Below are 57,069 nucleotides of genomic sequence, written 5' to 3'. Positions count from 1 at the left end.
TTCGCCCAAGGCATGTGAATTGGCGTGGGACAAAATCATCTCATTGCAGCTGGACTCCCGCACTCGGCCCTGCAACTTTGTCGCCATGGTGTTGCCTTCTGCGCCTGCTTGTAGTGGACGTCAAGTAGAAACGACCTCTCATGTTTCGGAGTGCTTATGAACTGTCGCTGCGCAGACATAGTCACGCCCGGGTTGTTAGGCTTATTTGATGCACGCCAACGAGTTATCGACGCAGCCACGCCGATTAATGGCGTAGAAAATGTCTCCCTTGAACAGTCGGCGGGGCGAGTGCTGGCAGAAACGGTAGTGGCACCTATCGATATGCCAGGTGTGGACAATAGCGCTATGGATGGTTACGCGCTGTGTCTGGCTGATTACCAGGCGACACCTCGCGGTGCCGGCCTGCCCATTCTCCAGCGCGTGCCGGCTGGCGCAGGTGTCATGCTGCTAGCCGAAGGGGGCTGCGCGCGTATTTTTACCGGCGCGCCGGTACCCATAGGGGCGGATATTGTGGTGCCTCAAGAGCGGGTAACCCTTGATCAGCGCGGGCATATACACCTCGATGGTAGCTTGGTGCTAGGCGCTAATATTCGCCGTCAAGGCGAGGAGACCCGCATGGGAACCCCGCTACTCGCTGCGGGTAAGTTTCTTGATGCAGCGTCGATTGCGCTGCTGGCAAGCCACGGGATCAATATCGTTGCCGTCAAGCGGCGCCTACGGGTGGCATTGCTCTCAACCGGCGATGAGCTGATTGCTCCAGGCACGGTGCGATCTCCGGGACAGGTATACGACAGCAATAGCGCCATGCTTAACGTACTGCTCGCACAAGCGCAGTGCGATGTAGTGGATCTAGGTGTCATCGCTGATTCGCCGCAGTCATTGCACCAGGCCTTTGAGCACGCACAAACCATTGCAGATGTGGTGATATGCACCGGTGGCGTTTCGGTAGGCGAGGAGGATCACGTTCGTCCGGTGATCGAGCAGCGCGGTGGGCTACATTTTCATGGTGTTGCGATGAAACCCGGAAAGCCTTTTGCATTCGGCTATCTAGGTGCGGAGCCTTCCACTGGCACACCGTTGATGGCGCTGCCGGGTAATCCTGTGGCCTCCCTGGTGGGCTGGCAACTGCTGGCGCTGCCGTTTATTCATGCTATGCAGGGACGACACTTAGCTTCGCTACAGTGTTTTCCAGTCAAGGCAGGCTTCTCTCAGCGTGGCCCCAAAGGGCGCTGCGAGCTATTACGGGTCGTGTTGGATTGGTCACAGGGGAGTCCCGTGGCGCAGTTAGCGGGCGGGCAGGGCTCGCATATGCTTGGTTCGGCTAGCCAAGCTGATGGTTATTTAATGATTAACCCCGAAATCGATGTGGCAGAAGGGGAGGCGTATCACTACTACCCCATCAATCAGTTCGCCGCTTGAATCACTTTTCAGTCGTGACCACTGACCTCGTTAGCTTTTTATAGGAGAGGGTATGTCTTCACATCACAAACCCCGCGCACTGATTTATGCTTGTTCCGGCTGCTCTGATGTTGCGCAACTTGCTAATAGTGTTGCTCTGCGACTTGATCATGCTGGCGAGGCAGAAATGTCGTGCATTGCCGGTGTCGGTGGTGGTGTGCCCGGCCTGGTGCGCATTGCCCGCTCTGGGCGGCCTATCGTAGCCATTGATGGGTGCCAGATGCACTGTGCCAGCCACTGTCTCGCCAACGCGGATGTGGTACCCACAGAGCACGTAAAGCTATATGAAAACGGCCTGCGCAAGCGGCGGGGTCAGTTTTATGATGAGCAAACAATCATCGAAGTGACCGCTGAGGTAAAAGGACTCATTGCTCGGCTGTCCGTTAATGCCAGTTCCCAAGGGGAGCCCGTAGAATGAGTGTGCTTGTCGATGGATTAGGCCGTACGGTGCGTTACCTGCGTATATCGGTAACGGATCGTTGTGACTTTCGCTGTGTGTATTGCATGGCCGAGGAGATGACTTTCCTGCCTCGAGCCCAATTGCTAACCCTTGAGGAAATAGCCACCCTTTCGCAGGCATTCGTCGAGCTGGGCGTGGAAAAAATCCGTCTAACTGGCGGTGAGCCGCTGGTACGCCAGGGCGTGCTAACGTTAGTGCAAAAACTCGCTGAATTGGAGGGCCTGCGCGAGCTAGCGATGACCACCAACGGTTCAGGGCTGGTCAAACATGCCGCTGCTTTGCGGCAAGGCGGGCTACATCGGCTCAATATTAGCCTGGACTCGCTCAAGCCCGAGCGTTTTAAAGCATTAACTCGAACAGGTGACTTAAACCAAGTGATCGCGGGTATCCGTGCTGCACGTCGCGCCGGTTTTCAGTCGATTAAGCTCAACGCCGTATTGCTTAAGGGGCGTAATGACGACGAAATTATCGACTTGGTGAACTTTGCCCGGGATGAACAAGTGGATATTAGCTTTATTGAGGAAATGCCCCTGGGCGCTATCAGCGAGCATAACCGTGGTGAAACCTTTATTTCTACCGATGCGGTACGCGAGACCATCGAAAACCATTACCCACTCCTACCTACCACCGAGACCACCCTAGGGCCGTCCCGTTATTATCGCATGGCAGACAGCCAGTCGCGGATTGGCTTTATCTCTCCCCATAGCCACAATTTCTGTGCTGCCTGTAATCGTGTTCGAGTGACGGCGGAAGGGCGGCTACTCCTCTGCTTGGGCAATGAGCACTCGGTAGATTTACGCGCCGTCATGCGACGTTATCCGGGGGAGATCCAGCGCCTAAAAGTAGCCATTGTGGGGGCGATGACGAAAAAGCCTGAGCGGCACCACTTTACGACCGATGGCGAGGTTCAGGTAGTGAGGTTTATGAATGTAACGGGAGGCTAATGTTACTGTTTTTTAATAACGGAACTTTATTACTATAGTGAGCGATCATTTTATTTTATGTCATTAATAAGTGGAAACGACAAATTTCTGCTGTCGCTGCCAAGTTTTTGACATAAATTCCAACCAAAATCATATATCTACGGTTTTTTCGTGACATGACCTATTTCTGAAGTAATTCTAAGAAATGGGGTGTCAGGTATAGTCGCAAGCTTCGTCACGCTATGTAAAAAACTTCTCTATCTTTTCTGGTGCTTAACGCTAAAACGTGTGGATCGCTGAGTCGTCGCTGACAGTTTCATTGGAACCATTGGTTTGCCCTTAAGGCTTAAATAAAAATAGTAATGCACCAACTGCCTTGGCACCTTGCAGGTGTGTAGAATGTTGAGAGTGATTTCTACTATCGATCGTGGAGCTGCCTTGGACAGGTTCGAAGAAATGCGCATTTTTGCTTCCGTGGCGCAGTTGGAAAGCTTTTCGGTCGCCGCGCGCCAGCTTGAGTTGTCACCTCCTAGGGTTACTCGAGCGGTCGCAGCACTAGAGTCGCGTTTGGGCGTTGCGTTATTACAGCGTACTACGCGACAGGTGCGCGTGACCGAGGCGGGGCGTCGTTATCTGGAAGATGCTCAACAGGTACTTGCGCAACTTTCTGAGGCCGAAGCCTCAGCTACCGGCAGCTATCTCACTCCACGTGGGCTTTTAAGCGTAACTGCGCCTGTGCTGTTCGGCGAGTACTTCGTTACGCCGCAGATCGTTAACTACTTAGCACAATACCCTGACGTGCAGGTTCGCGCCGAGCTGATTGATCGGCCGGTTAACTTGCAGGAAGAGGGCATCGATGTGGCGGTGCGAATCGGGCATGTGCCCAAGGAGTGCCAGCACTTAATCGTGCCTGTCGGCGAAGTGCGGCAGGTAGTCTGTGCCAGCCCGGAATGGTTAGTAAAGCACGGCGAGCCGCAGCACCCGCATGAGTTGGAGGCGCTGCCCACGGTGGTGGCTGAAGGCAGCCATTTCGGCAACCATTGGTGGTTTGAGGAGAACGGTAAACGTATTGAAGTTTCGCCATCGCCGCGGCTGCGCATCAGCGCCATTCACGCGGCGTTAACGGCGGTTGAGGCGGGTGCTGGACTTACTCGGCTGTTGTCCTATCAGGCGGCTGCCAGCGAAGCGGAAGGCAGAGTACGGCGCGTGTTAACGCGCTTTGAGCCACCAGCCATTCCCATTAATATTTGGGTAACAGCGGGTCGTGGCCGCGCCGCCAGTGTACGTACTTTCGTTGATTTGCTTGCCGAGCGGCTACGTGCCGACCCAGCGCTTGGCTATCGTGACTGACCATGGCGTTCTCCCCACAATCACCACTGCATTTTGAGGCATTAATGGCGCTGTCTGCTGTTGCCAAACACGGCAGTGTTCAGGCCGCAACTGACGCGAGTGGCTTCTCGGCACCTAAGCTTCACCGCTTGCTTCGTGCGCAGGAGCAGCGTCTGGGGGTTGCTTTAGTCATTAGCTCAACTCAAGGCAGTTCATTGACGCCAGCGGGCGAGCGATTGAACGCACATGCCGACGCGCTGATTCACGCCGTTGCCGACGCTGAAGCCAACGCCCGCCAGGAGCACCTTGAACTCAGCGGCACGTTACGTTTGCAGGCGCCCCAGGCGTTAATAGAACCACTACTATTGCCGTTGGTGTTGAGGGTGCAAGCGGCACATCCAGCGTTAAAGGTATACCTGCAAGCTGATGAGTATCACCACCTGGTAGACGCGGCGGCTCCGATCCACATCCGTCTAATGCGGGGATCTCTTCCTGAAACGGTGTACGTCAGATCACTAGGCGACTTACGCACTGGCCTGTTTGCCAGCTCCTGTTATCTGAATAAAGCAGGGCGGCCTGATAGCCTGCAAGCCTTGGCTCGCCACGCGCTCATTCACTGTCCGGAAGAGGGGCAGGCACCGATTTGGCGGTTGGCCGAAGGCCACACCCTCCGCTTTCAGCCCAGACTAAGTATTAGCACCAGTACCGCGGCGCTGCGGGCGGCCATTGAGGGAGCTGGCATCGTACGCTGCTATCACTTAGAAGCGCGTCATGCTTGCGCACAGGGTCTGCTTGAGCCTGTCCTCGGCCCCCTTTGGCCAGCGGCTGATTCTCTGGCGTTAACCTACGCTCTTGGCCTGCGGGCTCCCGCCAGCGTTATGGCTTTTTTGGAGCTAGCGACCCCCTGGTTGCGGGCACAGTTGTTAGATTGATTATTTCATTTCACGCAATTTTCTATTGATTGAAATCATTATTCTTGCCGCTCCTGTTTTGGCTCAGGATAGGTGATGTCGCTTCCTACACTGAAGCTCACCTGTTCTTAAAGATGCTAATTAAGGAGCCAAGCATGTCTAACGCTATTAAGGTCTATCGTCACGCACTTTCCGGTCACTGCCACCGCATCGAATTAATGCTTTCGCTGCTCGGGTTGCCTGCCACCTTTATCGATGTCGATCTCGTAGCAGGCGAGCATAAGGCAGCGCCTTTCTTAAATCTGAACGCCTTCGCCCAGGTACCGGTGCTCGATGACCAAGGCGTCATTCTGTCGGATTCCAATGCCATTTTGGTCTATCTCGAACGGCGCTATGGTTCTGGTCGCTGGCTGCCGAATGACCCGTTGAAACAAGCTCAAGTGCAGCGCTGGTTATCCGTGGCGGCTGGGCCGTTGGCAAATTCGGCCATGAAGGCTCGCTTGGTCACCGTCTTTAATGCCCCGTTCGACCCTGCACCACTGATTGCCGATGCGCATGAGCTATTTGCAATTGTTGATGCGCATTTGTCACAGCAGCCCTTCCTGGCGAGCGACCAAGCCACTCTGGCTGAGGTTTCTCTTTACAGTTACATCGCTCACGCGCCGGAAGGCAATGTATCGCTGGAACCTTACCCGCATATTCGCGCCTGGCTTCAGCGTATCGAAGCGCTGGAAGGTTTCGTGCCAATGGGCGTTACCAAGGTAGGGCTACTTAACTAAGTCAGGCTAACTAGCTAAGACAGACTAACTAGCTAAGACAGACTAACTAGCTAAGCCAGCCTAAACAGCATCTCAGCACGGAGCGGGTTATCTTCCCGTCAGGAGTCGAGAGTGAGTAATCTCGAAACTAATAGCCCATGGCATGCGGGCGAGCTCACCCTACAGCGCTTAATCGGGGCGGAGCAACAAATGGCAGAGATTGGCAGCAAAGTGATGCGGCCCTTCTTAACGCCACAGCTTCAGCACTTCTTTCCTCAGTTGCCGTTTGTGGCGGCAGCAGCGGTGGATGCTGAGGGCTGGCCTTGGGTGACTCTATTGGAGGGGGCGCCGGGGTTTGTTGGTGCGTCTGATGAAGGCCGGCTCGAGTTAAACGTAGCGCCGCCTTCGGGGGATCCCCTTGCACCCTTGCTTAGCAGCGGTGCAAGCCTTGGACTACTGGGTATCGAGCTACACACGCGCCGCCGTAACCGGGTAAACGGCTTATTGCGGGGCTCAAACGGCCAATGGCATCTTGAGGTAACCCACGCCTTTGGCAATTGCCCCCAGTACATCCATGACTGGTCAGCAATGCAGCCGGTGTTGCCTCAGCCGGGCACCGTGCTTGCCATGCGCGACTCGACTCTCGATCAGTTACCTGAGCTGGTGCTGGCGCATATTGATCGGGCACTCACGGCTTTCGTAGGCAGCTACGCGCATACCGAGCAGGGCCTTCAGGTAGATGCTTCCCATCGTGGTGGTCGAGCGGGCTTCATTCGTCGTCGGGGGGCTGATCTGATCCTGCCAGACTTTTCGGGCAACCGCTTCTTCAACACGCTGGGTAATGTATTGGCCAGCGGTCGTGCTGCCTTGGTAATACCTGATTTCGTCAGTGGAGATATGCTGCACCTCTCCGGCGAGGCACGGTTGGTGGATGAGGAAGCAGCGGGGGCGCATTACCCCGGTGCTGAGCGTTACTGGTGCTTGACGCCGAGACATATCGTATGGCGGCCGGGCATCATGCGCTGGCGCAGCCATGCCAGTGAAGTAGCCGTTGAAGCGAGCGCTCTTGGGCCTTGGCAGATGCTTGCCCCTTCCTCTCTGCAGCGCGTTCAGGTGGTGGATGTGGTATGCGAAACGCCTCAGATTCGTTCTTTTTATTTACAGGGCGAAGCGTTGGCACCCTTTAGCGCGGGGCAATTCATTTCGCTGCATGTACCGTACTTAGATGGAACCCCGCTAGTGCGCAGCTATACGCTATCAGGCAGTAGCGGCCAAGCAAGCTATCGCATCAGTGTCAAGGCAGACGGTGAAGGCTCGCGTTACTTACATAAAGCGCTAAAGGTGGGATCGGAGCTAGCCGTCAGTCAACCAATGGGGGCGTTTACTGCGGTGGTCAGCGGCTCGAAGCGCGCCCATTGGGTGCTGCTGGGTGGTGGTATCGGTATTACGCCTTTAATCAGCCTAGCCCATGAGTTAACCGATGCAGGTCGTGGTCCGGTGACGTTGGTTCAGAGCGTGCGCGAGGTTGCTGAGGCTCCTTTCGGCGAGGAACTGCTCGACCTACAGGCGCGAGGACTACATTTGCGGCGTCACGTGACGGGGTCAGATGCTGCCCCTAATGGCTGGGTTCCAGGCCGGGTTTCACTGCAACAGGTTGTTGCTGATCACGAGTTGTCGACGTTGCAGTTGTATCTTTGTGGCCCAGCCACTTTTGTTCAGCGCTACCATCAGGAGGCGCTAGAGCTTGGGTTTTTGACCGAACAGATCTATACGGAAGCATTCGGCCCTTCGGCGCTAACGCAGGCATATGCAGCGCCTGTCGCCGAACAGCCAATAGACGTTAGCTTTACCCATCAACGTGTGGTTGCCCAATGGCAGCCTGGCGAAAGCCTGTTAGAAACCGCTGAGAAAGCAGGACTACAACCCACCTATGCGTGCCGCAGCGGTAGCTGTGAAGAGTGCGCGTGCACATTGAAAGCGGGTGAAGTGACCTACCCGGAGGGCGTATCAGCACCCAAGGAGAAAGTTCTATTATGCAGTGCCCGTCCAGCGGCGCGCTCGGGGAAGCTTGTGATTGACACCATGCGCTGACCACGCTTGTTGGTTTTGATCCTACCTATCTGGATCAAACGAGATTGCTGCTGTCGTGAAAAGTCATGAAAAGGCCACTCGTGCAAAATTAACGCGTGACCCATCATAGTCTTGCCAGCATCTTAAGACTGGACATCATGAGCCTTAGCGTTGGGGTTAGGGGTAGGGCGGCGGCGATAGCCATGCAACATGCTTGCGATCAAATTATCGCTTTGCTTGATGCTTTCTACCACGGCACCCAATACATGCAGTGGTACTAGAAAAAGAATCGCGTTGGCCATGAACTCGTGGGTTTCTTCAACCCAGTCCACCCCCCAGAAACGATCGGTTTCTTCCATCATATAGCCCGTAAGTCCCAGACCGAGTATTAGCCCAAGCAGCACCAGCATCATGATGGCACCCAACGGTGTGTGGGTAATGCTGGTTTGCTCTATCTTACTGTGCCGACCGCGCAGCGCGCATTGAAGTCGGCTCATGGTAGGCCAAAAGCTACGCCATCGCGCGCTCCAGGGACCGATAAACCCCCAAAGGATGCGCACGGCGATTAATGCCACCAAGGCATAACCGATCCATTGATGTATATCGCTCCCTTCTTCGGTTAGCCATAGGTTGACGGCTATGCCAGCTACTAAAGCCCAATGTACTAACCTGACTAGCGGGTCCCAAACACGGATAAGGGTATTATCGGCCATGGTAACCTCCTGATTAGTCTTCGACTTCCTGCTTTACGATGCTGGCATCTACGGGGTTGAAATAGATCTCTACCCGGCGTTCCTGTTCGTCCCAACCGTATATCTCATAGCAGTTTCCGTCTGTGACATTAAATTCTTTGATTTCGTAACCCATTTCGCTGATACGCTCTTCCATATCAGCTTGACTGATCCATTCGTCACTTGGGGCATCAGTACAATGAGTCTCGGCCAGTACAGCCGTGCTAGCAGTCAGTAGCAATGCCGATGTTATAATCTTAGTGATGTGAGTTCGCATAAGTAATATCTCTTTTCAATGAGGAGTGACTGTGCAAGACATATTTGTCGATTGGCACATGGATCATCTTAAATGAGCCAACTTATGGCAGGCTTAAAAAAAGATAAGCAGCAAAAAAACTGTTTATTGAGAACGTTTCTTTGGCACCGGATTGGCAGATAAGTGAATAGTTAACGCAATATGGCTTCATTCCAACAAGCGTTAAGCGAGCACTGCTAATCACATTTCCTGTGCTGGCAGCATAGGCCTGTGCTCCAGGCTGCCTCGGCTTTTGGTCCCATTGATCCTGCAGCGAAGTCGTATTGGCTTGAATCCTGGGACGTTACTTTGTCGAGGGCGTTCTGGGTAGGTTTTACTTAGCCTAGGAAGACGGCTGATACGGCGGTGGTGATAACTAAAAAATCCGCCTGTAATTCATATGCAAGTAGGCTACCGCATAGGTTCTTATCGATCTCAGCCTCAACATCTTACAGGTCTTTAGTATCCTTGCAGCATTCCACGGGTATGCGTCCGGCCTCAGCGGCGATGATCAAAGTGCTATGTATGCTCCAGCAACCAGCGAATTTCTTGCACACCGAGTACCCGTACTGGCTGTGGAGACGCCATGGTTTGTGCGGCTAAAGCGTAAGCGCTCGAAACGATTAGTTTGATGAATATAAACAACAGAATTAGTGGAAGTAAGATCGCGATGTGTGAATTCTGTTGAGAGCTTATAAACTGTGGCAACGGCGAGGAGAAAAATAGAATCGCCTTGGGGTTGCTGAGCCCAACCATAAACGATTGTCGCCAAAGCGCAGGCATGTTTTGTCATGTTGTTAGCTGGCTGCTAGCAAGTATTCGATGAGTATCGCCACGCTTAGAATTATGTCTCTTGAAGATAATTAAATTAGTAATCAGGTATGTCTGATATTACTCAGCTTTATTAGCCAATATGGCCGGCTGATTGTTATCAATCTATCATCAGCTTGTTTTGTTATCGATAAGGTTAAGCTGATCAATAGTGTTCTTTTAATTGGGAAGCTCCTCTACAATTTATGTCGGTACTCAGATAAATAATAAAAACTGTGTTCGCATACTTAAAAGGTAATCGGGCTTGTGTAAACAAGCTAGAGATTGCTTCCCGGTGACACTGACAAGGCAGATGCTTTATGCAAGCTATCGCGATCACCACATTCCCGCTGTTGGTGCCTTTAGGCTATTGGCTAGGATTGGCGGTTGCTTTTATATGGGGATACCTTGCTTGGAGAAAAACACACAATTGGCACTGTATAGCCTATACGAGTGGGCGTAGTGACCACCTTTTATTAGTGTTGATCGTCGGGCTGGGTGTGGTCGATACCCTAATTGGTATGTGGCATGACAGCTTGAGTCAGGCGCTTCCATTGGCAGGAGCCGCTTGGCTAGCGGCGCTGGTTGTGTTGATGATTGGTGCTGTTAAGCCACGGCCAGCAGCCTGGTGGGCGGGGTTGGCGTTAAGCGGGATGGGGGCTGGTGGATGGGCTGCGTGGCAAAAATTTGGGGTTGGGTTGACCCGAGCGACAGGACATCCACCGTTACACTCCATTTTTTTCGGTAATTTTGCGTTATTGAGTGCGCTGTTATGCCTGGCTGGGTTGGGCTGGGCTTGGCATCAGAGAAAGTCACGTTTGGGTTGGTTTTTGCTGTTACTGGGGGGCGCCGCAGGAGGCGTAATGGCATCGGCACTGTCCGGCACGCGAGGAGGGTGGTTAGCCCTGCCATTCGCAATGGGGGTGTTTTACTACAGTTATGCGCACCAGTGGCGAGCAACATGGCGCTGGATAGGAATCAGCAGCGTAATTGTAGTATTGGCGGTGGCCTACGCCATCCCGCAAAGCGGAGTGGAAAGGCGAGTGAATAAGGCGATAGCTGATGTGCACCACTATATTGACGGAACGGATGTTGGCTCTATCGGGGCGCGCCTGGAAATGTATCGCGGCGCCTTGTGGTTAATACGCGAACATCCTTTCGTAGGCTACGGACATGAAGGCTATCAACCCGCAATGCAAGCACTAGAAGTTGAAGGAGTATTAAGCCCGAAATTGGGTAGTTACTGGCATGCGCATAATGATCTGCTGGATGCTTGGGCGAGGCGAGGGCTGTTTGGCATGTTAGTAGTACTGGGACTTTATCTTGTCCCTTTATGGCATTTTCTACCCGGTTTGCGCAGTGAAAATCCGCTGTGTAAGTCCTTTTCTGTCGCTGGGGTACTGTTGACAGTCGCCTTTATATGCTTTGGTTTGAGCTACTCTTTTTTCGCTTACCCAGCAGGTATAGCCGTATATGCAAGCTGGCAGGCTTTCTTATGGGTTCAGATTCCAGAGGAGCTTCCGCAGAAGAGTCGCTTTGGATACGCTAATTAATGCCATGGCGGTAACAATAGCGATACCCCATGGCTATGATGACTATCATCTTGGTATCGAATACAGGGTCGGTTTGCTATCGGGTTTGTGCATTTAAGCACGCTATTTTAATACTCGACATCACGCTTCTTGTTAAGGAAATAAGTAGCTTATGTTCAAGCATATTTTGGTGGTTTGTACAGGTAACATTTGCCGTAGCCCTGTCGCTGAAGCAATCCTCAGGCAGCAGCTCCCTAACTGCCAAATCAGTTCAGCTGGTTTAGGTGCCTTGCAAGGTGAGCCCGTATCATCGTTTGCGCAGCAACTGGCTGAATCGGATGGTCTGGAGGTTACTCACCACCGTGCACGCCAGCTGACAGTGCCAATGATTCAAGAAGCCGACCTTATTTTAGTGATGACGGAAGGCCAACGCCGTGCTCTAGGTGAGCAAGCACCACATGCGTTGGGTAAGACGCTATTGCTTGGTCGCTGGCTGAATGACGGTGAAGGACAAGATATCCCTGATCCGTATAGAAAGACGCTAGATGTCTTTGAGCATGTGCATACGCTGTTAAAGGATGCGAGCTTTTTGTGGGTAGACAAGCTCCCCAAAACGTTACGTTGATGCCGGCCATATTGAGTAGGGCCCCTGGTAAGCAGGCCCCTAAGCTTCGCTAGGAGGCCTTCTATATTTCTCCCTCTGAAGCTTTTCCATCCAAACTGTTTCGCTAGGTTTTAGCTATGCAGCGAGCAGTTATTAATCTCTAAATTGTTTTCTAATTAAGAGTTTGTGCACATAAAAGCCCACTCTAAGTTAATCCTATGTTTGTAACGGTAATGTTACATGGCAAGCTGATTTCAAAATATCACCTGTTTCCCATATATAAGTATTGTAAAAATCTAATGACAATATTGTTGATATATTATAATTTTATTTAAGCTATTGATTTTAAAAAATAGTTATTTGAAAAAATGCCATTTCTCCCTTTCTCTCTGCCTTAGCAGCCTAGAAATTTTGCTGTTTTTACTACCACTGATGTACGTCGTTTTGCTCCCAAAAGTAGTAGTTATTTCACCCTCTGGTAGCTATGTAAATAAAGTCAATCTTTTTGTATTTTTATGTAACATTAAAAATAATTACCAAGTAGGTAGCTCTGACTCATGGCGACAGCGAATTAACGTCGTCTGGGATGTGTTTAATAAGGCTCTGGGAAACGCCTGATTAAAATCCTCGGGCGGTAGCGTGGCGAGACAAAAGCAATGGGAGCAACCATGAATAATTACAATGAAGTAGCAAGAGTGGAATCTTCAAGAAGCCTCATTCGGCTAGTCCACTATCTCGTATTGATCGTGCTGCTGGGAGCCCTAAGTGGCTGCGCTATGGCTCCTGGTGGCCACATTGATCAGGACAACCTTGAACAATCACTAGATGGGCGTGTGGACGTGGAGCAAATCACCCCAAATTTAGTGAATGCAATGTTTGAAAGAGATGTTTCTTCTCGGGTTCCATCTCCCGCATTGAATCCAGTGGTGCCAGGGTATGAGTACCGAGTAGGGCCTGGCGATATTTTAAGTGTGATTGTCTATGACCATCCGGAGCTGACTATTCCGGCAGGTTCTGAGCGCTCCGCAGCAGAAACCGGTAATCGTATACGACCCAATGGCACCATGTTTTATCCATACGTGGGGCGTGTCAGGGTTGAAGGAATGACGCTTGATGAAGTGCGTGACCTGATTACTCGGCGTCTAGCTAATGTGATCAACGAGCCGCAAGTGGAAGTTGGCATTGCGGCGTTTAACTCTCAGAAAGTTTATATCAGTGGTGCTGTCGAAAATCCCGGCACATTACCACTCACTATTGTGCCGATGACAATTCTTGATGCCATCAGTGCCGTAGGCGGAGCACGGGAAAATGCCGACTGGCGCAACGTAACGTTGAGCCGTAATGGTAGCGAAGAGCGCATATCGCTTTATGCAATGATGCGCCAGGGAGATATGACACAGAATCGTTTGCTGCGTGATGGTGACTTGCTTCATGTCCCTACAATGGAGAACCAGAACGTAGTAGTGATGGGACAGGTAGTCCGTCCCGGTACCATTGCTATTGGCAATGAGCGGATCACCTTGACGGATGCATTAGGCAGGGCAGGCGGTGTGAATGAAAGCCGTGCAGAACCTTCGGGAATTTTTGTTGTACGGGGTAACCCAGCAGGGAGTGAAAAGTTTGCCACTGTTTATCAGTTAGATATCCGAGATGCTACCCGGTTATTGCTTGGAACTCGCTTTCCTCTCCAGCCTCAGGATGTGGTGTACGTGACGTCAGCGCCATTGGCTCGTTGGAACTCGGTCATTTCTCTGCTGCTGCCATCCGTCAATCTGCCGGGTAATGTTGTAACGGTAGCCAATGATGCCAGCGAGCTTTAAGTGACTATTTTGAAAAGTATTTCTGAATAGCGAGGCATGGCCATGAATTACTTTCCTCATCCACCTTCATCACCGTCTGGCCCCCAGGAAAGCGATGATCTTAATCTGCGCAAGCTAGTCGACACACTCTCTGACCATCGCTGGTTTATCGTCACGATAACAGGGCTTTTTCTCCTTGCAGGGTATTTTTATGCCAGCTCTCAGCCGCGTATCTATCAGGCTGACGCGTTAGTTCAGATAGAGAGTCGAGGGGCCAACTTGGCGTTTATGGAGTCATTGGGTGAACAGCAGCCTGGTAACCCAACCGCTGCGGAACTCGAAATATTGCGATCACGTATGGTGCTGGGAGAAGCAGCTGAACGGCAAGACCTAGCGATTAAGGTTGAACCGCGCCGATTGCCAGTTATAGGGGACTTTCTTGTCAATCATGGGGTTAGTCAGGATTTAATCGACAGTTTAACCCCATCCTTTATGCGCGATTGGTTATCAATGGGAGAAGAGCGTCGTTGGCAAAATCCTTATGTGTGGGCTAACGAGGCTGTGCGTGTTTCACGCTTTTCTGTGCCCGACGAACATATCGGTAGCGAGCACCTATTGCGCATAAAGGAAGAGGGTAACTTTGAGTTATGGCTAGAAGATGAGCAGGTGCTTAGCGGCACCGTTGGCGAAACCGCTCAGGATGATCAGTTAGGTTATCGTCTCTTTATTAGCCAAGCAGTGGCCCACCCTGGTGCTGAATTCAACTTGACACGTATGTCCTCTCTTAATGCGATAAAAAACCTTGAAAGTCGTTTTGAGGTTATGCCACAAGGCACAGATTCAGGCGTCTATGAACTGATGCTCAGTGGTGCGGATCGCAGCAAAATCCAGCCGACGCTTGATACCTTAACTGGGGTTTTTCTCACTCAGAACGTACAGCGTCATTCAGAAGAGGCAGAGAAACAAATCGCTTTTCTTAGCGAGCAAATTCCACAAGTTAGGGACCAATTATCCAATGCAGAGGGAATGCTCAATGATTATCGTGCGCAGCGTGACTCGGTCGACTTAACGTTTGAAACACAAAATCTTCTCACCCGTGTGGTGGAAGTAGAAAATCAACTCAGCGAGTTGGCTATGAGAGAGGCCGACTTAGCTGAGCGGTACCGCCCCTCGCATCCCAACTACCAAACCTTGCTAAGGCAACGTTCTCAACTCGTGGCGGAGCGCGACCGTCTCAATTCCCAGGTCAATGAATTACCTGAAACCCAACAAGAAGTGCTGCGTCTGACTCGGGACAGTCAGGTCAATCAGCAAGTATATGTTCAATTGCTCAATCAGCTTCAAGAGATGCGCTTGGTCAAAGCCGGTACGGTGGGTAACGTACGTATCCTTGATGCCGCTATTCTCAATCCGGGCACTATCGCGCCGCGTATTCCATTGATAACCGCTGTCAGTGCACTAATAGGCGCGTTGCTGGCCACGATGCTGGTGGTGGTGCGGTTGTTACTGAGTCGTGCGATTAAGTCTCCCGAGCAACTGGAAGAGTTGGGGTTACCTGTTTATGCAACGCTGCCTGATTCCGGCGAGCAAGCAGGGCTTACCGAGCGCATTCGCCCGCGTCACTCTAAAAAGGTTCAGGAAGTTTTTCGAGGCTTACTGGCAATTCAAAAACCCGCTGAGATTGCGGTGGAAGCGTTACGCGGCCTGCGAACTAGCCTCTATTTTGCGATGCTCGAGTCGGACAATAATCGTTTGATGATTACCGGTGCGAGCCCTGGAGTTGGTAAGAGCTTTGTCGCCGCTAATCTGGCCGCAGTTTGTGCCCAGGCGGGACAAAGGGTTTTGCTGATTGACGCTGATATGCGTCGTGGTCATCTGCACCATGCATTTCATAGCAAGGGCGTTAAAGGCCTTTCAGAGTTGCTAGCACGGCGAATTGATGCAGAAGAAGCTGTTCGCCATAGCGACTTAGAAGGACTGGATTATGTTGCCCGGGGCAGTGTACCGCCTAATCCATCAGAGTTGTTAATGCAGCAAAGCTTTCACGATTTCCTTGAAACCATGAGCCAGTGCTATGACCTAGTGATCATAGACACACCACCGATACTGGCGGTAACCGATGCAACGGTCGTGGGCAAACTAGCAGGAACCAGTTTGATGGTAGTCCGCTTCGACAGCCACCCCCCTGGAGAAATTAAGGCTGCTAAGCGCCGCCTGGAAAGCGCTGGTGTAAATGTTAAAGGTGCAATCCTAAACGGTGTTAAGAAAACGACCAATAGCCGTCATGGCTACTATGGCAGTTACCTCTATGCTTACCGGTGATCCAAGATGCTGAAGCAATTGCGCGAACTCTACTCGTTATTGACGCAGCAACAGCGGCGCCAACTGTTGAGGCTCCAAGTGTTGATTATCGGTATGGCGCTGGCACAAATTGCAGGTGTTGTCGCTATTGGGCCTTTTATGGCGGTTGTGGGGGATATGAGCAAGCTCCAGGGGGATGGCTGGCTTGCTATGGCTTATAGCGTTACCGGCATGCAAAGTCCCAGGGCTTTCTTAAGTTTACTGGGTGCCATGGTGCTCGGCGTTCTGCTAATAGCGGCCCTGTTATCTATCTATACGTCGTGGCGACTGGCGCTCTACAGCGCTCGAGTGGGGGCCGAGCTGTCAAGTCGCCTCTACCGTTATTACTTGCACCAGCCTTGGTTGTTTCATTCCAATCACAATACCAGTGCTCTGACTACTAAGGTATCTGCGGAAGTCCAGCGTGTGTCTCTCAAGATCATCAGCCCTGTTATGGAGCTGAATGCTAAGTTGATCATGCTATCACTGATGACCTTAGCTATTTTTCTCTACAACCCTTTGGTGGCGATAGTGGGTGTGGTGGTCTTTTTTGGGACCTATTTACTGCTTTACCAAACGGTTCGACGTTTTTTAATTATGAACGGAAGACGAATTTCTAAAGCACAATCCAAGCGTTTTAAATTGATGAGTGAAGGATTCGGAGGTATTAAAGATCTGCTTTTACTGCATCGACAGGCGAGTTTTATTACACGTTTTGATAATGCCTGCAATGCTATCGCGCGTGGTGAAGGAGTGACACAGGGGCTAAGTGAAGCCCCGCGTTATGCCATTGAACTGGTAGCTTTTGGTTCGGTTATTGTGTTGGTGATTTATCTGCTTAACCTTTATGAGGGTAATCTTGGGGCAATTTTGCCAGCACTCTCTATCTATGCGCTGGCAGGTTTTAAAATGCTGCCAGGTTTTCAAAAGATATACACCTCGCTGACAAAAATTCGCGGTAACTTAGCCGCTTATAACGCCATTCGTGATGACTTAATTGCCAGTCGTGATGAGACGAAAAACGGTGATATCGCTGTTAGCGATGCCCAACCTGCAGCGCCAATAACGCCCTGGGTGCCCCGGCAAGAGATAAAAATCCAGAATGTGGTTTTCGACTATCCAGGAGCGCGCGCCTTGGCGCTTGATCGGCTCACGCTAACGATCCCAGTTAATCAGATGGTAGGGCTAGTTGGAACCTCTGGCAGTGGCAAGAGTACCGCGGTGGATTTATTACTCGGTTTGATTGAGCCCCAGCAAGGTCAAGTACTGATTGATGGTGTGCCATTAACCCATGAGAACTTACGGCAATGGCAGGCGGGGGTGGGGTTTGTGCCTCAGCAGATATTCTTATCCGATGCCAGCATCCTCGAAAACGTCGCCTTTGCTATCGAGCGCAAGGAAATTGATGTTGAGAGAGTCAAGGAGTCGCTACGTATGGCGCAACTGGACGATCTGCTGGATAGGTTTCCGGAGGGGCTCGAAACACGCATAGGCGAGCGCGGTGTTCAGATATCCGGGGGGCAGCGTCAACGCCTGGGAATCGCTCGGGCCCTTTATCAGCAAGCTAGAGTACTGGTGTTTGATGAAGCAACGAGTGCGCTGGATGGCATTACCGAGCGCCGTGTCATGGAAGACATTCAGCGATTTTCCGGCCAGATGACGGTCATCATGATTGCCCACCGCCTAGCGACCGTTAAGGAGTGCGACATCATTTATATGCTTGAGAATGGGCAGGTAATTGATGCTGGCACTTACGACGACTTGGCCAGCCGTAACCATACCTTCCAGATGATGGCGAATCTCTAGCCAGGCGTCTCTTCCAAGACAGACAAAAGGGTATCGCCATGAACCTAATCGGCGCACTACTACTGTTTTTGAGCCTTTCATTAAGCAGCCTTTATTTGTTCCCTAGTGGTGGACCGCAGCTGACTGATATTGGCTTAACAGGTTTCGTCGGTGTGATGTTAGTGATGTCCCTAGGCGACAAACATCTGAAAGTTTCCCCTTTCGCCATATGCTGGGCAATGATGGTGCTGTGGGTGTTACTGGTTTGCCTTAGCTGGACACTGGTCTTGGGAGCGACCAGTTTTTTTAGACCCGCTCTGTTTTTCCTGTTTAATTTTCTAGTGGGTATGGCGTTATTACGTTTTCTTAGCGTATATGGCGAACGCGCTACGGGAATAATCCGTAATGGCGTAGCAATCGCGCTGGTGATCGCGGGTAGTCAGGCGTTACTGCAGTTAGCTATGGGAGTTAATCGCACAACGGGAAGTTTCAATAACCCTAACCAGCTCGCTTATTTTTCATTATGCGGTGTGGTGGTGTTATTGATGCTTGATGATTTTCATCCGCGTATGAGGCTTTTGGGGCTGGCTGGGCTAGCTGCCGGCGTGTTGGGAATTTTAGCTGCGTCATCGCTTGCCGCAATGGGGGGCGGTGTTTTAGTCCTGATCGGGTGGGCCATGGCTAATGCCCGTCAAATTAAGCACTTTGCGCGCTTGTTAGTGTTATTTCCGTTGCTATTGTTGGGTGTCTTGCTTGCCAATATCAGCTCGGATGGGCAAGTATTGCGCAACTTAGAAGCGCGCATGGACAGAGCGCCAAGCAAAGTAGATAGCGTCTATGAAGAGCGTAAGTTTGATCGGTTAACGAACTTCCCTGAATACGCCATTTTAGGCGCGGGGGAGACTGAGCGTCAGCGTTTTGCTCCCTATGATGGACATGAAATTCACTCCTCTTTCGTCAACATGTTATTTGCCTATGGACTACCCGGGCTAGGGCTTTTCCTATTGACGATCGTTATCGCGTTACGACGAGCGCCGCTGTATGTCTGGGCGGGTGTGGCCGGGCCCTTGATCTATTCCACTACCCATAATGGCCTGCGCGCGACACTATTTTGGTTAGTGCTAGTGCTGTGTTGGCACCTTTACCGACAAGGAGCAATAGCCGCTTCGCATCATCGGCTAATGGCTGATTTCCCTTGAAATAACACCATTGCCAATGAGGCTAGATAACTAACACGTAACGCCCGCAAAAAATAATAACGGGGGAATCATGGATAGCTTAATGAAATCGTTGTCGGTGGCACCCCGATGGATAAAACGCAGAGTACTTGTCCTGCTCGATGGCTTGATTGTAGCGGCCAGTTTGCAGCTGGCAACGATGATTCACTTGGAAAGCTTCCAGCCACTAAGAGATGGCTCCCTGTGGATGACGATTGGTCTGCTAGTGCCAACAAGCCTTTTGCTTTTCCATTGGCTAGGGCTATATCGAATAGTGATTCGTTATATGAGCCATGTCACCGTACCAACCGTCGCTCTGGTCGTCGCGACGTCAGCACTGTTAGTGGTGCCAGTCAGTTATATGGTTGAACACCCTGTCGGGTTATCCGTTATCGTCATTTATACGCTTCTTTTATTATTAGGGATTGGCAGCCTGCGTTTTTTGATACGTGAACTGTATCGCTATAGCCAGCGTCGCCAACGCAAGCCAGTCGTGATCTATGGGGCAGGGGCCGCTGGCTGTGAGTTGGTTGATGCGCTTCGCCATGGTGGTGAATATGAACCGGTGGCTTTCGTAGATGATTGGCGAGGACTAGAAGGCGCCATGGTTGAAGGGCTGAGAGTACACCAACCGGTTGCGCTAGCTGCCTTGGTGCAAGAGTATCAGGCTGCCATGGTGCTGTTGGCAATTCCTAGTGCCCCACGTTGGCGACGCCGTGAAATATTACACTGGCTCTCCGGCCTGTCTGTTCCTCTTAAAACAATTCCTGGTAGCGCCGACGTGATTGCTGGGAGAGCAAAAATCAGCGAACTTCATGACGTAGCGCTAGAAGATTTATTGGGTAGAGAGGCTGTGCCTGCCTTTCCTGAGTTGCTGCAGGCCAATATTCGCGATAAGTCGGTTATGGTCACCGGCGCCGGGGGATCAATTGGTAGTGAGCTATGTCGTCAAATCCTTGCTCAGAATCCCATACGCCTATTACTGGTCGACAACTGTGAATTTGCTTTATACGCCATTGAGCAGGAGTTGAGGCAGGTAGTTGAAACGAGCCATTCACGCTGTGAACTAAAACCACTGCTTATTTCGGTTCAGCATGCGGGTGGACTCAAAGCAGTATTTGATAGCTTTCAGGTACATACCGTCTACCATGCAGCCGCTTACAAGCATGTACCGATGGTTGAGTTTAACCTTGTTCAAGGGATCAGTAACAACGTCTTTGGCACCTTAAATCTCGCTCAAGCGGCAATGACAGCCGGTGTCGAAGCTTTCGTGGTTATTTCCACCGATAAGGCCGTTCGCCCCACCAATGCGATGGGGGCCTCCAAGCGCTTGACCGAACTTATTTGCCAAGCATTCGCTAATGCGCAGTCAAAAACACGCTTTTGCATGGTGCGTTTTGGAAATGTGTTGGGGTCAAGTGGCTCTGTTGTGCCGTTGTTTCGTAAACAGATTGAACAAGGTGGCCCTATCAATGTGACACATCCGGAAATCACCCGTTATTTCATGACGATCCCTGAAGCCGCTCAGTTGGTTATCCAGGCTGGCGCCATGGGCGAAGGTGGCGAGGTATTTGTTCTCGATATGGGGGAACCGGTCCGCATTCTGGATTTGGCAGTGAATATGGTTAGGCTCTCAGGGCTTGAAGTGAGAGATGCAGAACACCCAGAAGGTGATATTGAGATTGTTTATTCCGGCTTGCGCCCAGGAGAAAAGTTATACGAAGAGCTATTAATCGGCGATGACGTCAGGAGAACTCGTCACGACCGGATAATGACCTCAAAAGAACGTTTCTGGGAGTGGCCAAGGCTTGAAACCTTTTTAAATGAATTGGAACAAGCTTTTATCGAAGCTGATCATGTGCATATCCGTCAACTTTTACAGTCCGCCCCACTAGATTATCACCCCTTAGACGAGATAGCGGACTTAGTGTGGACAGCGCGCCAAACTTCGCCCCGCGAACCCCAGAGCCAACGCTTAAATACAAACCCATTCTTAACGTCCTCAACCCGACACGATTCCGCTCTTAATCAAGTACTTAATCCCGTCACCAAGGAAAGCTAAAAATGTTGATCGACTCATTGTCTATCAAAGTGTGGATGCTCCGAAAGGCCGAAAGTGCGGGGCTACACATTCAGTCGATGAAACATTTTCGGCCAGTGGATGCTCGTAGGCATCTGAGTAATCCACTCGAATTAAATTATCTTTATCCTGGTAAAGAGCTGCTCCTTGATGCGCCGATGGAATGGGGGTTTGGCTTGTTTAATCTCAGTGGTCATCGGCGCTTCCTAAATGATGTGATGCAGGAGGCATTTTATAAGCCTGGCAGGGAGCGCGACTTACTCCGTGAAGCCCTGCGTGTTTTCTATGCTGAATGGCAGCCAGCTAATGCCGCCGAGTTTCTGGGAGTTTCTTCTGACCAAGCGGGTGGGCTAGTCGATGTACCGCCATGGCAGGCTTACTCTCCATGGGACTCATACAATGCTGCAGAAAAGAGTGCCAAACGCCAGCGAACGGAGTTACGTGAAAATGCCCGAATATTAGGTAGGCACCTGGGCATTAACGCAGGCTGGAAGTTCTGTGGGCCCGTCAGCGAAGATAAGCTTGAAGTTGAGGTTGAACGTTTGGCTCGGGTGCTTGAATCGATTCGTGATCAAGGAGTCTGTCGCCATGACGGCACTGATGGCGATATCCGCGCAAGCGTTTTAACGCACTCAGATGGACGCTGGCGCTGGGTGGTACACGGTGGCCAGCACCGTTACGCGGTGATCAGTGCTTTAGGAGCGCCGCGGGCTGTTATTCGGGTTGAGCGCTTTATTCGCCGTGAAGACGTTGCCCTTTGGCCGACAGTGACCTCAGGTTTCTTTAGCCAAGAAACAGCCCTCAAAATATTCGATAACTACTTTTTTGATTAATATATAAAACCGCTTTTTAATAAAAATTATTCTGTCTGAGTGATTTTGTCCTACTTTGAATTTTTTTGTTCGCTTTGCTTTAGTGCCTTTGAGTTATATTTTTTTATCGAAATTTTAAGGAGCTTTAGAAAGCCTCTGATAGGCTTTTTGAGATACTCCTTTTAGCTTTCAAGGAGAAAGGCGACTATGAATAAAAAATATAATATTGAGAAAGATGACTGGTTGGTTGGCATTGCTATTTTCCTAATTAGCGAGCGGGGGCTGGCGTATTTAGACGTCTTACGTAGCCTGCTTGATCGCTACGGTTTTAATATTTTGTGCGAACGATCCATACATGAAGATCAGCGGCATACACTGGTAAAGTGGGTTGATAGTAGTGAACAGCTGTCTGCAGGTGGACCTGTTAATGGCGATCTGCCAGCCTATTTTTTGGTGGTACACGATGTTCATCCTATGATGGAACACTCTTGTTCAACGGAGACACCAGAACGAATCGATAATCTACGGCTGCTGACCGTAGAAGCAATGCTAACTCAAAAGGCCAACGATGGTCGCAGTAGCCAAAAACACGTCAAGCCGTTGTATTTGTCCTGTAGCACAACTCAGGCATTTGAATATCTAAACAAAATAGTCCCACAGCAGGTCGATACAATACGCGCAACAGCTCAGCGCTATAACAATGAGTTTCGCACTCCTTACCCTGTGCTAGCCGACGTGAGTAAGCAGGTATGTCGAGCCAAAGTAGAACTGGTGGATTTTCACGGCACTGAAGCAATTTGCAAAACCTTTCGCCCAGGGCGCGAGCGGTATTTAGAGCGTGAAGTAAAGGCCCGTGAACTCGGCGCTTCATTGCCTGAAGTGTCGCGACTGCTAGAGGTGGGGCCTCATTACCTAGTGTTTGAACGCTATTCCAATCGTATGGAGCGGATCCTTTCTCCGCGTGCTCCATTTTCACCCCACGGGTTACTACCACTCTGGACAATTGAGCGTGTCAGAGCGGTTATCTTGCATTATCGGCGTCTTGGCTACGAGTGCATTGACTTGAATCCGCAAGACCTGATTTATGATCCTTGCCAAGGTCTTAAAATTATCGATTTCGAATTTCTACAGCCTGGCACCGACGAGATAGAAAGTCTTAAGGGCAATTATGCGTGGTATGACGTGCCATCACGCTTCAAGGGCGATTTGCCCACTTCCGCTCAGCACGGCTCCTACCGTGAACGCTGGTTCCCCTACACCGGGCTACCTCGAACGCTATGTTTGAACAAACTTCCGCGACCGGTACTTACCATGGTGCGCTCAGTGGCACTAGTGCCTTTAACGTTAGGCGGTTTAAGGCGGGTGAGTTGGCAACATATTCAGCGCCTTGTTCGTAACTGATCTAGCTCTCTTCCTTTCTAACTAACGGTTGTCTCGTCATGGAGTCTCTATATGAAGATTCTAGTAACCGGCCATGCAGGATTCATCGGCTTTCACACTGCTAAACGTCTGCTAGAGCGGGGGGATAGCGTCGTCGGATTTGATAACGTTAATGACTATTACGACCCTGCTATAAAAGAAGCGCGTCTCAAAATACTTGAGCATACCGCAGCAGAGACAGGTAATAACTACTTCTCAATTCGTGCCAACTTAGCTAACCAGCAAGCAGTGGCAACGTGCTTCGAAGAGCACTGCTTTGATCGCGTTATTCATCTTGCTGCCCAAGCAGGCGTACGCTATTCACTGGAAAATCCGCTTAGTTATGTGGAAAGTAACTTAATTGGCTTTACCAATATATTAGAAGCGTGTCGCTACGCTAAGGTTGCGCATCTGACTTACGCCAGCACCAGCAGCGTATACGGTGCCAATACGCTCATGCCATTTTCCGAGCACAAGGGAGCCAATCACCCGTTGCAGTTTTATGCAGCCACCAAGAAAGCTAACGAAATGATGGCTCATAGCTATAGTCATCTGTTTGGACTGCCGACGACTGGCCTACGGTTTTTTACTGTCTATGGGCCGTGGGGGCGCCCAGACATGGCACTTTTTAAATTTACCAAGCACATTCTGGCCGATGAGCCTATCCAGGTTTTTAATTATGGTCACCATACGCGCGACTTTACTTATGTGGATGACATTGTAGAAGGTATTATTCGTGCCAGTGATGATATCGCAACTCCGGCCCAAGAGTGGAATAGCGACAGCCCCGACCCAGCCACTAGTAATGCACCATTTCGCCTCTTTAATATAGGCAATAACGATCCGGTAACAATCAGTGTTTATATCGAAGCCATTGAAAAAGCACTCGGTAAAAAAGCCATCAAAGAAATGTTGCCTCTACAGCCGGGAGATGCGCTAGATACGTATGCAGACTCAGGTGAATTAGAAAGAAGAGTAGGATATAAACCCTCTACGCCAATCTTTAAGGGCGTTGAAAACTTCATTGCTTGGTATCGCGACTATTACTCATTAAATAACTATTTACCTACAGCCTCGTCTGATGCTGTAAGCCAAGTATCTGGCTTAATTAAGTGATATGAACTGCTTATTTCTCTCTTAATATATCCAACCCTAGTAGGAACTCCAATGAACGTTACAGTTTTCGGAACGGGTTATGTTGGCCTGGTTCAAGGTGCAATTTTGTCTGAGGTCGGTCATCACGTTGTTTGCGTAGATGTGGATGCTCACAAGGTTGAACAACTTAAGATGGGGATCATTCCCATCTATGAACCAGGATTGGAGTCGATAGTAAAAGAGAACCACGCTGCTGGAAGGCTCGACTTTACTACCGATGCGGTTGCCGCGATTAAACATGGGCAGGTTCAGTTTGTGGCGGTGGGCACTCCGCCGGATGAAGATGGAAGCGCGGATCTAACCTACGTGCTTAACGTAGCTAAGACTATCGCTGAACACATGGAACGCGACCAAGTTGTCGTTAACAAATCCACGGTACCAGTAGGTAGCGCCGATAAAGTTCGTGTCGTGATGGAAGAGGTATTGAAAGGGCGTGGTCGAAGCGATATCAGCTTTGATGTGGTGTCTAATCCTGAGTTTCTAAAGGAAGGCAGCGCCGTCGTAGATTGCCAAAAGCCAGATCGAATTATCATTGGTACCAGCTGCGCTGCTTCGATTGAAGTCATGCGCGAAATATATGCGCCTTTCAATCGCAATCACGACAAAGTGATCGTAATGGATGTAAAAAGTGCTGAGTTAACGAAGTATGCCGCTAACTGCATGTTGGCAACAAAAATTAGTTTTATGAACGAAATGGCAAACTTAGCCGAGTTACTAGGAGCCGATATTGAAGCCGTGCGTAAGGGAATCGGTTCAGATCCACGTATTGGCTACCATTTTATTTACCCTGGAGTAGGCTATGGTGGCTCCTGCTTTCCCAAAGACCTTCAGGCGCTTATTCACACTGCAAATAATATCGACTTTGACGCCAAACTGCTCAAAGCGGTGGAATTACGTAATAAAGAGCAAAAAAACACACTTTTCCAGAAAATAAACCAGCACTTCAATGCACAGTTAAAGGGCAAAACCTTTGCTATTTGGGGCCTTTCCTTCAAACCCAATACGGACGATATGCGAGATGCGCCCAGCCGAGTGCTTATGGAGGCGCTATGGGCAGCAGGTGCAAAAGTGCAGGCTTATGATCCGGAAGCAATGGAAGAAGCGCAGCGAATCTATGGAAGTCGTGAGTATTTAACCCTTTGTGGAACCAAAGAAGCCGCGTTAAAAAACAGTGATGCGTTAATTATCGTTACCGAGTGGCAGAACTTCCGAGCGCCTGATTTTGAGCTTATCAAAGCTCAGTTATCGGAACCGACTGTTTTTGATGGTCGCAATCTTTATGAGCCACACAGAATGGCAGATAAAGGATTTAGTTATTACTCGGTAGGTAGAACCAACCCAACGCTGCCAATAACAGCCCTAGCAGACCTTCCTGTAGCAACTGCCAATAACTAAAAATTAAATTATTTTTTAATTATTGAAAATGGTTTTTTTTATTTTAAATAGTAGGTGGCTCATGCTAAAGCGCCAGATTGATATTGCTATTTCAATAATAGGTTTAGTACTGCTATCGCCTTTGCTGGTTGTTATAGCACTGCTTGTTCGCTATAAACTAGGCAAACCAGTTATCTTTCGTCAATATCGGCCAGGGCTATATGGTAAGCCATTTGAAATCGTCAAGTTCCGCTCTATGCGAGATGCTTATGATAAACAAGGTCGAAAACTATCAGAAAAAGAGCGGCTGACTCCTTTTGGCCAGCGCCTACGTGCTACCAGTCTGGATGAGTTACCCGAATTATGGAATGTACTGAAAGGAGACATGAGTTTGGTCGGTCCCAGGCCTTTGTTAATGGAATATTTGCCTTATTACAGTGCCCACCAAGCTCGTCGACATGAAGTACGCCCTGGTGTAACAGGTTGGGCTCAAGTAAATGGGCGCAATGGTATCTCTTGGGAAAGTAAATTTGATTACGATATTTGGTATGTAGATAACCAGACATTTCTTCTGGATGTTAAAATATTATTGCTAACGGTAAAAAAAGTTTTTTTACGCGAAGGTATCAGTTACTCGAGTGATGTAGCGATGCCAAACTTTAAACAATCAAAGCTACACAACGACAACGGTGGACAAAATGGCTAAAAAAATTAATATCCTTGTCACTGGCGTCGGTGGGCCAACGCCACGCAGCTTTGTCAGATCTGTTATTGATTCCGGAGCTGATAGTTATCGTTTTATTGGTGTTGATGCTAACCCATTAGCGATTGGTCTTTACGATAAATCTTCATATGATCATACCTATTTAGTACCAAGGGCTGATGATGAACGTTACTGGTTAGAAATTTCAAAAATAATTGACTACCATCAGATTCAATTCGCGGTTGTCTTGCCTGAAGTTGAAGTAGTGGCATGGGCGAAGCGAAAAGAACTTGAAGGATTACCTTGCAAAGCATTTATTTCTTCAAGCCAGCCGACCGAAGCACTGATAGATAAGAAGAAGCTGCATGAAACTCTAGCGGATAAGCCTTATATACCCCGTTACTGCACATTTTCAAATGGCTTGAAAAACCTTGATTTTACGCTTGATTATCCTTTTTGGGTACGTGGTACTGTTGGATCAAGTGGTTTGGGTTCTTTAAAAGTCACAAGTGATAAAGAACTCGATGAATGGATGCAAATAAACCCTCTCATTGAAGAATTTATTGCATCCGAGTTTTTGCCGGGAAGAAACCTTGCGTGTAAGGTTATTTACATGGACGGTAAGATTTTACGTTCTGCTTGCGCCGAGAGAGTAACGTATATCATGTCTAAAATCGCGCCTTCTGGAATAACCGGCAATACTGCGTTTGGTCGTATGATTAATGATCCCCAGCTGGTGAGCATTGCTGATGATGCGATTAGTTCATTTTTTAATCACTATCAATCGAAAGCGAATGGCATATTTACAGTAGATTTCAAAGAAGATGCTCAGGGAAATCCAATGATAACCGAAATAAATGTAAGGTTTGTTGCTTTTATTTCCTCTTTGGCTCAGGCGGGCGCCAATCTTCCTCTAGACTATCTTGAGATGAACCTTAACCCAGGCAACTTCTCACACGTATACAAACATTATGAGTTTCCAAAAGGCACCATGTTTTTAAGAGACGTGGATGAAAAGCCGGTTGTCATGAACGAAAAAGACCTATTAGTTATGGATCACCGCCATGCTTAACGGCCCCTTTTCTCCTTGGCCATCTTTTACTCTGGAAGAGGCCCAGGCTGTTCAGGACGTACTGCTTTCCAACAGAGTGAACTACTGGACAGGCCAGGAGTGCATTGAATTTGAAAAGGAGTTCGCTCAATTTGCCGAGACTAAGCATGCCATAGCGTTAGCAAATGGGACTAACGCGCTAGATTTAGCGCTAATAGGACTGGGTATTGGCCAAAAAGAGCATGAAGAGGTGATTGTTACCTCCCGAACGTTCGTGGCCTCTGCATCATGTATTGCGAATGTCGGGGCTGTGCCTATCTTTGCTGATATTGATCGCGACTCTCAAAATATCACTGCCGCCACCGTCGCTGAAAAAATTACCCCGCGTACCCGCGCTATTGTTGCCGTGCATCTAGCAGGATGGCCCTGCGAAATGCAGGAACTCATGGCGTTGGCAGAGCAATACGGGCTTTATGTTATTGAAGATTGTGCTCAGGCTCATGGCGCTCGTTATCAAGGCCGAAGCGTGGGGGGGATCGGGCATGTAGGGTGTTGGTCGTTCTGCCAGGACAAAATTATGACCACCGGTGGCGAGGGGGGGATGGTCACTACCAATGACAGCGCACTTTGGAAACGAATGTGGGCTTATAAAGATCACGGCAAGAGCTGGGACGCCGTTTATTTGCACGAACATCCACCGGGGTTCCGCTGGTTGCATGATACGTTTGGCACCAACTGGCGCATGACCGAAATGCAGGCCGCTATTGGTCGTATTCAACTTAAACGGATGCCTGAGTGGAGTGCGATTCGCCAGACGAACGCTCAATGTATCTGGCAAGCAGCGTTAGAGTGCAAAGGGCTGCGTGTTCCTGCCTTTGGCTTAGCTATGGTTTCTGGATCACTAAGGCAAGATACCCAGCATGCTGCTTATAAATGCTATGTATTCATTGATTCGCATCAGCTACGGACTAGCTGGGACCGTGACCGTATTCTGAGTGAGATTAATTTAAGAGGAGTGCCTTGTTTTTCAGGCAGTTGTTCTGAAGTATATCTCGAGAAGGCCTTTTTAAACGCTGGCTGGCAGCCACAAAACAACTTGCCAGTTGCACAAGAGCTTGGTCAAACCAGTTTGATGTTTTTGTGCCATCCGACACTCTCTCAAGCAGAAATTAATAAGACATGCCAAGTACTCAAAGAGGTTATGGCGTTAGCTGTCTAATTTTTTCCAGCCCTCTACAGGTCATCTGTATTTAAAAGATCCGCTGTCTTTAAAGCTCATTACATTTAAAACTCACTATTTTAAATAGCGAATATCGGCAAACGAACACTCAACCTGTGTGGCTTAGTGTTTCGTTAAGGAGTGTTTATGAAGCCTAAGGTTGATATCTCGAATAAGCGTTTTTTGCTGATATCGGGCACAAGCTATTCGTTGGTCAATTTTAGAGGACCATTGGTTCAAGCCCTGATCAACGCTGGATTAGACGTCCATGTAGCAGCTCCAGGACTTCTTGAAGACACGACTACTCGCCAGCAGCTTGAGGCCTGGGGAGCGGTTGCTCACGACTTTCCGATGCAGAGAAATGGGCTAAACCCGTGGCGCGATGCTTTAACGCTGCATGCTCTTTATCGTCTTATGTGCAAAATTCGCCCAGCAATGGTGCTTAGCTACACGATCAAGCCAGTTGTTTACGGGCTATTGGCAGCCTGGTTGGCCAGAGTTCCTCATCGTTATGCACTCATTACCGGACTGGGTTACGCATTTGCGAGCCAAGTCAGCGGTAAGCGTGCTCTGGTCTATCAAATTGTGCGTAGGTTATATGCCGCGGCACTCAATAGAGCAGACAAGGTGTTTTTTCAGAATCCTGATGATAACGCTTTGTTTCGTGAGTTGGGGATACTACTTGAGAAGGTACCTTCGCAAGTTCTCAATGGTTCAGGGGTAGACATGGACCATTATACGCTAGTGCCTGTGCCTGCAGGCCCTCCACGCTTCTTACTGATTGCTCGCCTGTTGGGCGACAAAGGAGTGCGTCAATATGCTGAGGCTGCACGCCGAATTAAACAGCGGCACCCCGAAATAGAATTTCAACTGGCCGGTGACATTGATAGTAATCCCGATACGATTACCCGGGAAGAATTGGACACTTGGGTAAAGGAGGGCTCAATTGATCATTTAGGCTGGCTTAATGATGTACGCCCGGCAATCGCGAACTGCAGTGTTTATGTACTCCCCAGCTATTATCGGGAAGGCACACCTCGTTCAGTGTTGGAAGCCATGGCGATGGGGCGGGCGGTGATTACTACCGATGCACCTGGATGCCGTGAGACTGTCATTGAGGGTGATAATGGCTATTTGATACCCGTTAGAGATGTCGATTCGCTTGAGGGTGCTATGCAGGCGTTCATTGATAGTCCCGACCTGGTACGAACCATGGGCAGACGTTCGTATGAAATTGCTAAAAATAAGTACGATGTTCACAAAGTTAATGCGGTAATGCTTAGATCGATGGAAATACACAGCCTAGTATCGTGTAGCCTAAAGAGAAAGTTAGCGAATAATAGTGCTGTTAATGAGGTCTGAAGATAGAAAACTATTTGTTATGGATAAATGATCTTATAGATAAAAAGCATTTATCCTGCTCCTAGTAAACTTATGAGAACCTATTGTTATGGCTTTCTTCTCCGTAATCATGCCGGTCTATAACAAGGTGAATACTTTAAATGATTCACTTGAGTGTATATATAGGCAGAATTTTAAAGATTTTGAGGTGATTGCCGTAGACGATGGCTCTACAGACGGCTCTTTAGAAATTTTGCAACAGCATGAGAAGGCCGGTCTGTTAAGACTTTTTCAGCGCGACTCTCCAGGGGCAGGGGGATATGCTGCTCGTAACTTAGGGGCAGATAAATCAACTAGTGACTGGTTGGTCTTTTTTGATGCTGACGACATTATGTTATCAGACCACTTGTCATGTTTTGCTAATGCAATTATTCAGTACTCTGATATTGAATTATACGTCAATGCTTACCAAAAGATGGAAGGCTGGAGGCGGTTGCCGAGAATAAAAGGGAAGCCTAGTGGCCGCCTGAGCCGCTTGGAAGCCTTGGAGTTCTTTGCGCTGTTCGACTTTATTCATATGAATGGGGCGTGTATTAGGCGTGAGCGGTTTTTATCTATGGGAGGGTTTCCTGCTGGGCTTTATCGCCGCGGTGGCGATGTATATTTTTGGTTGAAAGTGCTGTGTGAATTAAAAGAGATTCACTATAACGCCAATGTAACTACTTTATGGCTTCTGGAAAACAGCGATATTACTCGAGATAAACGCAACCTTGTCGGTTTACATCCTGGTGTTGATCTTTTTAAACAGTATGAGTCTACATTAAAGCGTGGTGAGCGGCGGCAATTGCGTTTGGCAATAAATCGCAAAGTTATTTCTTGGGCTGTTGAGAAGAAGCTGCTTGGCCAATCAGTACGCTTGGATTTAGAAGCATTAAGATGGGGAGGGATGAACATGCGTTTATGGCTGCATGCTATCTCATTACTAGTGCCCCAACCTTACTACGTTCAGTTACGTCGCTGTATTAAATAACCTGAGCAAGCAAAGGGGCAACACTCATGACCAAGACAGTAATTACTTATGGCACCTTTGACATGTTTCATATTGGCCATCTGAATTTGCTAAGACGATTGGCTGAGATGGGAGACCGTTTGGTAGTGGGAATCTCAACGGATGAGTTTAATACACTCAAAGGCAAGCGCACGTTGATTCCATTTGAGCACCGCGCTGAGATTGTACGCTCCTTGCGCTATGTCGATCAGGTGATTCCCGAGACCGATTGGGAGCAAAAGCTTCAGGATATCCAGCGCTATTCAGTCGACACCTTTGCTATTGGTGATGATTGGAAGGGCCACTTTGACTTTCTTTCACCCCACTGTGAAGTGATATACCTGCCACGTACCGATGGTGTCTCTACGACTCAATTGAAACGTTCACTTAATCCTTTTTATAGCGTTTCACGGGAAGAGTTAATGAACGCCTTTGACGTGCTCGATACGTTAAGAAAAGACTTCGGCTAATATTTCTTTGATTGTTGGCGGCAGTGCCAAGGAAATCACAATGTCCTCTTACACACTTCGTTTAGCAAAACAGCTAGCATGGTTGCCGCTATGCCTGATCGGCGGATGCTTCCCGCGCAATGATCGTTTATGGATATTTGGTGCTTGGCATGGTCGCCAGTTCGCTGACAATACAAGCTATTTGTATCGCCATGTGCGGGATCATGAGCCTAGCTTGAGAGCAGTTTGGCTTGCGCATGATCAAGAAGTTGTTCAGCGAGTCCGTGAAGAGGGCGGCGAAGCCTATCTTGCTTATTCAGTCAAAGGAATACTGCTGTCGCTGCGTGCACGGCTTTTTCTTGTCACTCATTCGGCTGAAGATATTAATGCGCATGCGTCATTTGGGGGGCAGCTGATCAACCTAACGCATGGCACCCCTCTTAAGCGCCTAGTTCAGGATGCGCGCTCTTCCCGGCTTGGCGCTTTTACCAGCGTGTTTGATCGTTATCTACGCCGGGCCCTACCTGGGCAGCGTAGACCGCAGCAAGTACTAGTGGCTTCCGACGTCGGCCGAGAGCGAATGATTTCTGCTTTCGGTTTACCGAGCGACCGTGTCACTGCGCTTGGCTATCCCCGCTGGAATGCTTTCCAAGAAAATGCGTCAACACTATTGGAGCAGGCTGGCATCGACATCCTAGCGTACGACAAGGTCGTGCTATATGCACCGACCCTTAGAATGCAGGGCAAGGGTGGGCTTGATGTGTCCCAAGGCAAACGCCTAAAGGCCTTACTACCATGGCTTGAAAAGCATCGAGTGTTATTACTCATCCGCGGGCACACCTCGTTAAAAATGAGCGGTGTGCAAGCGCTGATAGAGGAGAATGCTAGTATTTGTGAAGCGCCTGTCAGTTTATTTCCCGATGTAAATGCTTTATTTCCGGCAGTCGATGTACTTATCACTGACTATTCGAGTTTGATGTTTGACTATGCTTGTTTGAATCGCCCCATCATTCTAATGGCACCTGACCTGGATGATTATCTCAACCTTGATGTGGGGGTTTATGGCGATTATCTTGCTGATGCGCCAGGTCCGGTAATCGAATCTTGGGAGCAATTACCCGAAGCCTGGGAATCCTTGGCTAACAAAGTTCATCACCAGCGCTTAGCAACTTTTGTAGCTCGCCATGCCGCTATGAACGATGGCCGAGAGTGTGAACGCGTCACCTCTCATCTGCGTAACAGCTGCCGCCTTGAAGTAGCCAACCATGCCTGAACGAATGTCCATACAAGATGAGTACGTAGTTTGAAGAGAGAGTAAAGCTAGCTTCTCAATAATTTTGTGAGGGCGTGACATGTCATTTTATGAAAAAGGAATAAAAAACAGGCAGGTAGGAGACGTCGCCAGTGTCGGTATTCGAGTTGATTTTCCAAGAGTTTCTGTGATTGTACCGACCTATTATGACTGGTCACGGCTTAAAAAGTGTGTTGCTGCATTAGACAATCAGTCGCTTGCTCGAGACAATTTTGAAGTCATTATTGTCAATAATGCTCCTGATGATTCTCCTCCAGCGGACTTTTACTTACCCAAAAACTTCACCATGATCCAAGAAGCGAAACCGGGCTCATATGCAGCGAGAAATGCTGCATTAAAGATTTCGCGAGGTGAAATAGTAGCGTTTACGGATTCTGATTGTATCCCTGATCCCTATTGGCTAGAGACCGCTATTAATCGACTCGATAAAGGTGCAGAGCGAGTTGCTGGCAAAGTAGAGCTGTTCTTTAAATCTGAAAAGCTGACGCTTGTTGAAATTTATGAAAAGGCCTTTGGGTTTGATCAAGAACGCTATGCGCAATGGGGCGGGGCAGTGACTGCTAATATGGTAACTTGGTCAAAAAATTTTGAAGTAGTTGGGCATTTTAACGATAGCCTCATGTCTGGCGGTGACAATGAGTGGGGAGTGCGCGCGAACGAAAAAGGAATTCCTGTTGAATACGCCCAGGAGGTTATTGTTAAACATCCTGCACGCTCAAATGTAAAGGATATTCTTAAAAAAAGAAGACGAGTGATGGGAGGGCAGTTGAATAAATTGAAGATAAATTCGAAGAGAAGTTTTTTTATGATTTTAGTTAAAGGCTATCTTCCTCCCATAAAAGCGCTGAAACTGTTTTTAGAGAAAGAGCTGACTTTTTCAGAGAGGTTTTTAGCTTATCTGTTGTGTTATTACTTTAAGTCTTACTCCGCAACGTACAGATTGGCGCTACTTCTCGGCTTGGCTAAGCCAGAAAGATCTTAAGTGATTGGTGAGTGGTGGGTATGTGGTATGCCCCCATTTTTATAAACGCCTCGCTGGATATTAAAAATATTCGGTGAGGCTTTTTTTTTGCTTAATGTTTTTTAGGGGGGAGCTGGCAGACCATCGTCTTCATCAGTAGGTACCTGATAAGTCTAAGGTTACGAATTGAGGTGAATAGTCTTTTGAATTAAGTTGTATTTGTAGATATTGTGCTGGCAGATGCTGTCTTTGCAGACACAAATTTTTTGATTTAGTATCTATGAATAGGTGAATGCAGACAGGGAGCGAGGTGCTTATGCAAACAGCCAGCAATGTTATTCAGGATAAGGCCGCCGCGGCAGCTGGTTTGAAAGCCGCTGTGCGCATTTTGGACAAATGGCGGGCGACAGGTGAGCAGGGCGAATCGATTCTACGTGTCTCTCACAGTAGCTATGCCCGAGCGCGGCGGGGAGATTTGGCTGAGATCAAGTTAGACAGCGATCAATTGGCGAGAATCAGTTATTTACTCAATATTCATGCGGCACTGCGAATGCTGTTTGAAAACCCTGATAATGTTTACGGGTTCGTCTCCATGGCAAATCACAACCCTTACTTTAATGGGCGCACGCCGCTTGAGGTGATTGGTACCGGAGATTTCGCTGCACTTTATGAAACCTTCAAGCGTATTGATAGCCTGCGAGGTGCTCAGTGGTAGATCCGGTGGAAATAAGCGAAGGTTCGCTGCCCCTGTGTAAATCGCAAGAGGTAGTAGGGTATCGCTTAGTCAACAGTAAATTTCCTCCTATTGGGCTGTTTGACGATGTTGCGAGCCTTGATGAGTTTGAAGCGCTATATGCACTACAAGCGCTAACGAACCCAAGGCTGCGTAACGAGGCTGGCGACTTAGGGCTCATTCCTCACAACCAGATTCCCTTTGGTATCCGAGGATGCTCTTATGCGACTGCGCCTTTTACCCACGTTAATCCGGACGGTTCTCGCTTTAGCGACGGCAGCTTTGGCGTGCTTTACATTACGGATGCACTGCCAACGGCAATCAGTGAAGTGAGGCACCACCAGGAAATCTATTGGAAAAACGTACCGTCGTTACATTTTGAACGGTTTATCTTCCGTGGGCTTAAGTGCCTATTTAATGAACAAGCTTGTCGCGATGGCTTGGCACTTCAACCATCCCATGCCATTTATGATGCCAATGATTATCGAGCAGCGCGCACATTAGGCAGAGAGCTGCGTAAACAGCAACGTGTTGGTCTGCGCTACCATTCTGTTCGGCAAACAGGTGCCACTTGCTGGGCATTAATGACGCCGCAGTTCGTTCTGGATATTATCCAGACCACTCATATTGAGATGATCTGGAACGGGCGAATAGCCCAAGTGAACCGCCTCTCAGCGGTACCTATCAAGTGAATTCAGTAGCGTAATTATGTTCGCTGTTGCTCGGTGAAGCGCTGCATGATCGTGAGTGTTTTATCACTAACATGATGCTCCATGCCTTCTGCATCAATACGCGCAGTGCTGTCATCAACCCCAAGGGCACGCAAAAAATGCAGCACTACATCGTGACGCGTCCGGGACGTTTCGGCCATTTTTTGACCTTCTTCGGTCAAAAAGAGCGAGCGATAGGGCTTGCTTGTCACTAGGCCCAGCTCATTCAGGCGGCGAATCATTTTAGAGACGGTCGCTTGGCTAACGGCCATTCGAGTAGCAATGTCCGCTGCGCGCGCTTCTCCGCGGTGGCGTAATAAGTCGCCGATTAACTCGACATAATCTTCGATCAGTTCCGTTTCGTGGGCATTACGCACCGTCTCATACTGCTGTGCATGCTGTTCCACGGGTGGTAGCGCATCTCCATCTTGGCCGTATGCGGTGGTAGGAGAGTGTTGCTGTTGGTATTCACTCATTGGCAAAATTTATCAAGGTTAGTGGAAACGTTAATGGGTGATGGTAGCGCATTTTTTTAGATAATTGTTAGCCATGGCTAAACTGTTTGCATAAAGCTTTTTTGCTGAGCTGCAGCTGTACTTAGTGGGATCCTAGCACAGGAGAAAGAAATAATGATCAAGCAGTGTGGCTGGTTAATCATTGTGCTAGTAGCGCCTTGCTGCTTTTTCCTGGCCCTGTTGTTTTCACTTAGGGACGGCACGTTAAGGCGCTGATGTATCGTAAGATCGCTACTGCCGATAACGCTCAAGAAGGAGATTGGAGGTTTTCCCATGCCTTTTCTGCGATGCCAATACCCGCCCCGGTCATTAATAAGTAGGTTTGGTCGACACCTGCCTCATGCAATGGGGCTGCTTCATCCTGAAAGTGTATGCCCGCAAACAGCTGTCCAGTGAAGCCTGCTTTACGTAGCTCGCGAGTGGCAATTAATTTACTTTCAAGCTCTGGGGTAGCCAACGTGACTGCTACCAGCTTTGAAATATCTAATTGATGCCAAAATCCTACGTCTTCTATATCGCCATAGTAGACGTGGCGTTTGTGCTGCGATTTATTAGGATCAGAATCAATACCCGCAACTGACACCCCTTTATCGTTAAAAAAGTCGTAGGCAGCACTACCTGTGCGCCCCATACCAAGTATTAACACGGTAGCATTACCGATGTTAACGGGTTGTTCATCTGGGTGGCGCGTATCACGTTCAAAGCGTGTTAACGACTTCTCCCAGCGGTCAAAAAGCCCATGTGCCAAGCGGTTCAGGGGGGCCGAAATGACAAAAGATAATGCGACAGCGATGGCGAGCGGTACCAACCACTCCTCTAAAATACTAGAGGCAACGATTAGGCCAAATTCACTGTAGGCAGTTAGGCTTAAACCTCCTAGAAAGGCGTTACGCGCCCGGATACGGAATGCGATCAGCAGCGCAAAAAATAGTAGTCCTTTTAAGGGGAGCGCTAAGGCAAGCACTCCGGCAAAAATTAAGGCATTGGTGTCGGGTAGTCCAGCCATTCCTATTTGTAAGAAAAAGCTGATTAGGAGCATTTCCTTTATTCCCCATAGCGCCTTTGAAAGCTCCTGAGCGCGCGGGTGTTTGGCTAGCAGTAGACCCATGACTAAGGCACCTACCTCTGAGCTTAACCCGACGGCTTCAAATCCCATTCCGCCGATAGCAATTGCTAGCACAGCGCCGAGCAGTACCAGCAGTTCATCGTGTTGGGCAATACTCATTAGCCAATAAAGAAGCGGTCTTAGTAGTGGTAGTAAAAATACCAGTAGTGCCCACGGACTGGGGGTCTGGCCACTATAAAAGCTGAGTACTGCAATGGCGACCAAGTCCTGAATAATTAAAATGCCGATGGCAATTCGGCCATGGAGGGCGCGCAGTTCTCGCTTGGCCTCGAGTACCTTGGCGGCAAGAACGGTGCTTGAAAAGGAAAGAGCAATGGCAAGCAAGAGTGCTTTATCCATAGATAGCGATAAAAATACGACGAAGCCAGTCGTAAATAGTAAGCAGGTAATGGCTAGATGTATAAATGCGCTTCCTAGCACGACAGGCTCAGCAAGGCTCTTCACGTTAAGTTTTAGGCCAATGGTAAAGAGCAGCAGTAGAACACCTAAGTGGGCGAGATGCTCTAGTAAGGGGCCTGCTTCGCTGGACAGGCCAACGCTAGGGCCGAAGGCGTTGAGTGCAAATCCAGCGGCCAAAAAGCCCACCAAGGGCGGTAAGCTGAGCTGGCGGGCAATAATCCCAAAGACAAGAGCAAACGATAAAATAAGCACTTCAAACATGCTGAGTCCTTAACATAAAGGCGACTTGGCTATCTCCCCACCCGCCAATGTTTTTGCATTTCAATAAAGGTGAACGATGCCGACCAAGTGATCAGGACAAAGCCTGTTAATGCCAGTGTTCCGTATAGGAATCGAACGGGTCCCGTTGCATAAATATCCCCATAACCGACAGTGGTGTAGGTGACGGCAGAAAAAAATATATAGTCTAATAGATTAAAGCTGTCATAACCTCGCAGGGCGCCAATATCGTTGAGCTCCGTTAGCCACCATCCGGTCATGCCAAACAGCCAAATTTCGGCCACGTGCGTCAATAAAACACCGAATGCCATACCAAGGATACGCTGGCGATGAGGTTTATGTGATCGTTCAATTTGTCGTGAGATAAGCCATAGCGATTCGTAGTGAAGCAGCACCGCTATGACGACAGCGATGAACGTAGTTATTACGACGACCAAATGTTCGGGGTATGGAATGGTCAAGTAGTAAGAATCCCAACGTTGCTATGAGAGAATGTTCAGCATAAACGGCTGCCAAAGACTAGCAGTGAGCCATCTAAAGAGTGCCAGCCCCACCAGGCTAGCAACACTCCGCCTAGCAGTAGCGTTGCAAAGACGATCAACATTACCAACGCTGTTAGTTGCTTCATGAGACTACCTGTGGAGTGATGTTGCGTGCCAGCGGTTTTTCGCTAATGAACCAGTGCAGACCAGCGGCGACCAATGAAAGCACAATAGCAATCTTCCAAACAGTGTCATAATGGCCAGTGAGATCATAAAGATATCCGCCAAGCCAGACACCCATAAACGATCCTAACTGGTGGAATAAGAATACAATGCCGCCTAGCATGGATAAATGACGAACACCAAATACAGACGCCACAATACCGTTGGTCAATGGCACGGTTGAAAGCCATAGTAGGCCCATGGCGATACCAAATAAGTAAGCACTGGTAGAGGTCAGCGGTAGCATCACAAACGCGGTAATTATCGCGCCGCGAATTAAATATAACCAGCTAAGTATGCGTGGTTTTGACCAGATTCCTCCCATCCATCCGGCCGTGTAGGTACCCACAATGTTGAACAAACCAACCAGCGCTAACACCGTGGTGCCCACCTGAATAGCCAGCCCGTTATCGAATAAATACCCCGGTAGGTGAACAGCAATAAAGACAACTTGAAAACCACAGACGAAAAACCCCAGGCATAGTAGCCAAAAGCCTTTCTGGCCGACTGCCTCATTAAGCGCATCGCGTAAGCTTAAATCACCCTGCGCGCTGGGCTTTGGACGGTCTTTCAACATCGCCCCCAGTGGGATCATCAGCGCAGCAATGGCGCCCATCGCTAGCAGGGCTGCTGACCAGCCAAGCCACTCAATTAGTCCCAGTGTACCGGGTAACATCGCAAACTGCCCAAAAGAGCCAGCGGCACTGACAATGCCCATCGCCATACTGCGCTTTTCAGGGGCTACTGCGCGTCCCACTGCGCCCAAAATTACTGAAAATGTGGTGCCTGATAGACCTAAACCAATGAGCAAACCAGCGCTTAGTGTCATGCCTAATGCGCTGGTGGAAAGACTCATAAAGCACAGTCCAGCCACATACAAAATAGCCCCTATGGCAATGATTCTCGCCGCTCCGAAACGGTCAGCCAGCGCACCAGTGAAAGGCTGAGAGAGCCCCCAAATAAGGTTTTGGACCGCAAGGGCAAAGGCAAATACGCCGCGCCCCCAGCCGAAATCGCTGCTCATTGGCTCAAGGAAAAGCCCAAAACCATGTCGAAGTCCCATAGCAGTGGAGATAACCACGCTTGCTAGCACGATAAGGAGTAGTGTGCGATGTCGCGGCAAGACCATTTTAAGTCCTTTGTTATGTAGTTAGTTAACGCGTTAACTAACTATCTCACGGGTTAGCTATCTTTAGAAGCTTCCAAACAGCGTGCCAAGTGTGATCACACTGATCAGCGCTGCGATAGGCAGCACGATAGTAACCATTGCCACATTGGCGTATGACTGGCGGTGGTTTAGTCCGCAGATTGCCAGCAGCGTAATCACCGCGCCAGAGTGGGGTAACGTATCCATACCGCCGGCTGCAAGCGCCGCCACTCGGTGCATGAGTTCTGGGCTGATACCGGTTTGTTCAGCCATTGCGAGGTATTCGTTGCCAAGCGTTTGTAAAGCGATGGAAAGGCCGCCTGATGAAGACCCTGTAATGCCTGCGAGCACGCTCATGGCCATAGCTTCAGATATCAGCGGATTACCTGGAGATACATTGAGCACAGCGTCACGAATAATGGCGAACCCTGCTAGCGTTGCGATAACCGCTCCGTAGCCCACTTCAGAAGCCGTATTGAAGATGGGAAGAAGCGAGCCGAAACACCCTTGGTTTATCGTGCCCTTTAGATCTCGCCAGTGCCGCCAGCGAGTAATAATTAACCATGTGGAGGCACTGAGTAGTGCAATTAAAATGGCCCACAACCCTGCTTGTCGGCTAGGCGTTATGTTGTTGAAGGCATCGCTGATAAAGCTAAGATCCATTGCTGGGAAAATGCCGTAAGTAAAAAGCGCGTTAAGGCCGATCACCATTATTAGTGGAATCAACGCAATAGGCAGTGCCATGGTTGGCGAGGTGTCAGCGTTGTCAGTTGGTTCTGATTCTCGCTCTGTGTGCGTGCCATAACCTTCGCCACAGGCCGCTGCTTTGTTAACGCGTGACTGCAGGTAGCAAATGCCTAATCCCAGCATAATCAGTCCCGCAATAACCCCTAGCCCTGGTGCTGCGAAGCTGTTCGTACCAAAGTAAGGAATGGGAATGGCATTTTGAATAGAGGGGGTGCCAGGTAATGCTGTCATGGTAAACGTGAAGGATCCCAGCGCAATAGAGGCGGGTATTAAGCGCTTAGGCACATTCGCTTGGCGAAATAACTCACGGCTAATGGGATAAATAGCGAAGGCGACGACAAAGAGTGATACACCGCCATAGGTCAGCACAGCACAAGCAATAACGACGGTCAGTACTACGTGGTGGGTGCCGAGCCGATTAATGATGCCATTTGAGATTGACTGTGCTGCTCCCGAGTCAGCCATTAATTGGCCAAACAGTGCTCCGAGCAAAAATAACGGAAAGAACTGAATAACGTAGTTCCCCAGCGCTTTCATGAAAGTATCGGTGTAGATCGGCAGCAGAAAAGCCACATCGCCTGAGAGTAACACCGCTAGTGATGCCATAAGCGGGGCGAGTAGCAGCACAGAGATACCGCGGTAAGCAAAAAACATCAGCAGTATTAAGGAAATAATGATCGCTAGCATGCCCATACAGGCTCCCAAAATATAGTTAAAAAATGCGTTTTAAGACAGTGTTTTTAAAAGCGATGACTTGAAAAACAATGACTTTAAAAACAACCTGATTAGCAACATGGCTAACAAACAAGACACGCTATTAGAAACATTACTAAAACATGTATCCTTAAATTAGCAGTGTCCGTAAGTGGCTGAGGGCGGCATACTAGGTAGTATGTTGCAAAGCAACAAGTGTGCTTTGACTAAAGTCGTAAGCTTGTGTCACAAATGATTCGCATCTGTTAGTGACGCTTAAAAGACATAAAAAATGCTTAAGTTAAGACAGGGCAGTGTGGGTGACACCGACGCCCCCTTCATCGGTTGGTGTAGGACCACTTTTGATAATTGATTAGCAGGAGGCCAGTGGTGCTGAATCCTTTTTCCATGCGAGGCAAGGTCGGGATTGTTGCGGGACTTGCTAATCAAGACAGTATCGCTTTTGGCTGTGCCCAAGCGCTGCATCACGCTGGCGCTACGTGCTTAGTGAGCTACGCTTCGCCCAGTGCTGATGATGCGGGCGCATCGCTGACGGGGTTAACCCACTATGTAGATGCAGGCCATCACCTTCGTTTCTAAAGGAAGTGGTTTAAAGGAGTAAGTTGATGCCGGTTAATGATGCTAATGAGCTAATTGAAAATCGTACCTATGACGAAATTACGCTAGGTGATGAAGCCCACCTAGAAAAACGCCTGACCATGGAGGACATCAAACTGTTTGCAGTGATGTCAGGTGATATTAATCCGTCACATGTCGACAGCGATTTCGCCAAGAGTAGCCGTTTTCAGGAAGTGATTGCCCATGGCATGTGGGGAGGCGCACTGATATCCACTGTACTGGGAACACAGCTGCCCGGGCCGGGCACGGTCTATCTTACCCAGTCGTTACAGTTCAAAGCACCCGTAAGGCTGGGGGATGTGCTGCGGGTATCCGTTAGGGCTATCGAAAAAGACGATCAGCGTCATAGGATTACCTTTGCTTGCCGATGCGAAAATCAACGCGGTGATACGGTAATCGAAGGTGAAGCTAGCGTATTGGCACCGGTTAAAAAAATCCAACGGCCTCGCGCCTCGCTGCCCAAAGTGCGTTTAACCGAGCGTGGCAGGTTGCATGAGATTCTAACCGCTGCCGATCATCCCGCGCCCATGCCCACTGCGGTTGTACATCCGGTAGACCAAAGCGCCATTTGTGGAGCGGTTGAATCTGCGGCGCAAGGACTGATCATCCCCGTATTAGTGGGGCCTAAAAGGAAAATACAGCTCGCCGCTGAGAAGGCCGAGGTGGATATCAGTGCATTCGAGCTGGTGGATGTTGCCCACAGCCACGCGGCTGCAGAACAAGCGGTGGCACTCGCACGTCAGGGCCACGTAGGTGCGTTGATGAAAGGTGCGCTGCACACCGATGAGCTTTTACATGAAGTGCTCAAGCGCGACACAGGGTTGCGTACCGAGCGGTGCCTTAGTCATGTGATGGCCTTTGATGTGCCAACCTACCCGCGGCCATTGTTGATTACCGATGCAGCGATCAATATCTATCCTAAGCTAGCTGAAAAGCGCGATATTGTTCAAAACGCGATTGAGTTAGCTCACGCATTGGGTAACGACAATCCTCGTGTGGCGATTCTTTCCGCTGTTGAGACCGTCAACCCCAAAATCACTTCTACGATTGATGCGGCGGCCCTATGTAAGATGGCTGAGCGCGGCCAGATTAGCGGTGGCACCTTGGACGGTCCGCTGGCTTTCGATAATGCCGTCTCAGAAGCGGCGGCAAGAACCAAAGGTATTGTTTCGTCAGTGGCAGGGCGCGCCGACATCCTGCTCGCGCCAGATCTTGAAGCGGCCAATATGTTGATGAAGCAACTGACTCACCTGGCGGATGCGACGGGGGCAGGCGTTGTCATCGGCGCTAGAGTGCCGATCATGCTGACAAGTCGCGCGGATGATGCGTTGACGCGTATGGCATCCAGTGCATTAGCGTTACTCTTTGCTGACTATCAGCGCCGGAGTAGCCTGCTTAGTAGCCCTTCAGGAGCATAATCATGCAGGAAATACTGGTGCTGAACAGCGGTTCCTCCAGCGTCAAGTTTGCGCTTTATCACATCAATCTTGAAGGCGCTGCCGGTGGTGCTCAAGAGGCGTTAACGCTCGCCTACAGCGGTCATTTTTCGGGCCTGGCAACGTCGCAATGTCGCGTGTCATTAGCCCATCGCGAACCTGGGCAGTCTCCGCATTACTATGATGTGCAAACACTTAAGGCGCTAGGGCTAACGCCAGCAGTAAATCATGAAGAGGCCATCACAAAACTAATAGCATGGATTGAGCAGCGTGAGGATAAAGGTGCCCTGATTGCCATTGGCCACCGCGTTGTTCATGGTGGCCAAACTTACTTTGAAGCGACTAAGTTAAGCGCTAACGACGTGATCGAGTTGGAAAAGTTTTCAAGCTTAGCGCCGCTGCATCAGCCCCATGGACTTGCACCTATCAAGCTACTGATGGCGCAGTTGCCAGACGTGCCACAGATCGCATGTTTTGATACCGCGTTTCATACTCGTCAGCCCTGGGTGGCTCGGCAGTTTGCTTTGCCGCGGGAATTGACGGCCAAGGGGGTGATACGCTACGGCTTCCACGGTCTTTCCTACGATTATATTCAGCGTACTCTAGCCCATGTGTTACCTGACGATGCACGCCGTTCACGGGTGGTGGTGGCGCATTTGGGTAACGGTGCCAGCATGTGTGCTATTCGTGATGGGGTTAGTGTGGCTTCCAGCATGGGGTTTACTGCGCTTGATGGATTGCCGATGGGGACACGTTCCGGTGCCTTGGACCCAGGAGTAGTGCTTTACCTAATTGGTAATGAAAAAATGAGTATTGAGGACGTGTCAGCGCTTTTATATAAGCGTTCAGGGTTGCTCGGTGTCTCCGGAATAAGTAGCGATATGCGCGAGTTGCTTGCAAGCGATGCCCCTGAAGCCGAAGAGGCTGTTGAGCTTTACTGCTATCGCGCCGCGCGGGAAATCGCCAGCTTAGCTGGTGCGTTAGGCGGGCTTGATCAATTGATATTCACTGCGGGCATTGGTCAGCATGCCGCACCGGTACGTGCTCGCATTGTGGCGCAGTGTGAGTGGATGGGCATGCAACTTGATGAAAAATCTAATGCGCGTGATGCCACTTGCATCTCCTCAACGAGTAGCCGTGTCGGCGTTTGGGTCATTCCCACTGATGAAGAGCGAGTAATCGCCAGTGACTGTCTAGCGCTGCTCAATAGGATGGATTAAGCAACGTTTTAATATTGCCACCTGATGCTGCTCAGGGGATTACTTGAACCACTGTTCGTAGAGGTGGTTGAGTACAGCCTCTGTTGTGGTGGTTACTACAGTCATTACCGCTACCGAGAAACCCTTGATCTGATAGAATCTTCAGTTTTTGTAAGCTCACTCACTTATCTAACTGGGAATCTTAATGAACGCGGTAATTCTTGCTGTGCTAGTCATGGTGGCGCTTTCGCTTGCTCGGGTATCCGTGGTGTTTGCACTGGTTGTAGGCGCGCTGGTAGGGGGCTTGGTTGGCGGTCTTTCGCTGGATGAAACGCTCAGTGCATTCAATGATGGCGTTGGTGGGGGCGCGCAAGTTGCCCTTGCTTATGCCACGCTTGGAGCCTTTGCGGTGGCTATTTCCCGCTCAGGGCTGCCAGATATGCTGGCCAATCGCTTGATTACAATGTTGGGAAAAGAAGCAACTGCGGCACATCAGGCGCGGGTTAAAGTGTTTTTGCTTGTTGCAGTGCTTTTAGTAGCTATCTCATCACAAAATGCCATTCCGGTGCATATAGCGTTTATCCCAGTGTTGATTCCGCCACTGTTAGTGGTAATGAATCGCCTCCAGCTTGACCGCCGCGCAGTGGCGTGTGCGCTTACCTTTGGCTTAACCGCTCCGTATATGCTGCTACCTGTAGGATTTGGCGCGATCTTTTTGAATGATATTCTGCTGGCAAATTTAAATAGCGCTGGCGAGTCATTGGGCTTGGAAATTACCCGGGGGATGGTACCCATGGCGATGGCTATTCCGGTAGGAGGAATGGCCATTGGCTTACTGGTAGCACTGTTCTTCAGCTACCGCGGGCAGCGCGAATATACTAATAAAGATCTAGTAGCAACTAACGCCCAGCAGGGCCACACGCCTGCCAAGCCTCATACGTTTGGACTTGTGATGTCGGGCGTAGCTATTGTGGCCGCGTTAGGATTACAGCTATATACCGGCTCTATGATAATTGGTGGGCTAGTGGGGATTGCTTTGCTTTCGCTGGGGGGCATTTTTAAGTGGCGTGAAGCAGACGATCTATTTACCAGTGGTATGCGCATGATGGCGTTAATCGGCTTCATCATGATTTCAGCGGCAGGCTTTGCAGAAGTGATGAAAGCCACAGGGGATATCGAATCGCTAGTGACAGGCGCGTTTGAACTGTTTGGTGATAACCGTGGTTTAGCGGCGTTCGTTATGCTACTGGTGGGTTTGTTTATTACCCTGGGGATTGGCTCTTCGTTTTCAACCATTCCCATTATCGCAGCGATTTTTGTACCGCTGGCGGTGCAGTTCGGTTTCTCGCCAATGGCGACGGTTGTACTGGTTGGTACGGCAGCGGCACTGGGCGATGCTGGCTCGCCAGCGTCCGATTCCACGCTGGGGCCAACCTCGGGTCTAAATGTTGATGGACAGCATGATCATATGTGGGACAGCGTGGTGCCTACCTTTCTGCACTACAATATACCGCTGATTGCTTTTGGGTGGTTGGCTGCGATGTCGCTTTAAGCTTTGTCACGCAAACCATCGCGCAGACCAAGAAGGGCAGCCATGAGCTGCCCTTTTTTATACTACAACCATGATTATTGCCTGGGGAGGTGCGTCTCGAAAGCGCTGAGCATGCCGCGCAGTAAGGAGAGCTCCTTGCGGCTGGGTTGAGCCCGGGAAAACAGCGCTTGAAGCTGTTCTTCTGTGCGGGCATGGGGCTGGGTAAGAAAGCCACTTTGCTGCATCAGACGCCCAAGATGCTCCTGGAAGTGCACAAACTGCTCGCGGCTGGGTGGGGTGGCTTCAAGTGGCCGTTGGTACATGAAGTGACTATCATCGCGCTTCCGCCAAGCACGGTGTACTTCATAGGCTAAAATCTGCACGGCCTGCGATAGATTTAAAATACCGTATTCAGGGTTGGCAGGAATGCTGACCTGGTGTGTGCAGCAGCGTATTTCGTCGTTGGTGAGACCTGAGCGTTCACGCCCGAATACCAGTGCAACCGGCGCTTGTGCGGCGTTCTCAATTACCTGCTGTGCCATGTTATCAGGTTCATCGAAGTGTGGCAGCGGCAGGCTACGGAGCCTTGCACTCGCACCGACCACTTGTACGCAATCACTAACCGCTTCTTCAAGGCTGCTTACAAGGCTGGCATTTTCAAGCACATCTGTTGCACCAGCTGCCATGCGAGTGGCTTCGTCATCTGGGAATGCGCGCGGATTAACCAATACGAGCTCGGATAAGCCCATGGTTTTCATCGCCCGAGCGGTAGCGCCAATGTTGCCTGGGTGGAAGGTTTGCACTAGTACAATGCGAATATTGGAGAGCACGGTAATGAAGACCTACAGCTGCCGGATAAAGGCGCTGATGGTAGCATGATTTTAACTACCGTTAGAGGTAGTGAGAGGCATTGCCAAATAAAAGAACCCCGCCGTGGCGGGGTTCTTAACGACGTTAAACGTCAGAGCGATAGGCTCAAGGGTGCATTACATCATGCCGCCCATGCCACCCATTCCGCCCATGCCACCCATGTCAGGAGCAGCTTCTTTCTCTTCAGGGTCGTCAGCGATCATGCACTCAGTGGTGATCATCAGACCAGCGACAGAACCAGCGGACTGCAGTGCAGTACGGGTTACTTTAGCCGGGTCCAGAACACCCATTTCGAACAGGTCGCCGTACTCACCTGTTTGCGCGTTATAGCCGAAGTTACCTTCACCATCTTTAACGCGGTTGATAACAACAGCGGCTTCTTCACCGGCGTTGGTAACAATCTGACGCAGCGGAGACTGCATAGCGCGCAGCGCCATGTTGATACCGTGGTTCTGGTCTTCGTTGTCGCCAGTCAGGCCTTGTACTTTAGCCATGACGCGAACCAGTGCAGTACCGCCACCAGGTACTACGCCTTCTTCTACTGCAGCGCGGGTTGAGTGCAGTGCATCTTCAACACGAGCTTTCTTCTCTTTCATTTCTACTTCGGTAGCCGCACCGACGCGAATAACAGCAACACCGCCTGCCAGCTTGGCGACGCGCTCTTGCAGCTTCTCTTTGTCGTAGTCAGAAGAGGTTTCTTCAATCTGCGCACGGATCTGGTTAACGCGTGCTTCGATGTCATTTTCAACACCAGCGCCATCAATGATGGTGGTGTTTTCTTTAGACATCGTCATGCGCTTAGCAGTACCCAGGTGATCCAGGTTCGCTTGCTCCAGCGTCAGGCCAACTTCCTCAGAAATCACGGTGCCGTTAGTCAGGATAGCGATATCCTGCAGCATCGCTTTGCGACGGTCGCCGAAGCCGGGTGCTTTAGCGGCAGCAACTTTAACGATGCCACGCATATTGTTCACAACCAGCGTTGCTAACGCTTCGCCTTCGATATCTTCGGCGATAATCGCGAGCGGTTTGCCTTGCTTAGCTACCGCTTCCAGCACCGGCAATAATTCGCGGATGTTGGAGATTTTTTTATCTACGAGCAGGATGTAAGGATCTTCCAGCTCGACAGCCATGGTGTCTTGGTTAGTCACGAAGTAGGGCGAGAGGTAGCCGCGATCAAACTGCATACCTTCAACGACTTCCAGCTCATCTTCGAAGCCACGGCCTTCATCAACGGTGATGACGCCTTCTTTACCGACTTTTTCCATCGCTTCAGCGATGATCTCGCCAATGCGCTTGTCGCCGTTAGCAGAGATTGTGCCTACCTGAGCAATCGACTTGGTATCGGTGCAAGGAACCGACATTGCCTGAATCTCTTTAACGGCCGCGCTAACTGCTTGGTCGATACCGCGCTTAAGATCCATCGGGTTCATGCCAGCAGTAACGCCTTTCAAGCCTTCTGCGACAATTGCCTGGGCCAGAACAGTTGCTGTAGTAGTACCGTCACCTGCAGCGTCAGACGTTTTGGAAGCAACTTCCTTAACCATCTGAGCGCCCATGTTTTCGAACTTGTCTTTCAGTTCGATCTCTTTGGCAACTGATACACCATCTTTAGTAACGGTCGGTGCGCCGAAAGATTTGTCCAGCACCACGTTGCGGCCTTTCGGGCCGAGGGTAACTTTTACTGCGTTGGCCAGAACGTCAACGCCACGTGCCATGCGTTTGCGGGCATCATCGGAGAACTTAACTTGCTTAGCTGCCATGTTCGTTATTTCCTAAACATTGAAATTTAAAAGGAAAAGTAAGTAGTCGAGGCGAGGTTTAGCCTTCGACGACTGCCAAGATATCGGCTTCGCTCATGATCAGAACTTCTTCGCCGTTGATTTTCTGTTTCTCAACGCCGAAACCGTCTTTGAAAATCACCGAGTCGCCAACTTTAACGTCCAGCGGGCGTACGTCACCGCTGTCGAGAATGCGACCATTACCAACCGCCAGGACTTCACCGCGAGTGGGTTTTTCCTGGGCGTTGCCCGGAAGCACGATGCCGCCAGCGGTTTTCTGCTCTTCTTCCACGCGACGAACAACGACGCGATCGTGCAAAGGACGGATATTCATGCTCACGTTCTCCTGAGTATCGTCAAAGCCCATAAGGGCAGTTAGCTAAATGAGATTTTCGTGGGCCTCTTGCCCGCGAAAAGTGAAGGTAAACCACCTTCATGTTAATGGCGAAAGCTAGTGCATCCGCCGAACTTGTGTGCTGACTCAAAAAGTGGGGGCTGCTCGTAGCCTTTCAAGGGGCAAGTGATAAAAAAATGTGGTTTTTTGACATTCTTCTTCGGTGAGCCCTCAGCGCCGCCTTGCTGTTTCATCGCGGCTAATGAATTCGCCTTCAATTGGCCCCTCTTGACTGCCGGAACGGGATGTATAGGGCTGTTCGTAGCTTGTCTGCTGCTGTTGGTCAGCAGTGCTTTTTAAGCCTAGCCAAGTGAGGGCTTTAAAAATTAACTGGCGAGCGTTCGGTAGCAGGCAGGCGATGCCTAACGCATCAGAAAGAAAGCCTGGGGCCAAAAGTAGGGCACCACCGAAAATTAGTGCGGCTCCAGTAAACAGCTCTTGAGAAGGAATTTCGCCCACTTGCATGCGCTGTCGCGCACGCGCCAGAGTGGAAACACCCTCTTTGCGAATTAGGTGTAGACCGATGAAGCCAGTGCCCAGTACTAGAAGCAGAGTGGTTAATAAACCAATTTGGCTACCGATAGAAAACAGTAGTACAAAATCAACTAACGTAAACAGCGATATAAAAAGAAGAATGGGCATGACAGACTCCATAACAAACGTAATTGGTCAATATGGTGGCAGAATTCGTGAAAACAAGCAGCCAACGTTCGGTTAGCATGCTTGCGTCTGTGTTCTAATGCTCGATATTTCGTTCAATAGTCTTTATGCTGCGATGCACAACGGTGACCTTTTAAGAGGCGATATAGGTAGCGCTTAGTAAGCAATTTTAAGTGCCGGTCTTTATAAGTATTGGTCTAAGGAGAATCAGATGAACCTGACAAATAAAGTGATCGCGATTACCGGGGGAGCCCGCGGTCTAGGCTTTGCTATGGCGAAGCGGCTAGGTAGTCAAGGTGCCCGGCTGGCGCTTTTGGATATGAGTGCAGAAACACTGGATGAGGCGGTATCGGTGTTAGCGTCTCAAGATATTCAGGCGCACGCCTTTGTGACAAATGTGGCCGATGAGCAGTCAGTGGAGCAGGCATTTGCTGACATTGCAGTTCGCATGGGGCCGATAAGTGGTTGTATTAACAATGCGGGAATCACTAATGACGATTTGCTGATCAAAGCAAAAGAAGGGGTAGTTGAAAAACGCATGTCGCTATCCGCTTGGCAAAAAGTGCTTGATGTTAATTTAACCGGCGTTTTCCTGTGCGGCCGTGAAGCGGCAACGCAGATGGTAGAAGCTGGTCACCAGGGCGTTATTGTTAATATTTCAAGTATTTCTCGAGCCGGAAATATGGGGCAAAGCAATTACGCTGCTGCTAAAGCTGGTGTTCATGCGTTAACAGTTACCTGGGGTAAAGAGCTTGCCCGCTATGGCATTCGTACTGGAACTGTGGCGCCAGGGTTTGTTGAGACCGAAATGACAGCTTCCATGCGACCCGATATGTTAGAAAGGATCGCTTCGAATGTGCCTCTTAAGCGGTTGGGTAATCCAGATGACATCGCGAGAAGCGTTGCCTTCATTTTTGAAAATGACTACTTCACGGCGCGAATTATCGAGTGTGACGGTGGTTTGCGGGTTTAAATCACTAAAAATCAGCGGTTGCCAATAGAGCTGGTGCGACTAGTATCGCTGCTAACGGTGGCAACTCACTAATAGGCCATTGGCAGAACTGTCAATGGCCTATTGTGTGTTTGTGGTGGGGCGCTAATGACTAGAAGCGGAAGTGATCGCGCTGTAGCTCTCGCTGGAAGTACATTTCTACCCGTAATGTCATCGCCCAGCGTGGGTCGTAGCTGACCTCTCGCTGAAAATGCAGCTCTGGAATGACATCTGCAAACAGTATTCCTTTATGGATATCTCTGCGGTAGCGGGTTTGCAGATAATAGTTTGTCATTCGCGGACTAGACAGGCTTTCACCAATGGCGATAGCTGAGTAACGAAGTGCGCTACGGCTGTTTAAGCGCTGGTTTAGCTGCACTACCTCGCTGTACTCAAGCGTGTCCTCTTCCTCACGCCACTGCACGTTGGTAATAAATCGCAGGTGGCGATTGGTGGATAATGGGCGGCCAAGATCCCACTCGGTGCGTGCTGAATAACCTGAGTTGTTAAACCAGGATAGTCGATTAAATGATTCTAGCTGCCAGGGGCTATCCTTTAAGTCCCATAGGCGTTCGCTGGTAAAACGGACATAGGGGTCAAGGGGGAGTCGCAGGCGAACGCCAGCGCCAAAACGGTTGCTCCAGTGCTCACGTTTGTCTCTACTTTCTAACCAATCAAGGCCGAATGTTGATGTTCTGCGATCGCGCTGGTCGTTATAGAGCCGCCCAGAGCCTTGTTCAGCCAGCGTGCCTTGTGATTCTTCTGGATCACTTTCAATGATTAAGCGAAGGCGGTCTTCTGTCGTGGGAAGATCGATGCGATAACGCACACTAATATCACCGTTAGTGCCTTCGCCTTCCATCCAGTCAATTTCCTGGCCAAGGCGGAGATAAGACCTGTTGTCTACGGAAGCGGATTGATCACCGCCAAAAAAAGCGTCAATGTTTCTCGACGTGTTGTCTACCCAGTTGCCAATGCTTGCGCGAAATGGCTCAACGCGTGTTTCAGCCCACTCGGGTAGGTCGCTGTCGCTATCTTCCTCGGTAGCATAGGTTTCAGCAGAATAGGCGTTTGGCGATAGTGCACAAAATACGCCAAAGAAAAAGACAGCGAGCACTGGTTTCATCGAAGGCTCCCTAGAAAAATGTTGTCTGAATGCGACATATTATTTTGCTTTGTACATTTCAATATCTTTAGCCCATTGCAGTACGCGTTGTCTTTCCCGGCGGCTGGTCATACGTTTCGTATCGACCTGTAGCGGGGTTAGTTGGTAAAGAGGGTCGGCTGACAAGTTTAATTCAAAGTGCCGTGTTGCGCCGACAGGCATATCTTCAGAGCTATAAATAGCGATGACGCGTATTTCGAGCTGAGGAGTATGCTGTCTTAAAGAGTGCTCATCAATACCATAATGGTGGATAAGCTGCTGCAAGATAGAACCAAAGGATTGTATGTGAAGATAGTCGCCCGACGCCAGGGGACCTTGGTGCGTCCGATAGCCTGCGTTTTCATCATCACCGCTTTGCTGCTGATATTCCACAACATCAAGCTCATAGCGGTGCTCATTAGTGTGTAAAACGGCCACTAAATGCTGAATATAAATGGCTTCACTGCTCATGTTGCTTATTAAGCACAGCGCGTCTTTGCCAATACCCTTGCCTCTATTAACGATAATCCTAGGACGTCTCTGGCGGACATAGCCGTTGTAAAGCAGCTGGGCATAAAATACCCAGACAAGAAGGGTGCAGATGCTGGCAATCGCAGAGATTGCCTGAGCGTTATCTTTAAGCCATTCCATGGGTTGAGATCCTTCTCAAATCAAAGTGGCATTGATAACTGCTAACGTAGCTCAAAAAGAGGTTGGGGTCAGCTAGTTGAGTAATGTTAGAGTCGGAAAACAAAAAAATTCGGTTAGCATAAAGCTACCGAATTTTTCGAAGGTGAAGACCTTTAAATTGGTGCGGATGGGGAGACTCGAACTCCCACACCTTACGGCACTAGAACCTAAATCTGGTAGCTGTAAGTAAAATAAATCATAAAGCCATATCCGTCAAACAGTTACGCGTCGGGCGCAATCGATCAGTGTGACAGATAGGCGTTACTTGGTCACAATCGGCAGTATGTGTGCCGTTAGAGAGTCACATTCCGGTCACAGCGACAGTCTAAAGCGCTATGCTGAACGCATAAGCAGTTTGGATTGTTAACGCCGATACGGCAGAGGAGGAGTGATGTCGCGCACCATTAATGTAGTAGATGGGAATGGACAGACCGACTACGTAGTAGTGGAGGTCAAAGAGGAGAGCTTTCAGCCACTGGATGGCCCCAGGCAGACCTATGACGGAGCGGTTGAGTTTTTCCTTTCGAACGGGGACGCGCTCAACCATATATCGGCTGAGCGATTTGAGGATCTCGATGGCGAGTCGTACTACGCTCAGGACAAGCTGGACATTGAGTGGCTGAAAACCTTAGAGCCTCGATGAAGCGCCTCCTAACTCTACTGCTGTTCCCCGCGCTAGCCCTAGCCGACTACGGCAGCGTGACAGTTGACGAGGTGGCCAGTGTGCTAGACGGCGACACTATTCGCGTGACCGTCAATGAGTGGCCGCCTGTTATTGGTCATCGCATCCCTGTTCGCATTGCCGATATTAACGCGCCCGAAAGGCGTAGCCGCTGCGATACCGAGGCAGAGAAAGCCAGAGAGCGCGCACTGGCCGCAGACGCCCGCATCTATCTAGTAGAACGTCTGCGCAGCGCTGAGACGATAGAGCTACGACGCATAGAGCGTGGATCGTTTTATCGAATCATCGCGGAAGTGTGGGTAGATGGTGAGAATGTGGGCGCTGAGATGTTAGCAGAGGGGCGTGCGCTGCCGTATGCAAAGGGATCGGGCGGGAAGGACTGGTGTGGACTATAAAGTAATGTAGGTAATAGCTACATTTAAATGGTATGACGCATGAGTACAGCTCAGGGGAAAAAATGCCAGCAATCATGTTTGAAAATTGTTCTTTAGGGATGGTTTCTGGTTGTGTCTTTATGGACATGGAATGCGGAATAGAAGAGATTGGCTGCCATGGTACAAGCGTGACTGGAAACACCTTTATAGGGTCGGGGACATTGTTCAGGTCAACAAATTCGACGGGGGTTACCGCCACTAATAACAGGCGATTAAAGGGTGATAATTATCATCTAACACCTCTTGCGCATGCAGTACGGAGAGCGATGTATGGCGGATAAAGAAGAGCAACCAATGTTTGATTTCAAAGGCTCGCAAGTCGAAAAGTTCAATGATAATGAAACCGAGTCGGGAACGCTGCTTAAAGACCGGGGATCTAGTTTTGGAGAGATGGCGGGTAACCGTCGTGGGCCCGGTGGGCCCAAAAAAGAAGGGTTAATATCAAAGCTTAAATGGGAGGTTTTGAAGTCTCCTGTAGGTATTTTAGTGGCCATTATTGGAGGCTCTGTACTTCTTTTTATTGCAGCCTGGCTTGATCTTTAAATCAATATTTATGACCTATTTAGCCGATGGGATATAAAGCCACGCTTTGGAGAAAGGCGCTGGAGCGCCGAGGATGGAAGCGCCTGGGTAAGTACAAGCTGCCGAATGATTTAATAGATTTCCATATCATTCATAAAGGCAAGCTCTATTCAGGCCGCTGCATCGGTGCGCACCCCATAGGCGACTCCACCCAGCCGGGCAGCATTGCATACGTGATTACGCGCTGCGACCTAATGACAGAGGGCGTCTGGCGTTTATCGAGAGGTGGACAGATCGGAATGAACGTCCGCGATTTGCCGTATCGCTGAGCCAATATTCAGGCACAAAAAAACCGCTCAAGGCGGCGGATGTTTTTGCGAGGACTGCTTACAATGTCGACCCCTGAATAAACATCGTATCAACATCGCTGTCACTCATACCTAGCTGCTCGGCCATGTGCGTTAGCCAGGGCGCTTCACGCTCTAAAAAAGCGGCGTACTCCCACTCGATGCCTGCGATTTGCCGATCCTCAGCATCAACTATATCCCCGATAGCTCGTTCGACCTCCGATAGTAGGCCATTTTTGGCGAGGACTAGGCGCGCTTGTCTCGCCGTGATAGTTGCTGGTACGGGAAGTGCAGACTCAGCAAGCATCCCAAAAGCAAACGGCGGAGTTATGGTCGTTTCGTTGCCTTCTTCATCGGTCACAGTGCGCGGCGTAAGATCGTGCACTGACGTATAGAGAGACAGTTTATCTGCGTCGTTTTCAATCGCTTCGAAGAGCCGCTGCGCTGTTCCGGTGCCGGTGTATGTGTCAGATGCCAGTACAGTGAGGCGGCTATCATCCGGCAACGTTTTGCCGCGATAATAGATGAGCGCTTTACCATCGCTAGTTTTGACAGCACCCTGCGGCATGGGGTTGTCGTCGTTAAGAGCGGTGGTATCGGCGATATATAAAATGGCATCAATCATGATTGACCTCTGGCTGTTAGGGCGTCTAGTTCGGCGGCGGTAGCGGCGTAAGGGCTATATAGGAATCTTTTATATTTTTTAAATTTAGATCCCCCCGCATCAATACCCAGCAGCAGTTGCGCTAATTGGGCGTGATTTATAGAGACATCCATAGGTTGGACAGATGACACCCCATTGACAGAGACAGACACCAATCCGTCATGAGATATTGAGAAAGCGGCACAAATTAAACCAACACCTGCCTGACCAGTATCTATCGACATAGACCCTGAGTCGCCGAAAATATTTAGGAAGAGTCTCCCTGATGATCGCCACAGTAGATATGAGTTAGTTGTATCAACAGAAGATGTTGCATTGCCAGCTTGTAATATGTAATTAGCACCAGTGTCATCTGGAAGCTCTAGCTGAACAAAGAAAGTCCCTTGCATTGAATTAAATTCTTGACTTAAACTCCTACGTAGGTAGTCAGATGTCACTGTGGATGAAGTGCTATCAGTAGTAATGTACTCCCCTGCTGTCTGCCCTACCTCTAACATATAACCTGATACTTTAAAAGATTTCTGACTGTTTGATGAAAGCTTAACTAATCCATTATTGCCTAAAAATGTTTCACCAGTGACTCTTGTGTTAGAAACTCTATAGACATTTCCATAGACTCTCTCCACTTTATAACCTTGACCACCCGTGCTTGATCCTCCAATATTTATAGCAAAATCAACACTGCTTCCTGCCCCTGAAGCGCTTGATACAGAAGGCGCTGAGCCATCCTCCATCTCAACGAACACCGATAGCGTCATCTCAGTATTCGCAATTGCTCCACTTTTATATAAAAAAGAGACAGACGGTGATGGTGAAAACTCTGCTGCTGCAACAGCGCCGTCCCCGAAGTCAATTGTAGAGGCAGAAATACTTCCCGTTCCAGAAACCCCGCTCTGAAACTCAGATTTTGTAAAAAGATTCGTGCGCGCACTGTCGTACAGAAAGCAGAATTTCCTGTCTGATAAAGACCTACCCCTAGCTATTTCGTTTATTCCAGCTTCGCCGAAATGACCTGAAGGCTGGCGATACCGCTTTGGTGTTGAACGTTCAAAAACGCATAATTCGGATATGTTTTTTGTTTCTATTAGGCTGCCATCATCAACTCGGTATATGCCACTCTCAAAGTCAAAATCAATAGTTGATTTTTTTATAAAAGGATCAAGTACGCTTACCTCATAAGACTCAATCAAAGACTGAGCAATTCCGATAGCGCTATCTGCTTCGGCTTTAGCCTCTGCGCCAAACTTATTAATATTCGCCTGCAGAGTATTAATAGCCGTTTGGAAGTTATTCCACTTAGTTAAATAATTAGTGTCATTAACGACCCACTGGTATTGCGAAAAGTCTACTGTAGGGATGCTGGCCATGTTATACCTCGGCGAGTGATAGCTGGGATTGCCAAATGTTGTAAAAGCGTGCGCTGTGCCCGTAGTCGTTCTCGCGTCGGGCAATAAATGAATGCTCTAGCTCTTTAATGCCACCCTGTTCGGGATACACAGAAACAAATATGTCGCCCTGCTTCCCGACCTTGACGAGGTCTGTCGTTAGGCGCGTACGGTCACCGCCCTCAAGGAAATTGAGGTCGATATTGAGCAATCGAGACTGGCCGTTTGATGTGATTGTCCTTAGCGATCCGCCTTCGGTGCTTACTTGTTCGGCATTCTCTTGCCAAGTCAGCGACAGTCCGTAAGCAGGGTTATAAACAGGGCTGAACGCAAAGCCGATAACGATGCGCCCAATCTCTATATAGCCGTCTGGGTTACCGGGGTCGCTGATTGTGATCCGGTACTGATCGGCAAATTGCAGCCCCGGCCAGTGAACGGTTTGATTCGCAGGAAGGGCGTTAGCGTATGTAAGCCCCCACGGATCAATGCCGACTCGCAGATTGGGCGGCGTGACGAGATATGCAGTAGATACCGTGCCGCTGTCATACACGACAGAGCCGTTAGCCAAAAACTCCCATCGAATCATCGCGGTAGGGCTGAGATTATGGCGATAGACGACGCCCCCATCTACTGGCTGCACGCTCGGCAATGTGCCAGTAATCACTTGCGTTGCCGCGCTCGTTGAACGCCAGACGCAAGAGCGT

The 57,069-nt window shown here is 49.6% G+C and carries 56 protein-coding genes (2 of these 56 cut by a window edge); 38 read left to right on the top strand and 18 right to left on the bottom strand.

What is annotated here, in order from left to right; genetic code table 11:
- The 8 genes from moaB to IR195_RS11345 form a co-directional block, all read left to right on the top strand.
- Positions 1-160: the 3' end of a molybdenum cofactor biosynthesis protein B gene (gene moaB, locus IR195_RS11380; protein ID WP_125748521.1), read on the top strand. The gene continues 419 nt to the left of window position 1, outside the view; the window shows 160 of its 579 coding nt (coding positions 420-579); the start codon falls outside the window, past its left edge; its stop codon occupies positions 158-160.
- Positions 157-1,419, top strand: coding sequence for a molybdopterin molybdotransferase MoeA (locus IR195_RS11375; protein WP_206047576.1), 1,263 nt, complete (start codon positions 157-159; stop codon positions 1,417-1,419). Before moaB ends, IR195_RS11375 begins: the two co-directional genes overlap by 4 nt.
- Positions 1,420-1,471: 52 nt before the next feature.
- Entirely contained in the window at positions 1,472-1,876 is a 405-nt protein-coding gene (locus IR195_RS11370) for a putative zinc-binding protein (protein ID WP_206047575.1), read from the top strand.
- Positions 1,873-2,862, top strand: coding sequence for a GTP 3',8-cyclase MoaA (moaA, locus tag IR195_RS11365; protein ID WP_206047574.1), 990 nt, complete (start codon positions 1,873-1,875; stop codon positions 2,860-2,862). Before IR195_RS11370 ends, moaA begins: the two co-directional genes overlap by 4 nt.
- 378 nt (positions 2,863-3,240) lie before the next feature.
- Positions 3,241-4,191, top strand: coding sequence for a LysR substrate-binding domain-containing protein (locus tag IR195_RS11360; RefSeq protein WP_240645066.1), 951 nt, complete (start codon positions 3,241-3,243; stop codon positions 4,189-4,191).
- 2 nt (positions 4,192-4,193) lie between these two features.
- The gene (locus IR195_RS11355; protein WP_146943623.1) at positions 4,194-5,102 is read left to right on the top strand and encodes a LysR family transcriptional regulator; all 909 of its coding nucleotides are present in this window, start codon (positions 4,194-4,196) and stop codon (positions 5,100-5,102) included.
- Between the two features lie 134 nt (positions 5,103-5,236).
- Positions 5,237-5,860, top strand: a complete 624-nt coding sequence (locus IR195_RS11350; protein ID WP_206047573.1) for a glutathione S-transferase family protein — start codon at positions 5,237-5,239, stop codon at positions 5,858-5,860.
- Positions 5,861-5,971: 111 nt separating this feature from the next.
- Positions 5,972-7,930, top strand: coding sequence for a 2Fe-2S iron-sulfur cluster-binding protein (locus tag IR195_RS11345; RefSeq protein WP_206047572.1), 1,959 nt, complete (start codon positions 5,972-5,974; stop codon positions 7,928-7,930).
- Positions 7,931-8,052: 122 nt separating this feature from the next.
- On the opposite strand, the gene IR195_RS11340 is transcribed toward IR195_RS11345, so the two are convergent.
- From IR195_RS11340 to IR195_RS11330, 3 genes are all read right to left on the bottom strand, one after another.
- Entirely contained in the window at positions 8,053-8,622 is a 570-nt protein-coding gene (locus tag IR195_RS11340) for a cytochrome b/b6 domain-containing protein (RefSeq protein ID WP_125748500.1), read from the bottom strand.
- A 13-nt stretch (positions 8,623-8,635) separates the two neighbouring features.
- Entirely contained in the window at positions 8,636-8,917 is a 282-nt protein-coding gene (locus IR195_RS11335; RefSeq protein WP_206047571.1) for a PepSY domain-containing protein, read from the bottom strand.
- Positions 8,918-9,454: 537 nt separating this feature from the next.
- Positions 9,455-9,691 carry a LysE family transporter gene (locus tag IR195_RS11330; protein WP_241006839.1) on the bottom strand — a complete coding sequence of 79 codons (237 nt, stop codon included), beginning with the start codon at positions 9,689-9,691 and terminating at the stop codon, positions 9,455-9,457.
- A gap of 374 nt (positions 9,692-10,065) precedes the next feature.
- Between IR195_RS11330 and IR195_RS11325 the strand changes: the two genes are divergently transcribed.
- From IR195_RS11325 to IR195_RS11225, 21 genes are all read left to right on the top strand, one after another.
- A complete protein-coding gene (locus IR195_RS11325) occupies positions 10,066-11,298 on the top strand; it encodes an O-antigen ligase family protein (protein WP_206047569.1) in 1,233 nt (410 codons plus the stop codon).
- A 151-nt stretch (positions 11,299-11,449) separates the two neighbouring features.
- Positions 11,450-11,902 (top strand): low molecular weight protein-tyrosine-phosphatase, encoded by a 453-nt coding sequence (locus IR195_RS11320; RefSeq protein WP_125748490.1) that lies wholly within the window; start codon positions 11,450-11,452, stop codon positions 11,900-11,902.
- Positions 11,903-12,549: 647 nt separating this feature from the next.
- The gene (locus IR195_RS11315; RefSeq protein WP_125748487.1) at positions 12,550-13,701 is read left to right on the top strand and encodes a polysaccharide export protein; all 1,152 of its coding nucleotides are present in this window, start codon (positions 12,550-12,552) and stop codon (positions 13,699-13,701) included.
- A 42-nt stretch (positions 13,702-13,743) separates the two neighbouring features.
- On the top strand, positions 13,744-16,002 hold the full coding sequence (locus IR195_RS11310; RefSeq protein WP_206047568.1) for a polysaccharide biosynthesis tyrosine autokinase: 2,259 nt from the start codon (positions 13,744-13,746) through the stop codon (positions 16,000-16,002).
- Positions 16,003-16,008: 6 nt separating this feature from the next.
- The gene (locus tag IR195_RS11305; RefSeq protein ID WP_206047567.1) at positions 16,009-17,826 is read left to right on the top strand and encodes an ABC transporter ATP-binding protein; all 1,818 of its coding nucleotides are present in this window, start codon (positions 16,009-16,011) and stop codon (positions 17,824-17,826) included.
- Positions 17,827-17,864: 38 nt separating this feature from the next.
- On the top strand, positions 17,865-19,004 hold the full coding sequence (locus tag IR195_RS11300; RefSeq protein ID WP_125748478.1) for a hypothetical protein: 1,140 nt from the start codon (positions 17,865-17,867) through the stop codon (positions 19,002-19,004).
- A gap of 70 nt (positions 19,005-19,074) precedes the next feature.
- Entirely contained in the window at positions 19,075-21,084 is a 2,010-nt protein-coding gene (locus IR195_RS11295; protein ID WP_241006705.1) for a polysaccharide biosynthesis protein, read from the top strand.
- Between the two features lie 2 nt (positions 21,085-21,086).
- On the top strand, positions 21,087-21,935 hold the full coding sequence (locus IR195_RS11290) for a ParB N-terminal domain-containing protein (protein ID WP_125748472.1): 849 nt from the start codon (positions 21,087-21,089) through the stop codon (positions 21,933-21,935).
- Positions 21,936-22,121: 186 nt separating this feature from the next.
- Positions 22,122-23,315, top strand: coding sequence for a hypothetical protein (locus IR195_RS11285; RefSeq protein WP_206047566.1), 1,194 nt, complete (start codon positions 22,122-22,124; stop codon positions 23,313-23,315).
- 51 nt (positions 23,316-23,366) lie between these two features.
- Positions 23,367-24,449, top strand: coding sequence for an NAD-dependent epimerase (locus IR195_RS11280; RefSeq protein ID WP_206047565.1), 1,083 nt, complete (start codon positions 23,367-23,369; stop codon positions 24,447-24,449).
- A 51-nt stretch (positions 24,450-24,500) separates the two neighbouring features.
- On the top strand, positions 24,501-25,883 hold the full coding sequence (locus IR195_RS11275; RefSeq protein ID WP_206047564.1) for a UDP-glucose dehydrogenase family protein: 1,383 nt from the start codon (positions 24,501-24,503) through the stop codon (positions 25,881-25,883).
- A gap of 61 nt (positions 25,884-25,944) precedes the next feature.
- The gene (locus IR195_RS11270; protein ID WP_125748463.1) at positions 25,945-26,568 is read left to right on the top strand and encodes a sugar transferase; all 624 of its coding nucleotides are present in this window, start codon (positions 25,945-25,947) and stop codon (positions 26,566-26,568) included.
- Positions 26,561-27,637, top strand: coding sequence for an ATP-grasp domain-containing protein (locus IR195_RS11265; RefSeq protein WP_206047563.1), 1,077 nt, complete (start codon positions 26,561-26,563; stop codon positions 27,635-27,637). The genes IR195_RS11270 and IR195_RS11265 overlap by 8 nt, the downstream gene beginning before the upstream one ends.
- Complete coding sequence (locus IR195_RS11260) at positions 27,630-28,835, top strand: DegT/DnrJ/EryC1/StrS family aminotransferase (RefSeq protein WP_206047562.1); 1,206 nt, start codon at positions 27,630-27,632, stop codon at positions 28,833-28,835. Before IR195_RS11265 ends, IR195_RS11260 begins: the two co-directional genes overlap by 8 nt.
- A 147-nt stretch (positions 28,836-28,982) precedes the next feature.
- Positions 28,983-30,197: a glycosyltransferase family 4 protein gene (locus IR195_RS11255; protein WP_206047561.1), complete on the top strand. Its 1,215-nt coding sequence runs from the start codon at positions 28,983-28,985 to the stop codon at positions 30,195-30,197.
- 88 nt (positions 30,198-30,285) lie between these two features.
- Positions 30,286-31,206: a glycosyltransferase family A protein gene (locus IR195_RS11250; RefSeq protein WP_125748457.1), complete on the top strand. Its 921-nt coding sequence runs from the start codon at positions 30,286-30,288 to the stop codon at positions 31,204-31,206.
- Positions 31,207-31,232: 26 nt separating this feature from the next.
- Positions 31,233-31,694 carry a glycerol-3-phosphate cytidylyltransferase gene (tagD, locus tag IR195_RS11245; RefSeq protein ID WP_125748454.1) on the top strand — a complete coding sequence of 154 codons (462 nt, stop codon included), beginning with the start codon at positions 31,233-31,235 and terminating at the stop codon, positions 31,692-31,694.
- Positions 31,695-31,734: 40 nt separating this feature from the next.
- Positions 31,735-32,946 (top strand): CDP-glycerol glycerophosphotransferase family protein, encoded by a 1,212-nt coding sequence (locus IR195_RS11240; protein ID WP_125748451.1) that lies wholly within the window; start codon positions 31,735-31,737, stop codon positions 32,944-32,946.
- A 79-nt stretch (positions 32,947-33,025) separates the two neighbouring features.
- On the top strand, positions 33,026-33,967 hold the full coding sequence (locus IR195_RS11235; RefSeq protein ID WP_146943601.1) for a glycosyltransferase family 2 protein: 942 nt from the start codon (positions 33,026-33,028) through the stop codon (positions 33,965-33,967).
- Positions 33,968-34,262: 295 nt separating this feature from the next.
- On the top strand, positions 34,263-34,661 hold the full coding sequence (locus IR195_RS11230; RefSeq protein WP_095603026.1) for an antitoxin Xre-like helix-turn-helix domain-containing protein: 399 nt from the start codon (positions 34,263-34,265) through the stop codon (positions 34,659-34,661).
- The gene (locus IR195_RS11225; RefSeq protein WP_206047560.1) at positions 34,655-35,371 is read left to right on the top strand and encodes an RES family NAD+ phosphorylase; all 717 of its coding nucleotides are present in this window, start codon (positions 34,655-34,657) and stop codon (positions 35,369-35,371) included. The genes IR195_RS11230 and IR195_RS11225 overlap by 7 nt, the downstream gene beginning before the upstream one ends.
- A 14-nt stretch (positions 35,372-35,385) precedes the next feature.
- Here the strand turns inward: IR195_RS11225 and mntR are convergent, their stop codons facing one another.
- From mntR to IR195_RS11200, 6 genes are all read right to left on the bottom strand, one after another.
- Complete coding sequence (gene mntR / locus IR195_RS11220) at positions 35,386-35,865, bottom strand: manganese-binding transcriptional regulator MntR (protein WP_206047559.1); 480 nt, start codon at positions 35,863-35,865, stop codon at positions 35,386-35,388.
- A gap of 286 nt (positions 35,866-36,151) precedes the next feature.
- The gene (locus IR195_RS11215; protein WP_206047558.1) at positions 36,152-37,690 is read right to left on the bottom strand and encodes a cation:proton antiporter domain-containing protein; all 1,539 of its coding nucleotides are present in this window, start codon (positions 37,688-37,690) and stop codon (positions 36,152-36,154) included.
- Between the two features lie 29 nt (positions 37,691-37,719).
- Positions 37,720-38,169, bottom strand: coding sequence for a potassium channel family protein (locus tag IR195_RS11210; protein WP_206047557.1), 450 nt, complete (start codon positions 38,167-38,169; stop codon positions 37,720-37,722).
- A 35-nt stretch (positions 38,170-38,204) separates the two neighbouring features.
- Positions 38,205-38,336 carry a hypothetical protein gene (locus IR195_RS20545; protein WP_268765426.1) on the bottom strand — a complete coding sequence of 44 codons (132 nt, stop codon included), beginning with the start codon at positions 38,334-38,336 and terminating at the stop codon, positions 38,205-38,207.
- Entirely contained in the window at positions 38,333-39,541 is a 1,209-nt protein-coding gene (locus IR195_RS11205; protein ID WP_125748434.1) for an MFS transporter, read from the bottom strand. The genes IR195_RS20545 and IR195_RS11205 overlap by 4 nt, the downstream gene beginning before the upstream one ends.
- 63 nt (positions 39,542-39,604) lie before the next feature.
- Positions 39,605-40,999 (bottom strand): GntP family permease, encoded by a 1,395-nt coding sequence (locus tag IR195_RS11200; protein WP_206047556.1) that lies wholly within the window; start codon positions 40,997-40,999, stop codon positions 39,605-39,607.
- A gap of 390 nt (positions 41,000-41,389) precedes the next feature.
- On the opposite strand from IR195_RS11200, the gene IR195_RS11195 reads away from it, so the two are divergent.
- The 4 genes from IR195_RS11195 (at position 41,390) to IR195_RS11180 (ending at position 45,825) form a co-directional block, all read left to right on the top strand.
- Entirely contained in the window at positions 41,390-41,599 is a 210-nt protein-coding gene (locus tag IR195_RS11195; protein ID WP_206047555.1) for a hypothetical protein, read from the top strand.
- 26 nt (positions 41,600-41,625) lie between these two features.
- Positions 41,626-43,056 (top strand): bifunctional enoyl-CoA hydratase/phosphate acetyltransferase, encoded by a 1,431-nt coding sequence (locus tag IR195_RS11190; RefSeq protein ID WP_172420952.1) that lies wholly within the window; start codon positions 41,626-41,628, stop codon positions 43,054-43,056.
- Between the two features lie 2 nt (positions 43,057-43,058).
- A complete protein-coding gene (locus IR195_RS11185) occupies positions 43,059-44,294 on the top strand; it encodes an acetate/propionate family kinase (RefSeq protein ID WP_206047554.1) in 1,236 nt (411 codons plus the stop codon).
- Positions 44,295-44,478: 184 nt separating this feature from the next.
- Entirely contained in the window at positions 44,479-45,825 is a 1,347-nt protein-coding gene (locus IR195_RS11180) for a Na+/H+ antiporter family protein (protein WP_146943592.1), read from the top strand.
- Positions 45,826-45,899: 74 nt separating this feature from the next.
- On the opposite strand, the gene IR195_RS11175 is transcribed toward IR195_RS11180, so the two are convergent.
- The 4 genes from IR195_RS11175 to IR195_RS11160 form a co-directional block, all read right to left on the bottom strand.
- Complete coding sequence (locus tag IR195_RS11175) at positions 45,900-46,634, bottom strand: RNA methyltransferase (protein WP_206047553.1); 735 nt, start codon at positions 46,632-46,634, stop codon at positions 45,900-45,902.
- Positions 46,635-46,790: 156 nt separating this feature from the next.
- Entirely contained in the window at positions 46,791-48,434 is a 1,644-nt protein-coding gene (groL, locus tag IR195_RS11170; protein ID WP_125748418.1) for a chaperonin GroEL, read from the bottom strand.
- Between the two features lie 58 nt (positions 48,435-48,492).
- Positions 48,493-48,786, bottom strand: coding sequence for a co-chaperone GroES (locus tag IR195_RS11165; RefSeq protein WP_125748415.1), 294 nt, complete (start codon positions 48,784-48,786; stop codon positions 48,493-48,495).
- A gap of 231 nt (positions 48,787-49,017) precedes the next feature.
- Entirely contained in the window at positions 49,018-49,488 is a 471-nt protein-coding gene (locus tag IR195_RS11160; protein WP_206047552.1) for an FxsA family protein, read from the bottom strand.
- Positions 49,489-49,717: 229 nt separating this feature from the next.
- Here IR195_RS11160 and IR195_RS11155 point away from each other — a divergent pair, with 229 nt between their 5' ends.
- On the top strand, positions 49,718-50,479 hold the full coding sequence (locus tag IR195_RS11155) for an SDR family oxidoreductase (RefSeq protein ID WP_206047551.1): 762 nt from the start codon (positions 49,718-49,720) through the stop codon (positions 50,477-50,479).
- Between the two features lie 130 nt (positions 50,480-50,609).
- On the opposite strand, the gene IR195_RS11150 is transcribed toward IR195_RS11155, so the two are convergent.
- On the bottom strand, positions 50,610-51,623 hold the full coding sequence (locus IR195_RS11150; RefSeq protein ID WP_146943586.1) for a hypothetical protein: 1,014 nt from the start codon (positions 51,621-51,623) through the stop codon (positions 50,610-50,612).
- Between the two features lie 39 nt (positions 51,624-51,662).
- Positions 51,663-52,292, bottom strand: coding sequence for a hypothetical protein (locus IR195_RS11145; protein WP_206047550.1), 630 nt, complete (start codon positions 52,290-52,292; stop codon positions 51,663-51,665).
- Positions 52,293-52,722: 430 nt separating this feature from the next.
- Here IR195_RS11145 and IR195_RS11140 point away from each other — a divergent pair, with 430 nt between their 5' ends.
- The 4 genes from IR195_RS11140 to IR195_RS11125 all read left to right on the top strand — a co-directional run bounded on the left by IR195_RS11140 (position 52,723) and on the right by IR195_RS11125 (position 54,298).
- Complete coding sequence (locus IR195_RS11140) at positions 52,723-52,974, top strand: hypothetical protein (RefSeq protein WP_206047549.1); 252 nt, start codon at positions 52,723-52,725, stop codon at positions 52,972-52,974.
- Positions 52,971-53,408, top strand: a complete 438-nt coding sequence (locus tag IR195_RS11135; RefSeq protein WP_206047548.1) for a thermonuclease family protein — start codon at positions 52,971-52,973, stop codon at positions 53,406-53,408. The genes IR195_RS11140 and IR195_RS11135 overlap by 4 nt, the downstream gene beginning before the upstream one ends.
- 309 nt (positions 53,409-53,717) lie before the next feature.
- Positions 53,718-53,990 carry a hypothetical protein gene (locus IR195_RS11130; protein ID WP_206047547.1) on the top strand — a complete coding sequence of 91 codons (273 nt, stop codon included), beginning with the start codon at positions 53,718-53,720 and terminating at the stop codon, positions 53,988-53,990.
- Positions 53,991-54,016: 26 nt separating this feature from the next.
- A complete protein-coding gene (locus IR195_RS11125; RefSeq protein WP_206047546.1) occupies positions 54,017-54,298 on the top strand; it encodes a hypothetical protein in 282 nt (93 codons plus the stop codon).
- A gap of 58 nt (positions 54,299-54,356) precedes the next feature.
- On the opposite strand, the gene IR195_RS11120 is transcribed toward IR195_RS11125, so the two are convergent.
- The 3 genes in view from IR195_RS11120 to IR195_RS11110 are tightly spaced (at most 1 nt apart) and all read right to left on the bottom strand, a layout consistent with a single transcriptional unit that may run on beyond the window.
- Complete coding sequence (locus tag IR195_RS11120) at positions 54,357-54,941, bottom strand: hypothetical protein (protein ID WP_206047545.1); 585 nt, start codon at positions 54,939-54,941, stop codon at positions 54,357-54,359.
- Positions 54,938-56,347 (bottom strand): phage head spike fiber domain-containing protein, encoded by a 1,410-nt coding sequence (locus tag IR195_RS11115; protein WP_206047544.1) that lies wholly within the window; start codon positions 56,345-56,347, stop codon positions 54,938-54,940. The genes IR195_RS11120 and IR195_RS11115 overlap by 4 nt, the downstream gene beginning before the upstream one ends.
- 1 nt (position 56,348) lies before the next feature.
- A protein-coding gene (locus IR195_RS11110; RefSeq protein WP_206047543.1) for a hypothetical protein crosses the window boundary here: on the bottom strand, positions 56,349-57,069 show its 3' portion. 104 nt of this gene lie beyond the right edge of the window; only the last 721 of its 825 coding nucleotides appear in the window; its start codon lies off the right edge, out of view — the gene reads right to left on this strand; it ends in the stop codon at positions 56,349-56,351.

The organism is Vreelandella venusta (genome assembly GCF_015689495.1).
Taxonomy (GTDB): domain Bacteria; phylum Pseudomonadota; class Gammaproteobacteria; order Pseudomonadales; family Halomonadaceae; genus Vreelandella; species Vreelandella venusta.
Note: the sequence above shows the minus strand (reverse complement) of the source record. Positions and strands in the feature narration are given on the sequence as shown.

Bases quoted from the DNA above. Each gene is read 5' to 3' on its own strand.
- IR195_RS11375 (WP_206047576.1), top strand. From the start codon at position 157: ATGAACTGTCGCTGCGCAGACATAGTCACGCCCGGGTTGTTAGGCTTA.
- IR195_RS11370 (WP_206047575.1), top strand. From the start codon at position 1,472: ATGTCTTCACATCACAAACCCCGCGCACTGATTTATGCTTGTTCCGGC.
- moaA (WP_206047574.1), top strand. From the start codon at position 1,873: ATGAGTGTGCTTGTCGATGGATTAGGCCGTACGGTGCGTTACCTGCGT.
- IR195_RS11360 (WP_240645066.1), top strand. From the start codon at position 3,241: ATGTTGAGAGTGATTTCTACTATCGATCGTGGAGCTGCCTTGGACAGG.
- IR195_RS11355 (WP_146943623.1), top strand. From the start codon at position 4,194: ATGGCGTTCTCCCCACAATCACCACTGCATTTTGAGGCATTAATGGCG.
- IR195_RS11350 (WP_206047573.1), top strand. From the start codon at position 5,237: ATGTCTAACGCTATTAAGGTCTATCGTCACGCACTTTCCGGTCACTGC.
- IR195_RS11340 (WP_125748500.1), bottom strand. From the start codon at position 8,622: ATGGCCGATAATACCCTTATCCGTGTTTGGGACCCGCTAGTCAGGTTA.
- IR195_RS11335 (WP_206047571.1), bottom strand. From the start codon at position 8,917: ATGCGAACTCACATCACTAAGATTATAACATCGGCATTGCTACTGACT.
- IR195_RS11330 (WP_241006839.1), bottom strand. From the start codon at position 9,691: ATGGTTGGGCTCAGCAACCCCAAGGCGATTCTATTTTTCTCCTCGCCG.
- IR195_RS11325 (WP_206047569.1), top strand. From the start codon at position 10,066: ATGCAAGCTATCGCGATCACCACATTCCCGCTGTTGGTGCCTTTAGGC.
- IR195_RS11320 (WP_125748490.1), top strand. From the start codon at position 11,450: ATGTTCAAGCATATTTTGGTGGTTTGTACAGGTAACATTTGCCGTAGC.
- IR195_RS11315 (WP_125748487.1), top strand. From the start codon at position 12,550: ATGAATAATTACAATGAAGTAGCAAGAGTGGAATCTTCAAGAAGCCTC.
- IR195_RS11310 (WP_206047568.1), top strand. From the start codon at position 13,744: ATGAATTACTTTCCTCATCCACCTTCATCACCGTCTGGCCCCCAGGAA.
- IR195_RS11305 (WP_206047567.1), top strand. From the start codon at position 16,009: ATGCTGAAGCAATTGCGCGAACTCTACTCGTTATTGACGCAGCAACAG.
- IR195_RS11300 (WP_125748478.1), top strand. From the start codon at position 17,865: ATGAACCTAATCGGCGCACTACTACTGTTTTTGAGCCTTTCATTAAGC.
- IR195_RS11295 (WP_241006705.1), top strand. From the start codon at position 19,075: ATGGATAGCTTAATGAAATCGTTGTCGGTGGCACCCCGATGGATAAAA.
- IR195_RS11290 (WP_125748472.1), top strand. From the start codon at position 21,087: ATGTTGATCGACTCATTGTCTATCAAAGTGTGGATGCTCCGAAAGGCC.
- IR195_RS11285 (WP_206047566.1), top strand. From the start codon at position 22,122: ATGAATAAAAAATATAATATTGAGAAAGATGACTGGTTGGTTGGCATT.
- IR195_RS11280 (WP_206047565.1), top strand. From the start codon at position 23,367: ATGAAGATTCTAGTAACCGGCCATGCAGGATTCATCGGCTTTCACACT.
- IR195_RS11275 (WP_206047564.1), top strand. From the start codon at position 24,501: ATGAACGTTACAGTTTTCGGAACGGGTTATGTTGGCCTGGTTCAAGGT.
- IR195_RS11270 (WP_125748463.1), top strand. From the start codon at position 25,945: ATGCTAAAGCGCCAGATTGATATTGCTATTTCAATAATAGGTTTAGTA.
- IR195_RS11265 (WP_206047563.1), top strand. From the start codon at position 26,561: ATGGCTAAAAAAATTAATATCCTTGTCACTGGCGTCGGTGGGCCAACG.
- IR195_RS11260 (WP_206047562.1), top strand. From the start codon at position 27,630: ATGCTTAACGGCCCCTTTTCTCCTTGGCCATCTTTTACTCTGGAAGAG.
- IR195_RS11255 (WP_206047561.1), top strand. From the start codon at position 28,983: ATGAAGCCTAAGGTTGATATCTCGAATAAGCGTTTTTTGCTGATATCG.
- IR195_RS11250 (WP_125748457.1), top strand. From the start codon at position 30,286: ATGGCTTTCTTCTCCGTAATCATGCCGGTCTATAACAAGGTGAATACT.
- tagD (WP_125748454.1), top strand. From the start codon at position 31,233: ATGACCAAGACAGTAATTACTTATGGCACCTTTGACATGTTTCATATT.
- IR195_RS11240 (WP_125748451.1), top strand. From the start codon at position 31,735: ATGTCCTCTTACACACTTCGTTTAGCAAAACAGCTAGCATGGTTGCCG.
- IR195_RS11235 (WP_146943601.1), top strand. From the start codon at position 33,026: ATGTCATTTTATGAAAAAGGAATAAAAAACAGGCAGGTAGGAGACGTC.
- IR195_RS11230 (WP_095603026.1), top strand. From the start codon at position 34,263: ATGCAAACAGCCAGCAATGTTATTCAGGATAAGGCCGCCGCGGCAGCT.
- mntR (WP_206047559.1), bottom strand. From the start codon at position 35,865: ATGAGTGAATACCAACAGCAACACTCTCCTACCACCGCATACGGCCAA.
- IR195_RS11215 (WP_206047558.1), bottom strand. From the start codon at position 37,690: ATGTTTGAAGTGCTTATTTTATCGTTTGCTCTTGTCTTTGGGATTATT.
- IR195_RS20545 (WP_268765426.1), bottom strand. From the start codon at position 38,336: ATGAAGCAACTAACAGCGTTGGTAATGTTGATCGTCTTTGCAACGCTA.
- IR195_RS11205 (WP_125748434.1), bottom strand. From the start codon at position 39,541: ATGGTCTTGCCGCGACATCGCACACTACTCCTTATCGTGCTAGCAAGC.
- IR195_RS11200 (WP_206047556.1), bottom strand. From the start codon at position 40,999: ATGGGCATGCTAGCGATCATTATTTCCTTAATACTGCTGATGTTTTTT.
- IR195_RS11190 (WP_172420952.1), top strand. From the start codon at position 41,626: ATGCCGGTTAATGATGCTAATGAGCTAATTGAAAATCGTACCTATGAC.
- IR195_RS11185 (WP_206047554.1), top strand. From the start codon at position 43,059: ATGCAGGAAATACTGGTGCTGAACAGCGGTTCCTCCAGCGTCAAGTTT.
- IR195_RS11180 (WP_146943592.1), top strand. From the start codon at position 44,479: ATGAACGCGGTAATTCTTGCTGTGCTAGTCATGGTGGCGCTTTCGCTT.
- groL (WP_125748418.1), bottom strand. From the start codon at position 48,434: ATGGCAGCTAAGCAAGTTAAGTTCTCCGATGATGCCCGCAAACGCATG.
- IR195_RS11165 (WP_125748415.1), bottom strand. From the start codon at position 48,786: ATGAATATCCGTCCTTTGCACGATCGCGTCGTTGTTCGTCGCGTGGAA.
- IR195_RS11160 (WP_206047552.1), bottom strand. From the start codon at position 49,488: ATGCCCATTCTTCTTTTTATATCGCTGTTTACGTTAGTTGATTTTGTA.
- IR195_RS11155 (WP_206047551.1), top strand. From the start codon at position 49,718: ATGAACCTGACAAATAAAGTGATCGCGATTACCGGGGGAGCCCGCGGT.
- IR195_RS11150 (WP_146943586.1), bottom strand. From the start codon at position 51,623: ATGAAACCAGTGCTCGCTGTCTTTTTCTTTGGCGTATTTTGTGCACTA.
- IR195_RS11145 (WP_206047550.1), bottom strand. From the start codon at position 52,292: ATGGAATGGCTTAAAGATAACGCTCAGGCAATCTCTGCGATTGCCAGC.
- IR195_RS11140 (WP_206047549.1), top strand. From the start codon at position 52,723: ATGTCGCGCACCATTAATGTAGTAGATGGGAATGGACAGACCGACTAC.
- IR195_RS11135 (WP_206047548.1), top strand. From the start codon at position 52,971: ATGAAGCGCCTCCTAACTCTACTGCTGTTCCCCGCGCTAGCCCTAGCC.
- IR195_RS11130 (WP_206047547.1), top strand. From the start codon at position 53,718: ATGGCGGATAAAGAAGAGCAACCAATGTTTGATTTCAAAGGCTCGCAA.
- IR195_RS11125 (WP_206047546.1), top strand. From the start codon at position 54,017: ATGGGATATAAAGCCACGCTTTGGAGAAAGGCGCTGGAGCGCCGAGGA.
- IR195_RS11120 (WP_206047545.1), bottom strand. From the start codon at position 54,941: ATGATTGATGCCATTTTATATATCGCCGATACCACCGCTCTTAACGAC.
- IR195_RS11115 (WP_206047544.1), bottom strand. From the start codon at position 56,347: ATGGCCAGCATCCCTACAGTAGACTTTTCGCAATACCAGTGGGTCGTT.